The organism is Bradyrhizobium sp. HKCCYLRH2047 (assembly GCF_051168175.1).
In the GTDB taxonomy this organism is placed as follows: domain Bacteria; phylum Pseudomonadota; class Alphaproteobacteria; order Rhizobiales; family Xanthobacteraceae; genus Bradyrhizobium.
Window position 1 is genome coordinate 1 of sequence record NZ_JBNPUM010000001.1, and the last position, 56,425, is coordinate 56,425.

Genomic DNA, 56,425 nt, shown 5'->3' on the forward strand with positions numbered 1-56,425 from the left:
CGCGCGCGCACCAGCTCGACGACCGACAGCTGCGGGATCGCGAAGCGGTCGCCGCCGGCTTCGACGATCAGCGCCGAGACGATCGCGAGCGTCAGCGGGATCTTGATGGTGACCGAGGTGCCCTCGCCGACCACCGACTTGATGTCGATGGTGCCGCCGATCTGGTCGATGTTGGTGCGCACCACGTCCATGCCGACGCCGCGGCCCGAGACCGAGGTGACGGCGGCCGCGGTCGAGAAGCCCGGCTCGAAGATGAACTTGTGGATCTGCGCTTCGGTCATCTTCTCGAGCTCGGCCTCGGTGACGAGGCCGTTCGCCAGGGCCTTGGCCTTGATGCGCTCGGTGTTGAGGCCGCGGCCGTTGTCGGCGATGCAGATGATGATATGGCCGCCTTCATGATAGGCGGAGAGCCGGATCGTGCCCTGCTCGGCCTTGCCGGCCGCGGCGCGCTCGGCCATCGTCTCCAGGCCGTGATCGGCGGAGTTGCGCACCATGTGGGTGAGCGGGTCCTTGATCAGGTCGAGCACCTGGCGGTCGAGCTCGGTGTCGGCGCCGTGCATCTCGAGCTCGATCTGCTTGCCGAGTTCGGTCGCGAGGTCGCGGACGATGCGCGGCAGCTTCTGCCAGGCATTGCCGATCGGCTGCATGCGCGTCTTCATGACGCCCTCCTGCAGCTCGGCGGTGACGTTGGACAGCCGCTGCAGCGGCACCTTGAACTCGGTGTCCTCGTTGCGGCGGGCGATCTCGAGCAGCTGGTTGCGCGTCAGCACCAGCTCGGAGACCATCGTCATCAGATGTTCGAGCGTGTCGACGTTGACGCGGATCGACTGGTTGGCGACCTTGTCGTTCTCGTGCACCTCGCCGTCGGCATTGGCCTTCGGCCGCGCCGCCTTCTTCGGCTCGGCCTTGGCCTCTGCTTCCGCCTTGGCAGGCCCGGCCTTGGCGACCGGCGCCGGGGCAGCGGGTTTGGGCTCAGGCGCCTTCTCATGCGCGGGCGGCATCTCGATCGCGGTCTCGCGGAAGGCGCGCTCCAGCTCGTCGAGCGACACTTCGCCCGGACGCAGCGGACGCTCCAGCGTCTGGTCGATCAGCGAGCCGTGCGTTACCGCGGGGGCTGGCGGCGGTGCGGGCGGCGCGGGCGCGAGCGGTGGCGCGGCCTCGCCGGCGGCCATGGCCGCCATGCCGCGCTCGACCATGGCTTCGAGCTCGCTGATGAGGTCGCGGTCCTCGCCCTCCGGCTCGGCCTCGTTGGCCTCGAGCTGTCCCAGGATGTCCTTGATGCGGTCGATGGTGGTGAGGATCAGCGTCACGGCCTCGCCGGTGACCGGCATGCCGTCGCGGAATTTGCCCATCAGGGTTTCGGCGGCATGCGCCAGCGCCTCGAGCCGCGGCAGGCCGAGGAAACCGCAGGTCCCCTTGATCGTGTGCACCAGCCGGAAGATGTTATCGAGGATCTTGGCGTTGTTCGGCTCCTGCTCGAACCGCACCAATTGATTGTCGACGGTATCCAGGCTCTCGCTGGTCTCCGTCAGGAACTCACGCAACAGATCGTCCATGAAACTGGCCTTCCAAGAATTGGCGCCGCGGTCACGGGGCGACCGCTGATCCTGTCAGAGCGACGGTCGGTCCCGGCCTTCACCAGCAGCGCGGATCGATACCCGGCCCTCGCCGACTCGGCTGAACAGACTTTCGTCCAAGCCATCGTTAGGTGGGGCTTTTATCCGTCCCGTTAATTTTATCGTCCGTGCTAATACGGACGTAGCACCGACCTCTCAGGCTGAGGTGAGCCCGGCCCCTTTCCGCGGCCGGAATGTCAAGGCATCGCTTCTGCCGGCGCGACTGCGCGATCCTCTCGCTCGATCAGCGCCCTGATCTCCTTCAGCGCCTTGTACAGCGCTCCTTCCGTGACATGGCGATCCACCATCTCGGCTTGGCCGGCGGCTTCCGGAATCGCCCTGCGCAACTCGTTCATACAGGCGAGATAGGACGCGCGATAACGGATCGCGTCGTTCTTCAGATACATCGTCTGGACGCAGAGGTAGAGGCGCTTGGCCGGCGTATCGGCGGTCTCGGCGGTGACGGTGTCACGCTCGCGGAGGATAGGCGCGTCGCCTTCGACGATGAAGCGGGCGCGCGTGTTCGAATTCACGATGACACTGTCGCCGATCACGATGCGCTCGAAAGGCTTCAGCTCGACCCGCAGGGGCATGGCCCAGTCTCCTCTCAGAAGGCTCCTCTCGGGAGTCTCCTCTCGGGAGCGGCGTCGTCGGCAGGCTGCACTCGCGTCGACACGACGTTGCTCTCGTGCTCGCTGTCCGGCTGATCCGGCGCCGCAGCCGAGCGGCGTCAATTTGCGAATAGTCTAGAGCCGAAAACGGCGGGGCAAGCCCCGCCGCCTCCGATATTCGTGGGTGCCGTCCGCGCCTTAGCGCAGCAGCTGCAGCACGCTCGCCTGCGACTGGTTGGCGAGCGACAGCGCGGACACCGCGATCGACTGGCGGGTCGACAGCGCCTGGCTGTTGGCCGCTTCCTCGTTGGTGTCGGCCAGCGTCAGGTTCGACGAACCGGTCTGCAGCACGTTGATCAGGTTCTTGTTGAAGTCCTGACGAACCTGCACGACCGAGAGGTTCGAACCCAGCGTCGAGGCCTCGTTGCGCAGCGTGGAGCTCGCCGAGTTGAGCACGCCGATGACCTTGTTCGCCGAGTTGTTGTCGAGGAAGTCGGTGCCCGAGGTCAACGTCGAGAGGCCGAGGCCCGCCGAGTTGAACGTGACACCGGTGATCGACAGCGTCGACTTGCCGGTCTCGTTGAAGGTCAGCTTCAGCGTGTCGCCGTTCAGCAGGTTGATGCCGTTGAACGAGGCGTCAGCCGCGGTCGTGTTGATCTGCGCCAGCACGTTGTTGTACTGGGAGACCAGGCTCGCGCGCTGCGTCTGAGCAGTCGCGTCCGCCACCGGAGCCGCCGCCGTCAGGCCGTTGAAGGACTGGCTGGAAGCAGCCGCCGTACCACCGATCGCGCCGATCGTGGCCGAAGCCGCGTCGTTGGTCGTGGTGATCGAGATCTTGCCGGTGGACGAGTCAACGGTGGCCTGCAGGTTGTTGGCTGCGAGCTTGGCGTTGAGATCGTTCAGCGACTTGACCTGCCCTGTCCCGAGGCCGAACGTGATGCTGGTCGCCGTGCCACCTCCTGTGGCGCCGACAGTCAGCGTCTGTCCGGATAGGCCATCGCCGACGGCAGTCAGTCCGAGCTTGGCCAAGGTGCCGGTGCTGCCCGAGAGCGTCAATCCGGACGCCGGCGGCGTCAGGGTGATCGCACCCGCGGTGATCGACGCGGTGACGCCGGTCTGGGTCTGGATCGCCGAGAGCAGATTGCTGACGCTGTCGCCAATGCCGATGTTGGTGCCCGTCGAGGACGTGCCGGTGACGAAGGTGAAGGTGGTGCCGTTGACGACCAGCGTCTCGCCCGAGGTGATGCCGGTGGACAGATCGTTCGACGAGCTGCCCGACGTACCCGACAGCTTGGTCGAGCCGGTGATCGCCGCCGGCGTCGTGTTGTCGTTCTGCACGACCGAGCCGGTCACCGCCGTCGAGCTGGAGCCCAGCAGGTCGGTGGCGGTCGCGCCGGTCAGAGCCGCCGAGGTCACGCTCGACTTGGTGGAGTAGCCCACCGCGCTCTGCAGCACCTGGTTGGCGATCGACTTGGCGCTGTCGACGAGCTTCTGCAGCGAGGTGATGCCGGTGTTGGCGGCCTGCAGCACCTGCACGCCGTTGCCGATGCCGTCGAGCAGATTGGAGATGTCGGAAGCGCGGTTGTCGAGACCCTGGGCAGTGAAGAAGTTGGTCGGATTGTCGAGAGCCGAGTTGACCTTCTTGCCCGTGGAGAGGTTGTTCTGCGTGGTCGCGAGGAGCTGAGCCGTCGACTGGAGCGAGAGCAGGTTCTGGCGAACCGACGCAGAGAGTACGATACCTGACATTGTCATTCCCTTCTGGATGAACATGAGTAGACATCGCCGCACCGTTCTGTCGGCGATGGCGCAGACTGGTCCGCGGAATCCTACCCGTTCGTTAAATTGACTTCGGAACGGCCCCTCGGGGCATCCGCTGCCGCCGTTAATGCTAATTGGCCGCTAATCAGCTCGATCAAATGCGCGCAGATCGCCGGAATTCGCGGTAAAATGGCGCGCAAACGCAGGCCTTGCGGCCGGCCCACGCCAATGCGCGGTGCGACCGTTAAGGCAGCGCTAACCAAGAGCTTGGGGAAGGGTGGCAGGTCAGGAGGGGGCGCGGTCGGCGCACGGGAGGACGATCTCGACGCTGGCGGCCGGGCCGTGCGGCTCCTTGAGCTCCAGTCGCCCATTCGAGCGCCTGACGAAGTCCTCGACCAGCCGGATCTCCGAGAATACCGCATCGGCTGGAGCCGCGTCCGCCGCGCCCGCTGACGCCGTCAACACGATCTGCACGTCGGAGGAGTTGCCGCCGGCGCCCGAGCCGTCGACCCTCATGCGCCTGGCCTGGATATCGATGCGGCCGCCATGCTCCAGTCGATGCCGCGCACCGATCGCAAGACACAGCAGTGCCGCCATCAGCTGACCCGGATCGGCGAAGACGGCCGGCACGTCCGCGCCCACCGATGTCGTCACCTCGACCCCGGTACCCAATGTCGGACGAAGCAGGCGAGCGACGTCGACCAGGAGCTCGTTCAACTCCACCGCACATGGCTGCGGCGGTCGGCCCCTTGCGAACGACAGAAGCTGCGACGTCAATCGAGCGCCCCGGGTCGCAGCCTCGTCGATCAGACGCGCGACGGCCGCCAGTTCGGGCTTGTCCTCGACCGCCTCGGCGAGGATGTCGATGGTCCCCGTGATCACGGTGAGAATGTTGTTGAAGTCGTGCAGCAGGCCACCGGCAACCTGACCGACGATGGCCATCCCTGGATGGATGTCGGGCGTCGCTGCAGCCGGAATGTCTGCGCTCGGGCTCGGCAGCGACTGATTGGACCGCTGGTAGGTGGAAGAAGCCATGAATCCTGCAATACCTGTTTGGGGGGGAGGACGGCGGGGCTATCGGAACGCAAATGAACGGACGCCGCTGCAATGTTCAGCTTCGTCTTGACGCTCAGCCTTGGCGCTCAGTCTCATCGCTGACCATCGATCGCGCCCCGGCTGGATGCAGCATCAGTCGGACTCCTGCTCCTGCCATGACGACAACCTCGTCACCGCCAGTCGCAGGACACCGGCCGATGCCTCCACTCGCGACGAGAGTTGCATCCGACAGAAAAAGATCCGTCAACGAATCAGCGCGCTTATTAGCGATTTTGGCTTCAAGATGTCCGCTGTCAATTGCGGCGCTTGCTACGTGGTGCCGTGCCCGGCGGAGCTGCGGCGCCCGGAGCAACGAGACATTCGCCGCAAGCGTGCTGCGCTGCCTTCACGAGCCGAGGCGGGGGCCGATGCGTGCCGACTGTATACAACCGCGCGCGGTCAGACCAGCACATCGCACACACGTTGATGGCTTGAATCCGCAACGCGCATTCGCGCCCGTCTGCACGACAACGCACACAGCAGGAGCGAATGGTCTTTACTGGGAATATTACCCGCGATTCTTCTTGTCAGCGGATGGGACGCAGTTCTATGGAACCATGAGGGCATTGAGATCTGCGAGGCTTCGTTACTGCAATGCAGGAGATGGCTTTGGACCCCAGCTTGCGTTCTCCGAACGGCTTCCTGTCGTCGCTGTCCGACGATGATTTCGAGCTGATCCGACCCTATCTGCGGACCGTGGATCTGGTGCAAGACTCCGTTCTCGCCGAGGTCGGCGAAAAGCTGACACGCATCTACTTCCCCCATCGCGGTGTCATCTCGCTGGTCGTGAACCTCGCGCGCGGAGAGCGCGTTCAGGTGGCCATGATCGGTCGCGATAGTCTCTTCGGAAGCATGTCCCTGCTCGCAGGCAGCGATCCGGTGGTGCTGAACAGCGCGGCGGTCCTCGTTCCCGGTGCTGCATCGGTCGTCGACATCGACAGGGTCCGGGCAGCCGCCGAACAGAGCCCCTCGTTTCGCGCGCTGATGTTGCGCCACGCACTCGCCATCTACGTGCAGTGTCAGCAGACCGCCGGTTGCAACGCCGCCCACACCGTCGAGTCGCGTCTCGCCCGTTGCCTGCTGCAGACGCATGACCTTTCAGGCGGCAACAAGCTCTACATCACCCAGGAGTCGCTGGCGCAGATGATCGGTGCCCGTCGCAACAGCGTCTCGCTGGTGGCGAGCACGCTGCAGCAGGCCGACTTCATCCACTATAGCCGCGGCCATATCGAGATCATCGATCTGGACGGGCTGAAGAGGACGGCGTGTGAGTGCTACGGCGCCGTGAAGGCTCACTACGAGAATCTGGTCCGGCCGCGCAGCCTGCCGTAGGCAGGCGTCGTTCCGGCCGTCGCGCGCCGGCGCCTCGCCGAACGCCCTTGCCTCCGTACAACTACGGCCCATCGCATGATCCCCATCACCGATGCGGACGGAATTAACGCGCTGTTCAACGAGCGCTGATAATTGTCGACGTGCTGACGAGCGCGAGTTCCAAGAAGCGTCGAATAATCTTCGTGCTGATATATCTCGCCCGTGTTCGGCTTTTGACCAGACGCGCGGAGTAATGACATGGCCTTTGATCTGTCGATGCCGATCCTGGTGGTCGATGACTACGCCACTATGATCCGGATCATCCGCAACCTGCTGAAGCAGCTCGGATTCGAGAACGTCGACGACGCCAGCGACGGATCGGCCGCGCTCTCCAAGATGCAGGCCAAGAAGTATGGCCTCGTGATCTCCGACTGGAACATGGAGCCGATGACCGGCTACGACCTGCTGCGCGAGGTGCGTGCCAGCCCGGAACTGTCGAAGACCCCGTTCATCATGATCACGGCCGAGTCGAAGACCGAGAACGTCATCGCCGCCAAGAAGGCCGGCGTGAGCAACTACATCGTCAAGCCGTTCAATGCTGCGACGCTCAAGACCAAGATGGAAGCCGTGTTCGGCCCGGCCGAATAGCCGACCCCCCTTTGAATGCCCTGCGCGGCGGCCGGACCGGTGTCCGGCCGCTTTCTCTTTGGCGGACGAACTCCGCGCGGTTGACGTCGGCAGGACGCATACATCGCCGCCCCCTCCCCGTAGTCGTACGGAAACCAAAATTTACGAGGGGGTCAGAGCCGGCCGATAGACGTAATCCTGCTTGCCGATGACCATGTCAGGGTGGCAACGGGACAGGGAATTCATGCGCAACGAACTCCTCGTGATCGAAGATGCCGCCGTGCATCTTTCCATCTTGCGAAAGATTGCAGCCCAGGCCGGCCTCGCCACGACGGGCGTGAGCTCGGTCGACGCCGCCTCGCTCGTCCTGCACAAGAGGGACTTCGACTGCGTCACGCCTTACCCCTCCCTGGGCGACCGCTCCGGCACCGAGGTTCTCGAGCTCGACATAGCTCCCCCCTTCTCGACGCCGATCGACCTGATGCGGTTCCGGCAAGCTCTCAAGCAGATCGCGCAGGAGACCGATCGCCGGCGGCTTTCAGAGCGGCAGGCTGGTAGCAGGCGATGAGCAAAAAGAAGCGCTTTCTGGGAGCGCCTGCAGCGATCGCGCTGATCCTCATCTGCGTCATTGCCGGCAGCAACCTCTTCTTCCTCACCAACCTGCGCGAGAACGCGCTTCAGCACGCCGAGGAAGATCTCAGCCGCCATAGCCTCACGCTGGCGGAGAACGCCGACCGTTCGGTGAAGTCCGTCGACCTCGTGCTCACGAGCGTGCGCGACTACCTCGTGCGCGGCGGCGCTATCGACGCTGCGACGTATCGCAATGTCGCGTCAGACCATCAGACCCACCTCCTGCTCAAGGAGAAAATCGCGGGACTGCCGCAGATCGATGCGGTGACGCTGATCGACGCACAAGGCAGGCTCCTGAACTTCTCGCGCTACTGGCCGATCCCGGACGTCAACATCGCCGACCGCGACTACTTCAAGGCGCTGAAGGCCGACCCTGCGCTGCAGACGTTCCTCAGCACACCGGTTCAGAACCGCGGCGACGGCACCTGGAACATCTATTTTGCCCGCCGGCTCGACGATTCCAATGGCAAGTTCATGGGCATGATGCTCGGCGCCATGTCCGTACCCTATCTGGAGAACTTCTTCGGCTCCACCGCGCAGGGTCTCGATGCCGCGGTATCGCTGGTCCGCGAGGACGGTACGCTGCTCGCGCATTTTCCGCCCACGAGCGAGATCGGCAAGCCGACCTCCGGCTTCGGTCAGCGCGCGCTGTCGGCCGGCGGCGTGCTGCGCGAGCCCTCCGCACGAACCGGCGAGATGCGCCTGCGGGCCGCAAAGATGCTGCCCAACTATCCCGCGATGATCGTGGTGTCGGTATTCGAGCACGACGTCCTGAAGGCCTGGCGTGACATGGCGACGCTTCTGGTCATCGTGTCGCTGGTGAGCGCGATGGCCGTGCTCGCGGCCGCGGTCCTGATCTCCCGCTGGTGGGAACGCCACGAGCACCTGATCGAGGCCGCCGAGGCCGCGAACGCGGCGAAGTCCACCTTCGTCGCCATGATGAGCCACGAGATCCGCACGCCGATGAACGCGGTGCTCGGCCTCGCCACGACGCTGCTGGAAACCAATCTCGATCCCGAGCAGCGCCGCTCGGTGGTGGCGATCCACAATGCCGGCGACAATCTGCTCGAGATCCTCAACGACATTCTCGACTTCTCCAAGCTCGAATCCGGCCAGCTCTCGCTCGAGGACATCGCCTTCTCCGCCGAGGCCCTGGTCCACAACACGCTCAGCATCATCGGGCCGCGGGCTTCCGCCAAGGACCTGAAGCTGAGGAGCGTCGGCGACCCATCCGTGCCGCCGGCGCTGGTCGGCGACGCCGGCCGCATTCGCCAGATCCTGCTCAACCTGGTTTCCAACGCGGTCAAGTTCACCTCGTCCGGCGAAGTGGTCGTCACGACGCGCTGCATCGAGCAGGATGACGAGAAGGCGACCGTGGAATGGACGGTGACCGATACCGGAATCGGCATTGCCGCCGACAAGATCGGCTCGCTGTTCGCGAACTTCGTCCAGGCCGACAATTCGATCAGCCGCCGGTTCGGCGGCTCCGGACTCGGACTCGCGATCTGCAAGCGACTGATCGAGCAGATGGGGGGTGACATCAAGGTCACCTCGACGCTGGGCAGCGGATCCACGTTCTCGTTCCGCCTGACGCTGCCGATTGCCGAGACCGTCGCGGTGCCAGAGCAGAACGACGATGGCATCTACGCCTCGCTGCAGAACCGGATCGCGGCGTTCGGCCGGCCGCTGCGCGTCCTCGTGGTCGACGACAATCCGACCAACCGCCTGGTCGCGACCAAGATGCTCAAGGATTTCGACATCCAGACCGACACGGCCTGCGACGGCGCCGAGGCCGTCACCGCCGCCAGCCGCTTCAACTACGACCTGATCCTGATGGACGTCCGCATGCCGGAGATGGACGGCTTCCAGGCGACCCGCACCATTCGCGCACGTGGCGAGCGCCGCTCCAACGTGCCGATCATCGCCTTCACGGCGAACGCCTTCATGGAGGATATCCGAGCCTGCCGGGAAGCCGGGATGAACGACTTCGTCGTCAAGCCGGCCCGCAAGAAAGCGCTCGTGGAGGCGATCCTGCGCGTGCTGCCCCTGCCCGTTCCGGTGCCGGTGCCGGAAACCGCGGCGTCGGACGCCCCGCTGGTGCCGGCTCAGCCGGATGCCGCGGCCGCCGACGTTGCCGCCGACACCGAAATTGCTCCCGAAGCTGCGCTGGACCGCGAAGCCTATGCCGAGCTGGTCGGCGAGATCGGCGACGAGGCAGCACAGGAGATCCGCGACGTGTTCTTCAGCGAAACGGATGCGCGGCTGAAGCAGCTCCGCCAGCTGACGCTCGACGGCGAGCGCATCAAGATCGGCCGCGAGGCGCACTCGCTGAAGAGCGCAGCCGGCACCTTCGGGTACCGCCGGCTCGCAACCTACGCACTCGCGCTCGAGAAGAGCGCGCCGCGCCTGTCCGCCAGGGAGTATGCCGAGCTGCTCGACAACATCGAGGCCGCCTACGCCGCCGCCCGCGCCCAGGAGCTGCAATATTGAAGCGGGGAGGCCGCAGGCCTCCATGGCGCATGCCGATCGGCGCGACGTCCCCGTACGGCGCACCGCGGCGACGAGGACGGGCTCGGACGATCGAGATGGCAAACGAGACGTTCACGACGCGGATTCGCCGAACCTGATCTTCATATTCCCTTACAATGGGTTGACGCCGTACTTCTACGGCTCACGATTTTCACAATCAACTAATCATGAGCTGCCAGACTTGGGGTCACATAGGAGATGTGTCCCATGTTTACTTTTGAAACCGCCGACCAGAAGGAAGTCAGGCGTTTCCGAATTGCGCAGTTCAACGGCCGGACCGCGACCGTGAAATCCGGCGGATCCACGATCACCGGCCACGTCCGTTCAGTCATGGAAAAGGAAGCGAGCGTCCCGCCGCGCTGGACCATTACGATTGTGCCGACGCCGCCCAAAGCCCAAGCGCCGCTGCGACCGACCTCCCGGGTTCGCCCCTTCGCCGAGGATTATTTCTGACAGCACGGACGTCCGCGTCCGCAATCAGCGCGTTCGACCGAGCCGGTCGGACGCCAATTGTCGTTGTCTGCGTTGCGGGGGCACCGCGGGGTGGAAGGCGCGAGCGCGGCATTCGCGCTCGTCCGTCGTCATCCGATCTGGTTGAGGAGTGCTGCGCGGACGAGTTCGGCGGTGTTGCGCGCGCCGACCTTGCGCATGGCTTCGGCGCGATGGCTCTCGAAGGTGCGGGGGCTGATGCCCATGCGCAAGGCGCCCTCCTTGTTCGAATGGCCTTCGCTGATCAGCTTGAGGACCTCGTGCTCGCGCGGGGTCAGCGACTTGCTGGCCCGGCCGGACGGTCGTGCGGGCGCCGCGCCCTGCTCCTGAGCCCGCACCGCCCGCGACATCTGACCGAACTGCCCGTGCGCGCCGGACATCTGGTTGACCAGGGCGCAGACCCGCTCGGTCTGTAGCAGCGCATTGTCGACGACCACCTGGACATGCCGGCGCTCGCCGGGCGTCCTGGCAATCTCGTCACTGCGCTGCTTGATCTCCTCCATGTAGAGCATCAGCGCGGTCAGCGAACCGTTCAGTTGACGAGCCAAGGCGAGCGTGCCCCGGTCGTCCTGCTGTCCCACCGCAAGCGGGGCCGGGGCGCGCAACCGGGGCGCCGGGAGGCCCGGGTCGTTAACCTCCAGGCCGCCGGGAGCAGGTGCGACGTGATCGTCGGATAGGCTGTTGTTCAGCTGTGCCATGCCTCATTCTGGCGCCACAGCGACTTTGACATGGTTAATTCTGCCGCCCGTAGCAATACGGGCTTCTCCGGCAACTCGCGCAACCGTCGATACTTTCTCCCGAAAGTTGCAAGCCGAAATAGTTAAGCCGGTGCGCGATGCCGGGCTTCGGAAGACCGTCCCCGGCGTGCGCGGCGGCGCCTGTCCAAGACGCCGCGCATTCCTACGATTGTTTACTGACATTAATTTCGCACCAACTGTTTCGTGCTTCCATGCGTTCCGTGCCCGTCCGTGGAGACGAGCGACCTTGACATGTAGCTGACAGCCTGACGCCAATGGGACCGGTCGACCGGATCTGGGAATTCCTGCAGCGGTTGTCACCGCTGACACGAAGCTGTCTGCTCAGCGAGCTCGAACGGCTGGAGCTGAGCGGCGTCGACATGCCGGGATCCGCCGACCTCCAGGCGCGGCTGCGCGCCGAGATCCGCAACAACAACGGCGCCGGCGGCCACCGCACCATCAATCCGTCGCGCTACTTCTTCATGCCGGTCGAGCAGCTTCTCATCGACGGCTCGCCGGAGCATGCCAATGAGGGCCGCATTGCCCGCGGCTCCCTCACGCCGATCTGGGAATGGATCTCGCGCGATCTGCTGCCGACCATGGCGCGCGACTACAACGCACAGATGAAGGACCTCATCGCCGCGGACAAGCAGCGCGAGATCCGCCAGACGGCGAGCGCGTTCCAGACCAAGGTGACGAAGTCGCTGGAAGGCACGCTGGCGCGCGCCGAAGGCATCGAGCAGGTCCGCAGCAAGCTGAAGGCCTATACGGCATCGCCGTCGGTGTTCGACGACGTCGTCAAGCTGATGAAGGCGCTGCGCGCCCGTGAGGAACTTGCAAAGTTCGCCGATTCGTTGCCGGACCGGATCGCGGAGTTCGACGATCCGCAGGTGAAGAAGATGGTGCTGCTGCTCGATGCCCTGCGCAAGAAGCAGCCGGAAGCCGTGCCCTTTGCATTGACGCTCGTCGCCAAGCGTCTGAAGGAGCCGTGGCAGGTGATGCGGCTGGCGACGAAGGCGGCGCGTTCGAAGAACATCGCCGACGTCATCGCGGCACCCTACGCGATGACCGTGCCGATGGTGCTCGACCAGCTGGAGGACAAGCGGCTCGCGCTCCGGATCGCGCTGAAGAACAACCGCGTCGTGACCGCCAAGGAAATCCTGACCAGCATCTATGACATCGAATATGCGATCCAGGTCCGCATCGATCGCATCGAGGACTCGGACTGGGGGACGCGCCTGAACGCCATCATGGCCAATACCGACAAGATGGTACAGGCCGAGGTCAAGCGCTTCCCCGAAGAGGTCGGACACGTGCTCGGCTCGAACAGGCTGCGCAGCCATCGCACGTTCGGCGGCCGCCTCACCTATTTCGCCTGGAAGGGCCGCGATGCGATCAAGACGGTGCTGCGGTCGGCAACCGGTTGACGGCCGCGCGTTCGAAGCGGCCCCTGGACCGATCCTCAGCCCTGCGCCATACGCTCCCGCGCCGACTTGAAGCCCGCCACGAAGCGCGCCAGCGTGTCCGAGGTCTTGCCGCGCGGCAGCATCACTTCGATCAGCGAGAACCGTCCCCGACGATGCACCGCGCGCTCCAGCGCGGCGACCAGTTCGCCGCGGGTGGCGACGCGCTCGCCCGTGCCGCCGATGGAATTGGCGATGTCGGCATAGTGCCAGTCGTCGAGATCGTTGAACCGCGACTCCGGCTGGAACACGCGCAGCATCTCCCAGCTGCAATTGTTGAACAGCACGACGATCGGATCGAGGCCGTAGCGGCGGCAATTGCCGAGCTCCCATCCGGTCATCTGGAACGCGCCGTCGCCGACCAGGATCAGCGGACGAAGCCCGGTCGCGGCCACGCCGATGCCGGCCGGCACGCCGAAGCCCATCCCGGCGTAGTAGCCCGGCGCTGCCAGCGCCGTGTTGTCGATCTCCATCGCCGTGAACAGGCAGTCGCCGATATCGGAGGTCATCGGCATCCGGCCATGGCGATCGAACATGTCGTTGATCGCGGTCGCGATGTCCGAAGGCGCGATCGGCGCGCCATCGGCAGCCAGGCCACGCGGATACGCCGAGCGCTGCCGCGGCAGACCGGGAGCCGCAGCCTGCGGTGCCGCGCGCTCGTCCAGCGCATCGATCAGATCGCCGAGCGGCATGTCGCGATAGGTGTGATGGCCGATCTGGACCTCGCGGCTGGCGGCCAGGATCATGCGGCGCGGGTCCGGCGCCCGGTTCGACAGCGCGAAATTGGTGTCCGAGAGGATGACGCCGAGCATAAGCACAAGATCGGCATTCTCGACCAGCTCCGTGATCGCCGGATTGCCCGCGGCGCCGAGATAGGTGCCGGCGACGACATCGTCGGCCCTGTCGAGCAGGCCGCGACCCATGAAGGTCGTCACGAGCGGCAGGCGGAGCTTGCGCGCCAGCGCGGCGATCCTGTCCTCGACGCCGTAGCGGCGGATTTCGACGTCGACGACGATCACGGGACGCTCTGCCTGCGCGATGCGGGCGAGGATCTCCTCGACGCACTCGTCGAGCGCCTCGCGGCTGGCCCGCCGTGGCGGCAGCGGCGCCACCGGCTCGACCTCGGCATCGACCATGTCGCGCGGAAATTCGAGATACACCGGCAGCGACATCTCCTTGGCGCTGCGCAGCACGCGCGCGATCTGCGCCGGCGCCGTGGCCGGATCGCTCAGCACCGCCTGATCGCAGGTGATCTCCTTGAACACCGCGAGCTGCGTGTCGACGGTGCGGGCCTGATGATGCAGCAGGAAGCCGGAGACGCGCTCACGCGCACCGGGCGCGCCCGCGATCACCACGACCGGCGAGCGTTCGGCATAGGCGCCGGCGACCGCGTTCACGACGTTGAAGGCGCCGGCGCCATAGGTGACGACGGCGACGCCGAGGCCGCCATGATAGCGCGCCGCCGCATCCGCCGCGAAGCCGACCGCCGGCTCATGGCTCAGCGTGACGCTCGGCAGGATGTTGCTCTCCTCGATGACCTTGAACAGCGGCAGCACGAAGTCGCCGGGAATGCCGAAGATCTCGCGGGCGCCGTGGTCCTTCAGGGCGGCAAGCAGCGCATGGGCAAGAGCAGGCATCCGGATCCCCTGAGCGTAGCGTGACGTTCAGCCGGTGCTACACGATGAGGGCCGGACTGCCAACCACCGGCCGCTCGGTCGGCGAGCCATGCCGTCCGGATCGCCCCGTCCAAACTTCATGAGGGAGCGCCAAGGCCCAAGCTCACCCACGCCGCATCAGTTCACCGTCAGCAGCAGGGCGTGGGCGGAAGGCGCACCGCCATGCGGCATGGCAAGCGTAACCGTGAACAGGATGGCGACTGTCATGATCATGCACAGCTTCATCATGACTGTCCTGCGGTCGGTGATCGGCAGGAACAAGAAGAACAGCAGCATCGCCGCCAGCGCGAGTTCGAAAACGTAAGACATGGATGACCTCCTCCGTTGCCAGGAGGATGGCGCATGCCGGCAACTCGGACTGTGCGTACCGTCACATCGGTCCCATGGACCACGCGAGCGAGTATCCCGCCTCGGCAGCGGGACCGCGCAAACCAATCGATTGCCACCTCTCAGCCGTCGAACAGCGCGGCCTCGGTAAAGGCGAGATCGCCGAGACGCGGCGGATGCGGCCCTTTGGCGTATTTGCGTCCGCGCTTGTCCGAGTACCAGCCGGCCAGCCCTGCGATGGGCGCATTGGCATCGAGCCGCACCAGCAGGCCGCCGCGCCGCAGCAGCAGCCAGCCGATGTTGCCTGCCAGCCGCACGAGGTCGGCGACATCCCGGCAATACAGCAGGCGATACACCGGCAGCGCATTCATCACCCGGTGCTTCTGAAACACGAACGGATACGCCGCATCGGCCGCACGCGCGACGAGACTGAGACATCCCCACTCCGCATGCTGCCGCAACAGCTCGGCCTCGTCGGGAGACAGCCCGTGCAGATTGTCCGCGGAGAATTCATCGACACGGACATCCGGGCGCGGTCGTGACAGCGCCAGCGCGGCATAGACCTGTCCCTTGCAGTAGACCGAAAAGCCCTGAGCCTCGACCTGCGGCCAGGTGTGCGGGGCCGGCGTGATGTTGAAATAGGTCACCGTCTTGTCGCGCGTCGCCGCGCGCACCAGCATCGAGCTGAAGGCACGGAACGCCGGCTCGACATACCAGCTCGAGACATTGGCCCTGACGATCGGCTCACCGCCGATGCGGAGCGCGGAGAACAGCAGCAGGATGACGCCGACGGGGACCCCGCCATGGTCGAGACAATAGCCGAACGCCGGATAGCCGGCCGGCCGCGGGCGCGCCGCGTGGCGTTCGAGTCCGCGCAACCAATAGGCCTCACTGCGAAAGGCGAAGCCGCGCGTCAGCAGTGCGGCGACCGCCGGCAGATCCGCCGCGCCGATCTCCCGGATGCGAACGCCGGTCACGGCCCGCGCGGGCGCCGGCCTGTCGTTTGCAATCTCAGCTTTTTTGATTGGCTGCATTCCAGCATCACCCGAGAGAGGTCCAGCACACCGTCGCGTGGCGGGATCGTCATGGCGGCAATTATCGCAAAAGGCTTTGGCGGCAGTGAACCACGTCTTGCTGGCCTTACTTTTCAGTTAATGGAATGCGCGAGCCATACCCGTCACGCTTCGATCAGCGTCGACATGATCGTCGCGAACGGCGCTGCCGCTCACGGCCGCGGGATGCGAAACATGTAGGTTTCATCGGCATTGAGACCGTCGACGAAGAAGCGGCCGGGCTTCGCCTCGATCCGGCGCCGCAAGCCATCCCAGCCCCAGACCTCAAGGCTGCGCGTCCATGTCGGCAGGTCGAGCTCGACCGCGCGCCCCGGCTGGTCGGTCCAGCCGGCAATGTTCTGCCACACGATCAGATCGGCGTCGGCTCCGCGCAGCGTGTACAGCGCCAGCCGCCGGTCGATGGACACGATCTTCATGTGGCCGGCGAGCTGCAGCACCGTCTTCACCACGAGGCTGCGCGCCTCCGGGGTCCAGGGATCCTTGCCCGTCGCCATCGCATAGGCCAGGCCGTCGACATCGGGCGTGTCGCCAAGATTCCACGGAAACGCCAGCACGGATACCGGCGAGCGGCCGTCCTTGCCGACCACCGCGAGCTGGTCCCAGATCGCATTGAGAAACAATCTCGCCGCGTCCGGCTCGCTGTCCCACGCGCCGGCGCGCGCGACGTTGAACTCGGTGGCGTAGAAGTTGATGTCGCGGCTCAGCCCCATCGCCCGCTTGATGCGGTCGAAGCAGGTCTGCACCGAGAACTCGCGGCCGTGGGTCATCGGATACCATTTGTCATTGTAGTAGGTATGCAGGTCGATGCCGTCGAGACGGCCGTCCTCAAGCAGATCGGCGATCGCCGGACCGTAGCCGCGCAACGTCGCATCGCCATGCGAGTTGCAGGTGGCGAAGCCTCCGGGAACCACCCGCAGCTTGGGGTCGACGCTGTGAACACCGTCGGCAAGTCCGGCCAGCGCGTCGTGATAGTCCTGGCGCGGAATCGTGGCCTGCACATCGGGCTCGTTGATTGCGGTGAAGACCGTAGCACCCCAATCGGGAATACCGTTTTCGCGGCCCCAAGCGCCACCGGGACGGAAACGTCTTGCCATCGCCTGCCCAGCCGCGAACCAGTCCTGATAGGACCCGATCGGCTGCGGTGGATCGAGGCTCTGATAGCTGCCTTCATACTCCAGCAGGATCAGCGGCATGATACCGTTCTTGTGCGCTTCCAGCATGGCGGCATCGAAATCGTGCGGTGTCGGCAGCCGCGCCAGCGTCCGCCAGCCATAGGAGTCCATTCGCCCCATCCTGGCACCAACGCCGTGCAGCGCCTGATAGATCTGCTTGCTCCTGCCGGCCAGATGCGTGACCAGATTGCCGCCGCCGATGCGCTCGTCGATCCGCAGTGCCGAGGCGTTCGTTTCGCCTGCGCGGACAGCGCTCGGCCATGGCGACGTGAAAAACGTTAAAAGGGCTGTGCTAATGACCAGCAGATTGGAACGAAGTCGCAATGTCTGATCCCTTAGATGTCCGTTATGACGTTTGAGATCGTCCAGGTCGTTCAAGAGATAAGCAATGCCGGCGGCGTGGAAACCGTCGCTATCGAGCTGGCGCGCGTTTTCGGCCGGAATGGTTTATCGAACGTCGTGCTCGCAAGCACCGTCGCGGACAATCTCGAACACACGATCAGAGTCGAGCGCGTCGCGCCGTGGCTGGCGCGGATTCCGACGCGCGGACTGTTCCGGTACATCGGCCGCGCCATTGTCGTGCCGCTGTTCACCCTGGCCGCGACACGGGCGCTGGCGCGGCACCCCGACGCCGTCGTCGTCAGCCACGGCGACAGTCTCAAGGGCGACGTGCTGATCGTGCATGCGGTCAATGCGCAGAGCCTGGCCGAGAAGCGCGCCGCCGGCAGCTGGCGCTGGATGCTCAACCCGATGCATCTGTGGGTCGCGCTACGCGATCGGTTCATGATCGGAGGCCTGCGGTATCGGGCGTTCGTGGCGGTGTCCTCCCGCGTCACCGCGGAGCTGCAGCGCTTCTTCCGCGTGCCGGCCGCCCGCATTCACGTCATCTCCAACGGCATTGATCTCGCGCGCTTCAAGCGCGACACCGCCAGCGGCCAGGCGATCCGGCGTGAGTTCGGCATCCCGGACAATGCGCGCCTGCTGCTATTCGCCGGCCACGAATTCAACCGCAAGGGACTGGCGCATGCGATCGGCGCGCTCGATCGGCTCGGCGACGACGTCTGGCTGCTGGTCGTCGGCTCGGACAATCCCGCGCCCTACCGCAGGCTGACGCACAACGCCCAGCAACGACTGATCTTCGCCGGCTCACGCTCGGACATGCCCGCGCTGTACTCGGCGGCCGACGCCTTCGTGCTTCCCACGAGCTATGAGACCTTCTCGCTGGTCTGCATGGAGGCCATGGCCTGCGGAGTGCCAGTGTTCGCAACGCCGGTCGGTGGCATCGAGGATTATCTGCACGACGGCGTCAACGGCTTCCGCATCACGGCCGATGCCGTCGATATCGCGGCCAAGCTCGCTTCCGTCTTCGCCGATCCCGCGCTGATGCGCCGGCTGCAGGACGGCGCCCGGGCGACCGCGCAGACCTATGGCTGGGACCAGATCGGACTGCAATACATCGAACTGCTCAAGCAGATCGATGCCGCCAAGCGACAGCCTGGCCACGCAGCGATGGCGCTGCCGGTGAAGGCCTAGCTAATTCGTCTGCAGCCGCTGTGGGCGGGCGAGGCCGGATGCGGCTCTCGACTGATGCGCCGCACGGCATGCCGTTTCAATCGCCGCCGCGACCGCTTCATAGGTGAAGCGCCGGAGCACGTTCGCGCGGGCCGCCCCACTGCGAACGGCGAGCTCCGCCCGCCGGCCGCTGAGCTCATCGATGAGCCGACACAGGCTGCCGGGGTCCCGCTCCGGCACGATCCAGCCGCCGTCGCCGACGACATCCGGAATCGCTCCGCAGGTCGATCCGATCACCGGGATGGCACAGGCCTGGGCCTCGATGATCACCCGGCCGAACTGCTCGCGCACCGCGTCCGTGGTGCGCGTCAGCAGCAGCAATGCGTCGAGGCCGCGCAGAAAAGCTGCGACCGCAGCGGGTGCAGCCCAGCCCTGGATGGTGACGCGCCCGACCAAGCCAAGTTCGGCGACGCGCCGGCGGAGATGCGGCTCGTGCGGACCTTCGCCCATGATGCTCAGCGTCGCCGCCGACTTGCTGCGCGCGAGCGCTTCGAGCGCATCGTCGAGTCCCTTCTCGACCACCAGCCGGCCGACATAGCCGAGCCGCAGCGGCGAGCCGGCCGTCGCATTCGATCGATCATCCGCCGGCATGAAGGTCGCGAGATCGACGCCATAGCCGATCGGCGTCACCGGACCCGTATAGCCACACGCCCTCACGACCTCAGCCGCATCGGGACTGCGTGACAGGATGTGGGCGGTGCGGCCGAGGACGAACTTGCGGATCGCCTCGAATGGTGGCGGCAGCCGTTTCAGGATGTTCTGGTCGACCTCGAGCACGAGCGCCGCACGGCCACGCAGCATCTGCGCCTGCAGCGCGACGATGCTCCAGGGCTCCTCCCAAAGGTGAATCACGTCGGGATCGAGCTCGCGCAAAAGGCGGCGCAGCGCCGGATAGAAGTGCAGGTACCATTTCATCGGACCCGCATCGGGGAGCCGGATCGGGAGGCGATGGATGGGAAACCCTTCGTTGGAGTGAGCCGCGGTGATGGTGCGGCCGAATTCCTTCCACACTTCGGGCACCACGAGATGCAGCTCGACGTCGGGCCGGGACGCGAGATGGCGGTAGCGCAGCCGGCCGGCCTCGCTGCTGGTGGCCGGATGCGCAATCGAGACGATCCGCAAGCGTCCCCTGCTAGACACGGCCCATCACCTTCGCTGCAGTCCCGCTGAAGCCCGTGAGATGCAGCTCCATCGCCGCCAGCGTCCGATGCGCGCCATTCATGGTGTTGCGCGGAATCGAGAACGCATCCTGCCCGGCTTTGACGAGGCCCTTGCGGGTGGTGGCAGCACTGGCAAATCCGGCCTGCCGCGCCAGCGCAAAGTCCCGCGGTCCGCAATCGGCGGCGCGCCCGTAGGGAAACGCGAAGTGCCGGACGTCGATGCCGAGCCGCTCGTTCAATCGCAGCCGCGCGCCGGCCAGCTCGCGCAGGGCGTCTTCGGAAGACAGCGTCGAGATGCGCGCATGCGAGACGGTGTGAGCTCCGATCTCGACCAGGGGGTCGGCTGCCAGCGCCTCGAGCATGTCCCAGGAGATCGCATGTTTCCAATGCATCACCTCGATGTCGATGGCGTTGGCGGCACAGAACGCGGCGTAACGATCCGCGGCCTGCTGGCCATCCCAGCGCGAGGCGACCTGCGCGAACACCGCGCGGCGCTGCTCGTCGCTCGACAGCGCGATCCTCTCATCGTCGACCGTGACATGGCCCCTGTGCCGCAGCGCATCCTCCAGGCCAGCGGCCCACAGCGGCAAGGTGCCGTCGGGAATCCCGGTCGTCACGAACAGCGTCACCGGCACCTTGTGCCTGCGGAACACCGGCACCAGCAGCTCGCACGTATCGCGGTAGCAGTCGTCGATCGAGAAGTTGACGTAGCGGCCGGACGGCTCGGCGCTTGCCGTCCGGCGCAGCGCCTCACTGATCGTCACGACATCCCAACCCTGGTCGAGGACATAGCTGAGGAAGCGATCGAGAAAGTCGACATCGACGTAGAAGTCGCGATTGGGCAGACGCTCCCACTGCTCTGCCGGCGCGGTGCGATGGAACGTCAAACAGCAGCCGCGCGGGCCGAGCACACGATCGACGGCCTTGGCGACAGGAAGGACGAAGGCACCGGATGCCATCATCGCCTTGGCGGCAGCGAGGGCCAGCAGGGTCAACTCAGCTCTCCCTTCATCTTGAACGTACGACGAACATGACGGAGCGCCGTGCCCACCACGGCCGGCAGCAGGATGCCGATCGCGAGGGCCAGGCAGAGCAGATACGCCAATCCGCCGGCGAACAGGCGCGGCAGCAGGCCTGGCACGGAAGTCTGAATCATCAGGCCGAGCACGACCATCAATGCGGTCGGCAGCAGGGCCAGGCCGATCACGAGCAGGAGCTTTCGCGCATCGCCGAGCACGAACACCACGCCCGACAGCAGCACGAGGCTACGGATCGCTTCGCCAACGCCGAGCAGCTGCATGCCGGCCGCCGGGGACGGATCGAACAGCGGCATCAGCAGGTTGAAGCCCATGTTGGCGAGATAGGCCGAGACGATGATGACCGCAGCGACGCCGTTGCGCCCCGCGCCATTGAGCAGACGGATCAGGATCCAGCCGAGGGTCGCAGCCCAGACGCCGCAGGCGATGCCCTTGAGCGCATGCGAGGTCAGCAGCAGGGCCTCGTCGCCGAACGCGCCGCGGAAATAGATCAGACGGACGATGTCGGTCGAGAAGACCAGCAGGAACGCCGAGGCCGGCAAGGTCAGCGCGAGCAGCGGCCGCAGCAGCGCCTCGGTCTGCGCGCGCGGATCGCGCGGGGCGTGCTGCGACAGCACCGCCATGCCGAGCGGCTGGCTGATCAGCAGCAGCGCGCTCTCGGTCAGCGAGCGCGCGTAGTCCAGCGACGCGACGGCGCCGGTCGTCAGCCGCGATGCCGTGAAGCGCTCGATCCAGACGTTGCCCTGCTCGGCCAGCGGCAGCGCCAGCAGGACCCGCAGCCGGCGGAAGAATTCGAACCCCTTCTCGATCACCATGCCGACGGTCAGGCCGGAGACGCTCAGCGCGCCGTCGCGCCAGAGCGTCAACAGGCCCCAGGCGGCGAGGCCATTGAAAGCAACGGTGAAGGCGCAGGCGAGCATGTAGGCGTCGCCGGTCAGAACCAGCAGGCCGATGCCGCCGATCACCGCGACGTTGAGCAGGCTGGCACGGACATTGGTCAACCGCGTGCGGCCAAGCGCGATCTCGCCGGCGGCAAGCACGTTGAGCACCGCCGAGGCCGGCATGCCGAACGCCATCATCCGCACGAAGTGCAAGGTGAGCTCGCGCCCCTCCGCCGAGAAGCCGCCGACGACGGCGTTCACCCAGAGCTCACCGAGCAGCAGGATGATCGCGGTCACCAGGCTCGAGACGACGGCAATGACGATCGTCAGCGCACCGAGGCTGCGCGCGGCATCAGGCCGCTGCAGCGCCTCGCGATGCATCGGGATCATGATCGCCGGCACGCTCTCGTTCTGCAGGAACGCGAGCGGGATGAGCACGGCCGCCATGGCGGCGCGGAAGCCGTCGGCGACGAGCGAGGCGCCCAGCACATGCGCCATCAGCACCTCGCGACCGAAGCCGAGCATCTTGCTGGCCAGCGCACCGCTGATCAGCAGCGCACTGAAGCGCTTGAGCGAAGGACCGGAGGCGCTCATGCGACCCCCTCCGATACGGCCTGCGGCCCTATCCACCGCGCAGGGACTTGTCCGTCCTCGAGCAGTTTCGGCCACGGCAGCACTGGCGCGAGAATGGCGAGGGTCGGGCCGAGCGAATCGCAGTCTGCGACGAGATCGACCGTACACCGCTCGGAGGACGGGGCAGATGCAACGATCGTGCTCACACCGCCGCTCCCGCGCCGACATTGCGGATCAGAAGCCCGATCGAGTCCAGCATGCGTGCAAGACTGTAGTGGGTGCGCGCGCGGCGCGACGCGTAGTCGAGCTGTGGCGCGAGGATCTCGGGTTCAGCCAGCACCGCGTCCAAAGCCTCGGACAGCGCACGCGCATCACCTGGCGGCACGAGCAGACCGGCCCGGCCATGTTCGAGGATGTCCGGCGCAGCGCCGGCGTCAGTGGCAATCACCGGCACGCCGGCGAGCATCGCTTCGACCAGGGTGCGGCCGAACGGCTCGGGATCGATCGACGGATGCACCATCGCGTCCATCGCCTGCATCAGCAGCGGCACGTCGCTGCGATGTCCCAGGAAATGAACGCGGTCGCCGAGGCCGAGATCGGCAACGAGCCGTCTCAGCTCAGCCGCGTAGTCCTGCTCGCCGAACAATGCGTCGCCAACGATGACACCGTGCACGTCCGGCAATTCGGCCAGCGCCTCGATCAGAACATGCTGCCCCTTCCACCGCGCGAGCCGGCTGAACACGCCCACCAGCGGTCCCGACGGCAGGCCGAGCCGCTGCCTCAGCTCCTGGCGCGACGCCGGCACGGGTTCGACGGCGAGACCATTGGGCACGACCTCGACGAGAGAGCGTCGACCTCCGGCCGCGATGAAGGCGGCTGCGGCGGCTTCGGAGGGGACGACGACCTTCGCCGCAAAGCGGTTGGCGAGAAAGATCTGCATGCGACGCTGCAGCACGCCGAAATGAGCCGGGCTGATGATGTCGTGCAGATGCCAGATCAATGGCCGCCGTGCCGCGATGTTGGCGATGGCCGACAGGACAAAGGCCTTCTGCGAATTGGCATAGAGGACGTCATGCTTGCGTGCGACATGCGCGAGCTCCGCGGTGATCGCCGCGAGTCTGCCGAACAGCGGCAGCGCCTTGAGCCACGAACTGTCGCGTCTGAACTGCCCCAGGCCGCGGCCCCAGCGCGACGTGATGACCGGCATGCGACGCTCAGCCAGCGCCTTGCCGAGCGGGCCCGGCTCGAACAGGAACACCGCGGAATCCCTGCGGCCCTGGACGACATCGAGCAGGATCAGCTCGGCGCCGCCGATCTGCCCGGTATGATCGACGAACAGGACACGCTCGGTCGACATCACCCGGCTCCGGCGTAGGCTGCCACGGGCGCGGTCTGGACCACAGGCGCGCTGCGGTGCTCGACGTCGGTCATGGTGACGACGATGCCGACATCGCGGGCTCCGAGCGCCCTGCTCCTGTTCACCGTCGCGACCGCCGGCTCGATCAACGACCGGTCGCTGCGAACGCAGACGATCGCCCAGTCCGTACCGGCAAGGAAGTCGTTCCGTTGCGACGGCAATGGTGTGTCGACGATCACGGCATCATAGCCATCGAGACCAGCGAGGAGACCGTCGAGGCTGATCGCGTCGAGAATGTCGCCGACCGGACCGGTCGCCTCACCAACCGGCAGCACGTCGAGCGACGGATGCGCGGTGGGCAGAACCATGTCCCGGAGCGGCGTCCCGCGCTCCAGCGCGCCGACCCATCCGGGGTTTGCCGGCAGCGCCATGATCTCGGCAAAGGCGGGATGCGAGACGTCGCACTCGACGACCAGCACGCGCCGGCCTGCGGCCGCGAGGTGCTCTGCCAGCGCACAGGTCGTGGTCGTCTTGCCATCTGCTGCATCAGGAGAGGTCACGACGATGCGCTGCGATCGGGCGGCCCGCTTCAAACCGAGTTCGTGGACGAGCTCATGCAGCGTGTGCTGAAAATCAGCGTCCTCGGAGGCGAGGCGCAAGACGCGCGGGATCGCCAGCGGTTGATGGCCCTGCAGGATGGCGCCGAGCGCCGACATCTCACGCAGACTCTTCAGGCGCGGCAGGCAGGCCAGGATCGAAACGTCGGCGACGCTCGGGAGATGAGACCCTCGTTCGGGCGCTGCCGGTGGCTTCGCCGCCTCCGGTGCGGTCACACGCTCGGCCAATTCAGGGACGATGGCGGGAGCCTCGTCGACAGCGGGCGTCTCGACCTGCCCGGCCGGCGCTTCCGGAGCGACGGGCACGGGCGGGCTGATCAGGCGCGCGCCGAGCTTATCGGCGAGCAGCGCAGCGCCGACACCGAAGATCAACGCGAGCGTCATGCCGGCGGCGAGGAAGGGGATCTTCTTCGGGAAGAACGGCTTGCTCGGCAGCTCAGCGAGGCTGACGAGACGCGTGCTGCCGCGCAGGACGCGCCGTTCGGTCTCGAGCTCGCTCGCTTTCTTGTAGAGCTCGGCATATTGCTGGCGCTTGATCTCGGTGTCGCGCACCATGCTCTCGATGGAGGCCTCGTCCAGCGTGGCCGAGCCGGCCTCCGCCTTCGCCGCGTCCATCTGCTTCTTCAGCGAGGCCACCAGCGCGGTGTTGGCATCGTACGTCTTCTGCGCGCTCGCCGCGATGCTCTGCATCTCTGCGACCAGCCGCTGCTGGATGATCGCCTGCTCGCGCGTCAGCGCCAGGATCGAGGGATGCTTCGGCCCGAGCACGCCGGTCGCGCTGGCGAGCTGCGCGCTCACGGTCGTCAGTTGCTGCTTGAGATCGGCGATGGTGCGGCTCTGCAGCACCGACGGAGCGTCGGTCGGCCCGCGCTCCTGCTCCGACTTGATCTCCTGCAGCCGCGCCGCGGCGTCGGCGCGCGCGGCCTCCGCCTGCGACAGCTGCTGGCCGATGCTGGTCAGCCGCTCCGAGGAGATCGGCGCATTGGCGCCACGCATCAGACCCTTGGTGCGGCGGAACTTCTGGATCTTGTCGTCGGCCTGACGCAGTTGCTGGTCGAGCTGCTTCAATTCCTTCCAGAGCCAGGAGCTCGCGACCTCGCGGCTGTTGGCGCCTTCGGTGCGCTGGTCCTCGAGAAAGGTCTGCGTCAACGCGTTGGCGAGCGTCTTCGCAACCTCGGGACTGCTCGACTGATAGGAGATGTTGATGACGCGCGAGCGGCCGGCCGAGGCGATGCTGAAGCGGCTGTCGACATGATCGATGAACGCGCCCGGATCGGTCTTCAGGCGCTGGCACGCATCGGCCGAACCCATGAGACGGCCGCGCTCGCATTCGCCGACCACGGCGTCGACCACGCCGGGCGACGACATGATCTGACGCAGCAGGCGCGGCGAGCGGATCACCAGGAGCTGGCTTTCCATGTCGGCGGGATCGCCGATCTTCTGCGCCCACGCCGCCGAGGTGTTGGCACCCGGCTCCTGCTCGGCGATGATCACCGAAGCGGTGGCGAGATAGCGCACCGGCAGCAGCACGAGTGCGGCCACGGCGAGCGCGAGGACGGCGCCGGCCACGATGGCGAACACGCCGCGGCGGCGCCAGATCCGGGCGACGGCGTCAATGCCGGACAAGGCCTCGCCAAGAGCCGCCTGCCTCATGATCTGCACCCGCGCCACATCCAACACTACGCAATCAGCCGCGTCGCGCGGCCCTGATGTCCCGCACGGAAACTGTCGATCTCCTCGTTGACCGCCGCGACGAACTGGCTGCGGAAACGCTCGGCCGAGAAGAAGCCGGCGCGCTGGCGGCAATCGAGACGCGAGATCGACTTCTCCTTGGCCACGAACGCACGCACGCAAGACGCGATCGCCTCGGGCTCGGGCGACTCGAAGAACATGCCCGTCGGGCGCGGCCCCGTGGTGAGGATCGACTCGCGCGCACCGCCGCGGCCGAGCGCCAGCACCGGTGCGCCTTCGGACTGCGCCTCGACCGGAATGATGCCGAAATCCTCCTCCGCCGCGAACACGAAGGCGCGGGCGGTGGTCATGAGGTCGCGCAACTGCTTGTCGGGCACGAAGCCGGCGAACTTCACGTTCGGCCCCGCGATCGCCTTGAGCCGCGCGGCTTCCGGACCGTCACCGGCCACGACCAGCTCGAGGTCCGGCATGGTGTTGAAGGCGCGCACGATCGGCTCGATGCGCTTGTAGGGCACCAGCCGGCTCGCGGCGAGGAAGTGGTTGCCGACCGGGAGGATCGCCGCGCGCTGCGCGATCGTCACCGGCGGGTAGATCACCTTGGCGTCGCGGCCGTAGATCTTCTTGATGCGGCGGGCGACGAACTGCGAATTGGTGAAGATGGCGTCGGGGCCGTGCGCGGTGCGGGCATCCCAGATCCGCATCTTGTGCAGCAAGGCGCGGGCGATCAGGCCCTTGACGCCGGTGGCGTAGCCGCTCTCCTGCAGATACTGGTGCTGCAAATCCCAGGCATAGCGCATCGGCGAATGCACATAGGCGATGTGCAGCTGCTCCGGCCCGGTCAGAACGCCCTTGGCCACCGCGCAGCTCGAGGAGATCACCAGGTCGTAGCTCGACAGGTCGAGCTGCTCGATCGCGAGCGGCATCAGCGGCAGATAGGAGCGGTGATACTTCCGCAACAGCGGCATCTTCTGCAGGAAGCTGGTGCGCGACGTCTCGAATCCCAGCTTGGCGCGGTCCTCGGGACGCAGCAGGTCGAACAGCGTGAAGACGTCGGCGCCGGGATAGCAGCGCAGGATCTCCTGAAGGACCTTCTCCGCGCCGCCGAGAACGTAAAGCCAATCGTGGACGATCGCGACGCGCATCGCACTCTCCCAATTCCCGGGGTATTTAATAAAACCCTTAAGGGAGACGTTCACGCGCACAAACCCAATCCTAAACTTCTAGTTAATCGCCCTTCTCCTCCGACCCGTCTAATCCGCTGCTAACAAGTAAGGATCAGTTAAGGATCGGCAAGACGCATCGCGTCTCAGATCGTGACAGGCGTGTGCCGGACCAGAACGCGCAACAAGACTTTGGTCCGCTTCGGCACACTCGGGCACCCTAGGCGGTCTTGCTTAACAGGCCCTTGCCGATTGCAACGCCTGCGCGCGCCGTGATCGGTGGAGCCAAACCGCGACGACGCGCCGCGGCCCGTTCGCTAACCTCTGCCGCCGCACGCGAACGTGATCGCGCGCCGCCTCAGCCGGCGATGGCGAGCTGCGCGACCGCGTAGCCGTGGCGGATGACGCGGTTCAGCACGGGATCGACCAGCTCGAAGTCGAAGCGGTCGGCCGGGCGGATGCCGCCCTTGGCGGCAAAGGTGCCGCCGAACATCGCGGTGCCCTCGGGCAGGCCGGCCTCACCATAACGGCGCGCGATCAGGTCGACGGGCGCCAGCATGCCGCTCAGCGCGCCCTCCTGATACAGCACGCGCTCGCCGTCGATGGTCGCGAACGCGCGCAGCAGCAGCCGGTCCCAATGCGCGGCGACGTCGTCGACCAGCCACAGCTCCGGCGCGACCGGCTTGTCGCACATCTGCTTGGACACGGTGATGTTGTAGGTCTCGACCTTTCGGTCGGTATGATCGGAGCCGACGCCGACCAGCAGCCGACCGCCCGCCTGCACCAGCACGAACTCGACCTCGCCGGAGGAGTCGCCGCCGCTGACCTCGATGCTGTCCGACGTCGTCAGCCGGCTGGCCGCGGCCTCGTAATAGATCGGCGTCGTCGCGGGCCTGGGAATGCCGAGCTCTTCCAGTTCGGCGATGTGCTTGTCGCGGGCGACCGGATCGCGCCCGGTCCAGCCGGCGATGACGAGGCGGCTCAGCTTGATCCGCTGCCGCGTCGCCGCACCATCCGCGTGAACCAGGACATCGATCGTCGCACCGCTCATCGTCTCATCGCCTCTTGCTGACCAGCCCGCCGCTTAGCCGTCCGGCCGCGCGCTGGCAAGCCGCCCCGCCGTTCACTCCTGCTCGGCCTTCTCCGCCTCGTGATCCTCCTTGAGGTGCCGCTTGCGGATCTGATGGGTCGTGAACCAGATCAGCGCGATCGCGGCCGGCACGAAGGCGGCGGTGGCCAGCGTCGGCTCGACCGGCAGGCCGCTGTCGTGCGCGCCCTTGGCGAGATAGCCGAACAGGCTGACGACGTAGTAGCCGATCGCGGCCACCGACAGGCCCTCGACCGTGCTCTGCAGGCGCAACTGCAGCTTGGTGCGCTCGTTCATCGAGCGCAGGAGATCGCGGTTCTGCTGCTCCAGCTCGACATTGACGCGGGTGCGCAGCAGATCGGCGGCGCGCGCCAGCTTGAGCGACAGGTTGGACTGCCGGCCCTCCAGCGCGTTGCAGGTGCGCATCGCCGGCGCGGTGCGCCGCGCCAGGAACGACGACCAGCTCGAATACGGCGCGACCGGCTCGCCCTCGATCACCGCCAGACGGGCCTGCACCAGGTCGTAATAGGCGCGGCTGGCGCCGAACCGGAACAGGCTGCCGGTGGCGCCGCGCTCCAGCAGCGCTTCGAGCTCGGTCAGCTCGCGCAGCAGGTGGTTGTTGAGCTTGAACGATTGCGCGCCCTGCATCTCCGCGAGTACCTCGACCAGCCGCCGCTCGATGCGGTCGACGTCCGGCGCCAGCGCCAGCGCTGCCGGCAGGCCGAGCAGCGCCAGGGTGCGGTAGGTCTCGAGCTCCAGCACGCGCTGCACCAGCGCGCCGAGCCGCTCCGGCGTCGGTCCGTCGGCGCAGACCAGGATGCGGGTGAAGCCGTCATCGTCGAGACGGAAATCGGAGGCGACCGCGCCGGCGCTGCCCTTGATCGTCACGATGGCGAGGCTGCTCTTGTCGAAGATCTCCTCGGCGCGCGCCACCGGATCGGCCGCGTTCTCGACCTCGAGCTTGACCGCCACCAAGAGCTCGCCGGCCTGCGGCAGCGCCGCGATCAGCGCCTGCAGCTCGGGCGCGATGGCCCCGAAGCGGCGCGGGCCGGAGTCCGCGGGCGGGCTCCAGATCCAGGTGAGGGTGGCGAATTCCGAATGCTGCTCGAAGCGCAGCCTGACCGGGCCGAGATCGACCTGGTGATGCTTGACGCCCGGCTCCGGCGGCAGCGCACCATGCTGCGCGCAGAACGCGGTGAGGCTGGCGCGGTCGACCGCTGGACTGTCGCCCTTCGCCATGAAGGCGAAGCGGATCACCAGCACCGGCTGCGTCAGCGGCGTGAACGGCCGCGCATGCACCTCGTTGAGCACGCTCTCGCGCAGGGCATGCGGCGTGAAGGCGGACTTGTCGAGCGACGTCATCGGGACGGTCCGCTGTTGAGAGCGACACCTGACGCAGACGATCGCGCTGCGCCTGAATTGATCACCCCCGTCATGCCGTCCATCCCCCTGACGTTCATCGTCCCCGCCGCCAACGCGGCAGCCGCGTGTGACACCAGTGTAGCGCAATTCGATGACGGCGCCACGGCCGCGGCCATGTCGGGCGCGTCGGCGGCTCTCTCGGCGCCACGGCAAGTCGAGCATGATGCCCGCAGACACACCAACACCTCCCGCGGCGCGATCGCACCCGGGATCATCATCACCAAGACCCTCTTCAAATGCCGAGGGCGCAGGGAAGGCCGGACCTCGACTGAGGCCCGTGGCCCCCGTGCGGAAAAATTGCACGGGGCAGGAACCACAGGTTCAGCCGGACAGACCCGGCCCTCCCTGCGCGATGGATTTAACGGCTGCTCCGAGCTCTCCCCGGGGACCGGGCTTGTTTGCCCCCGTCACCTCGTGACACGTCATGTCATCGAGGCTTAGCGCCAGCGTCGGGGCGCCAGGACCACACGGCTTGACCGTCCGCGAGCTGCCACTCGTCCAGCGCAAAAGCACCTGACAGGCCCACGGCCACCGCTCCCCGCCTCAACGTATCGTGACGACGCGTACGCCCCTCTGCATGAGGACGGGATGCGGGAAGTAGAACATGATTTCGGAAATTTAGCAAGCAGAATTTTTATCCGCCCTGGCGCATGATGTCGTCATGGCAAGTATGGACGTCAGCTCGTGCCCGCCTCTCTCCACGGGTCATGGCCGGGCTTGTCCCGGCCATCCACGTCGGCCAGCGAACGCGGATGGACGTGGATGCCCGGGCCGGCGCCGCGCCGAAGCTTCCGCCACGCAGGCGGGACAAGCCCGGGCATGACGAGTAACTCATTGACAGCTCGTTCGTGGTTGACCGCCAACGTGCAAAATAGCGTGTTCTTCGAAACGCTACATCGCGTTTGGATGAACTCACGCCGCCCGCGTCAGCGCGGCGGTCTTGGGATCGTAGACGTAGCCGGTGATGGTGCCGTCCTTGATCTTCTGGACAACCTCGTCGATCACGAACAGCGGCACCAAAAACCATTCGCGCGGCACAATGGGATTGCCCATGCGGTCGTTGATGATGATGTCGAGCCGGGCGGGCGCGAAGACACGGTGGATGACGTTTTCCAGACGGGTGCGGTTGATGTTGAACAGCTCGTAGGTCGCGACGATCTCGACGTCGGCCATCAGGAAGGTCGGATCGAGCCGGGCGTTGGCGATGCGCGCGGCGACGTCGCCGCCGGTGACGCCGATCTTGTGCAGCACGTCGCGATGCGCCGCGACGTCGGGATGATCGGACCTGCTGCGCAGCACGTAGACCGTGCCGCTCGCCTCGTCGCCGTCCTCGGTCCTGTCCGCGAACAATGGCCCGGCGTTCGGCTCGGTGACCCGGCGGCCCGCCTCGTCCTTGTAGAGCGCGCGCTGCAACGAGCGCAGGAGCAGGTCGCTTTCGGTGGCGTTGGAATAGATCACGCGCAGCCGGGAGTCGGTTTCGCCGTTCGGCGCCTTGAAGGGCTCGCCGACGGCGGCGACATAGGCCAATTGGCCGCCGAGAATGAAAAACTGTCCGGCCTTGATCTCGGCCTTGAGGAAGCCGGTATCCTTGACGATCGGCCGGGTGGCTCGCAGGCCCGTGCGGATCTCGTTCTGCACCTGGTCGAACAGCGGCTTGAAGCGCTCGAAATCCTCGCACTTGGTCCGGTTGGCGATCTCCTCCGCCGCGCGCTTGTCGGCGGCGGAGCGGACGTGGCGAAGCTCGGTGAGGTCGTCGGCCGGCGCGTCGACGCCGAGCTGCGCCAGCAGCGCGTCGTCGTCCAGCTCCTCGGCGAAGCCGGACGGCGCGGCGTCGGCGCCCGCGAGCAGCCCTTGATGATCCATCGGCGCGAGCAAGGTGCGGCAGTCCTCCTGCGCACGCAGACGGTCGAGCCTCACGGCATAGATGCGCTCGAAGATGTCGCGGCCCTCGCCATGCTGCGGTATCAGGCCATGCTCGGTGACGAAGCGCTGGATCTCCTCGAAGCCGGCGATGATGCGCTCCTCGCGCGCGGTCCGGCCGCCTTCCTTCTTGGTCTCGACCTCGACGCCCAGCTCGGCGAGCAGGGCATCGTCCTCGTCGGTGAAATCAACCACGCGCAGCCTCCGCCTTCATGCGCGCCAGGAACGCCACGCCTTCGGCCATGCGCTTTTCCCACGCGTCGGCCGAGGTGATCAAGGGCAGCCGTCCGCGCTCCTGCTTGAACCGGACCGCCCGCCGCGCCAGTTCGCGCGCCTCCTCCATGGACATGGTGACGCGCTTGGCCTCGATGATCTCCTTGATCCGGCGCAGGCTGTCCTCGGTCATCGCCTTGGACAGGATCGCATAGGCCTCGCCGAACGGATTGATGCGGTCGATCATGTCGATGTCCAGCTCGCGCACGTCCATCGCGAAGCGGCGGACACCGTCGATGAACGCGGTGTTCGGGCTCGCCTCGCCGTCAGCGCCGACGCCGCCCACGGCGATCTCCTTGGCCTTCTGGGTCAGGTTGAGCGCGGCGATGGCGTGCTGGCGCACGGCTTCCTGGTCCTCGTCATCCAGCTCGGGATATCTGTCCTTGATGATCTTGCCGAGGCGGAGCTGAGTCAGCTCCTCCGGCACCAGCTCGGAATCGAACAGGCCGCGTTCGATCGACGGTTTGTCCTGGACGAAAGCTGCGACGACCTCGTTCAAATCCTGCTGGCAGATGCGCTGCGCCTCCGGGCTCTTCGGCGTCACGAGACCCTTGATCTCGATCTGGAATTTCCCGGTCTCCTCGTTGAAGCCGACGTTGCACTTGGTGGGATCGTAGCCGGCCTCGCCGTACTGATAGCCTGGGGTCGCCTCATTGGCCGGGTTCTTCGGCTTGAACTCGAAGCGCGGCGCCAGCACCTGTTCCATCAGCAGGCTCGCGGCGATCGCCTTCAGGGTGTCGTTGACGGCCTCGGTCACCAATTCCTCCGAGGCATCCGGCTCGGCGATCAGATTGGTGAAGCGGGCGCGGGTCTTGCCGGGCGCGTCGCGGGTAGCGCGGCCAATGATCTGCACGACCTCGGTCAGGCTGGCGCGGTAGCCGATGGTCAGCGCATGCTCGCACCAGATCCAGTCGAAACCCTCCTTAGCCATGCCGAGCGCGATGATGATGTCGACGAAGTCGCGGTTGGTCTTCTGCGCGGGGTCCTTGAGCGCCGCCGAGACGCGGTCGCGCTTTGCGGGATCGTCCTCGACCAGATCGGCGATCCGCAGTACGCGGCCGGACGAGGTCTTCACGAGCTGGAAGCCGGTGACAGGATCGGACCCCTCCCACTCGCCGAGCGCGCCGATGATGTGCTCGACCTCCTTGATCTTGTCCTTGGTGCTCTCGCGCGAGTTGACCGAAGGAATATGGACGATCGTCTTCTCCGCGGGATCGAGCACCTTGAGGATGTCATCGGCATAGGACTTTTCGTAGAAAAAATAGCCGATGTCGAGCTGCTTCAGATACTCGTAGCCGTTGAGCTGCTCGTAATAGGTATAGGTGACGGTCTGGAACTTCGCCTCGTCCTGCGGCGCCAGCACGGCCTCGGCGTCGCCGCGGAAATAGGAGCCGGTCATGGCGACGAGATGCACCTTGTCGCGGGCGATGAACTGGCCGAGATGCAGGCCGAGCTTGTTATCGGGATTGGCGGAGACGTGGTGAAACTCGTCGACCGCGATCAGCCTTCCGTCGAACGCCTCGACGCCGTATTGATCGACCGCGAAGCGGAAGGTGGCGTGGGTGCAGACCAGCACCTTGTCGGCGCTCTCCAGGAACGCCGCGACCGACTTCACCTTGCCGCCATTGTCGGCGCCCGGCGCGTTGCAGAGATTCCATTTTGGCTCGACGTGCCAGTCGGCCCAGAAGCCGTATTGGCTGAGCAGCTCGTCGTTGAAGCTGGCACCGATCGAGCGCTCAGGCACGACGATGATGGCCTGCCTGAGGCCCTGATTGTGCAGCTTGTCGAGCGCGATGAACATCAGTGCGCGGCTCTTGCCGGAGGCCGGCGGCGACTTGATCAGCAGATATTGCTCGCCGCGCTTCTCATAGGCCAGCTCCTGCATCGGCCGCATGCCCAGCGCATTGGCCTTGGTCGAGCGGCCGGTGCGGGCATAGGACACGGACACCGAGGGCACGTGACGCGGATGCGCCTGTTGCGGCTGCCGAAGCTTGGCCGACCGGAAGAAGCTCTCATCGGCTTCCGGGATGTCGGATGTATCGATCTGGCTGTCCGGCATCGCCGCCAGCTCAGCTAAGCGCTTGTTTGAGATAGGCATCGAAATGCTTTCTTTCGCTGGACGTCGCCTTTCGGGCGCTGATGATGCGGATCTTTCCGTTGCGGTCGGTATGGATGACACAGATGGCGACCATGCCGCCGAGCAGGCCGAAGCTCTTTTCCCTGATCTCCCCGAATGCGTCCCCGCTTCCGTCCGGCCCGGTCAGCACCGGCCCCTGGAAGATCGACGCCGCCTCCTCGAACGACAGGCCATGCTTGCGCAGGTTCGACGCGCTCTTCTCGGGGTCCCATTCGAACCCTTCCATCGGTGGCCCCCGCAACTTGTCTGTTCATTATATGTTCTCTCCGGCCGGAGTCCAGCGTGCTTGAAGACCTAAGCGACGCCCGAAACCGGCCTTGACAAGTGAGACCGCAGCCCGCTCGGCGCTCCCCGCTTCATCATTGCGAGCGAAGCGACGTGTCCGGCGTAGCCCGCAGGGCGTAGACGGAAGCAATCCAGCCCTTCACTTGCGGCCCCTGGATTGCTTCGGCCGCTCTGCGGCCTCGCAATGACGAACGGCATGCTTCTCACGCCTCGGCCTTCGACCTGCGGCCCGTCCGATTCTTGCCTTCCTTCGCGGCCTGCTCGGCCGTCATCTTCGTGTACATCTCGAACAGCTTCTCCAGCCGCTCGGTGTCGTTGCGGAAGCGCCGGCCGATATAGATGCGCTCCAGCACCTCGTCGTTACGCTCATGCGCGGCGCGGAGATCGTCGGGCATTTTGTCGGGGTCGTAAAGTTCGGCAATTGTCGCTGGGAAGTGCGACTCGCGGGTCAGGAGAATGTCTTCGGCGCAGCGTGTCAGGTCCAATTTGTTCTTGTCCGTGAGCGTAGGGACCGGAAAAGTATTCCAACCAAGTGTGTTGGAGTAGCGAAAGTCCGTCTTCATTTTTCCGCAAACAGTTGAAATCCAAACTAAGTGCAGTCGAGAGGCCACTAACGCGAGATTCCAAAGCGAAGCATCATAAATCGCGAGCGCAAGATTCGAAATTCTCACAGAGGAATCCAAAAGCCCGCACGGAAGGTATTCACGCCGTTCAGAAGACACGGAGGGAACCACTATCGTATTCTCTGAACCGATGATCGTACGTTCGAATTTGTGGGGAGTGTCGAGTCCAGCACGACCTCGTTCGCTTCCATGCTGACGGTACTCGCGAACATGCCTTAGTCTTTCCGCGATCGGCGGTATCGAATAGGCAAACTCGGCCTGATCGTCGGAAATCCAGAGACAATACCGCCGCAATCCATTGATGAACTCACTTGAGCCAAGGATTGGGCGAACAAGCGACTCCGCTGCCGGAAAAGAGCTGATTAACTCGTTCTTTTCTTCATTGCTGAGAAGCAGGTGTCCACGATCTCGGGGAATGTTTCCACCAAACATCGTCGCGATTTCCGATATAGGATCAGAGGCTCTCTCCACGATCACATTCGGACCAGCAGCCAAATACGGGTTTATATTTGCAACCTCCTTTTTAGTTGCATCGGTGTATATCAACTTAGCCCGATCCCGACGAGACGTAACTCCGACGATAACACAGGTCACTTGCGCGTTTCGCGTAGCGTTGTTGCCCCATAAGAAGGCCTCGTGAGCAAAGAATATAGTTTGCCCAGCACTTAGTATCCTTGGCCAAATAAGCGGCACTTGGACGCCTTGGCAAACTGAGTTAGTTGAGACAAAAGCGAAAGATCCGCCTCCCTTGATGTAGTCGGACGCCTTCCAAAGCCAACCTGCGATATAGTCGATTGCCCGGATGTCCTGCCGACCCACTTTGAAGGATCGAAGATCATCCTTCTGCTCCGGCGTTTGGAATTTGTCTCCGACATACGGTGGATTCCCGCAAACGTAGGTCTCTCCACCAACGTTATCGAAATCAATCTGCGCTTGATCCAGCGGTGAGCCAAAGAGATCATCGGCATTGTGCTTCACACCAGTACCGGCGGACGGACAGACGCTCAACCAATCCAGCCGCAACGCATTCCCGCAAGTAATCCAGTTCTCCGCGTCCAGCGGCAGAAAATCCCTCAGCGCCTCCTTCTGCCCCCGATACAGCACGTCGCACTGATACTCCGCGATGATCAGTGCCAGGCGAGCGATCTCAGCAGCGAAGTCACGCAGCTCGATGCCGCGAAAATTGGTCAGCGGAATCTCGGTCTTGCGCTCGGACTCCCCTCGCCTCTGATTGATCTCCGCTTCGATCTTGCGCATCTCCTTGTAGGCGATGACGAGGAAATTGCCGGAGCCGCAGGCGGGATCGAACACGCGGATGCGGGCCATGCGGTTGCGCAGGTTGAGCAGCTTGCGGGAATTGTCGCCGGCCTCCGCCAGCTTCTCCCGGAGATCATCGAGGAACAGCGGATTGAGAACCTTGAGGATGTTCGGCACGCTGGTGTAGTGCATGCCGAGCGCGCCGCGCTCCTCGTCCTCGGCGACCGCCTGGATCATCGAACCGAAGATGTCCGGATTGATGTGCTTCCAGTCGAGGCCGCCGATGTGCAGCAGATAGGAGCGCGCGATGCGGCTGAAGCGGGGCACGTCGAGGCTGCCGGAGAACAGCCCGCCATTGACGTAAGGGAAGGCGTCGGCCCAGCGCGGCAGCTTTGCATCCGCGCGCTCCGCGGTCTTGATATTCATGGCGCGGAAGATCGCGCCGATCACCTCATGGGCGTTGGTGGCGTCGCTCATCTGCGCGATGGTTGCGGTGAAAAGGTCGTCGCCGTGGAAGATGTCGGTGCTCTCGGCGAAGAAGCAGAAGATCAGCCGCGCCATGAAATGGTTCATGTCGTGGCGGCGCTCGTCCGTGCCCCAGTCCGGATTGGTCTTCAGCAGCTCGACATAGAGCCGGTTGAGACGCCCGGTGGCGCGGATGTCGAAGGCGTTGTCGCGGATCTGCTTGACGGTGGTGATGCCCGCGAGCGGCAGGAAGAAGCCGAAATGGTTCGGGAAGTCGGGGTAGGCGCAGGCGACGGTCTCGCCGCTGCCGAGGTCCTCGGCCTCGAACGCCTCGCCGTCGGTGGCGAGCACGAACTTGGCCTTGGCCCTGGTGGTCGCAGGGCTGGCCTTGAGCGCGGCGAGCGTGGCGGTGACCTCGCCCTTCGGCGCGACAGCGATGTGGATGTTGTTGGTCTGGAGCACGCCGCCGAGGTCGGACTTGTTGGTCTCGCCCTTGCGCAGCCGCTTGAGCGTCGCCTCCTTGTTGCCGAAGGCCTGGAGGAACAGATACGGGAACTCGGCGGCATCGAAAGCCTGCTCGGCCAGCGCGGAGATGGCCTCCTCGATCTCGACGGCGTTCATGATGTCCTTGGAGGTGTCGTGAATCCCTGGAGGTTATCGCGCAAGCCGCGCATCGCGCCAAGCGCTCCGGCACGCGAGGAGCAAGTTGATCAGAAGTGGTCCAACGAACCCCGGCTTGACCTTCGAACGACGTGCGCAGACGAGGCCCGGCCACGGGGGAGCACTGGACCGGTGCTTGAATGTAGCAACATTTCTACATATAATCTGGACCAGCTAAACCCACCCCAGGACGCCCCGGCCATGACCACTTTGACCAGCCGCGAGTTCAACCAGGACACCAGCCGCGCCAAGAAAGAGGCGGCCAAGGGGCCGGTGTTCATCACCGACCGCGGACGGGCGGCGCACGTGCTGCTGACGATCGAGGACTACCTCCGCCTGACCGGCGGCAGCCTGAGCCTCGCCGATGCGCTGGCGCAGCCCGAGGCCGATTTCGATTTCGAGCCGCCGCGCATCACCGGGCCGGTCGGCCGGCCTGCTGACCTCGAATGATGTTCCTGCTCGACACCAACGTCGTCTCCGAGCTCAGGCGCCGTGACAAGGCGGACCGCAACGTCGTCGCCTGGGCTGCGGCGCGTCCCGCTGCAAGCATGTTCCTGTCGGCGATCTCCATCCTCGAGATCGAGCTCGGTGCGCAGCGCGTCGCGCGCAAGGACACGGCCCAGGGCGCGGCGCTGCGCGCCTGGATCGACCAGCAGATCCTGACCACTTTCACTGGTCGCATTCTCGCGGTCGACACTGCGGTCGCACAGTCGTGCGCGCGACTGCACGTGCCCGACCCGCGGCCGGAGCGCGATGCGCTGATCGCCGCGACGGCGCTGGTTCACGGGCTGACCGTCGTCACCCGCAACACCGCCGATTTCGCCGCGACCGGAGTCGCACTCATCAATCCATGGAGCGATGGCAACGGCGCGCCGTGAAGTATCTCACACGTTCCGCAGCCCCCATGCGCGGCGCACGCAGTTGTCACCTTCGGCGTGTTAGATCATAACGGAGGGACCTTTTCCGCCATCGCCCGATGGCCGCCCACCACATCCGTTGGCCTAGCCTCACAGGACTCCCATGACCACGCTCTCCTCCATCGTCGCGCGCGGCGTCGCGCTGGTTGGCAATGCGGCGCTGCAATGGCGCAAATTGCAGGGGGACACGCCGGCGCCGGCCTGGGGCGCGCAGCCGCAGATTCCGCAAGCGAAGCCGCAGGGCATGCTGCCGACCCTGAAGATGCCGACGGCGCGCGGCTGGCGCGACGGCGAGGCGCCGGTGGCCGCGGCGGGGCTGAAGGTCAATGCGTTCGCGACCGGGCTGGATCACCCGAGATGGATCCATGTGATGCCGGACAAGTCGGTGCTGATTGCGGAAACAACGCAGATTCCGAGCCCGGTACGCAACATGTTCGGCTACGCGATGCAGGCGACGATGCGCCGCGCCGCCGCGCTCGGCGTCAGCGCCAACCGCATCACGCGGCTGGTCGATGCCGACGGCGACGGCACGGCCGAACGCCGCAACGCCTTCATGGAGAATCTCAGCCAGCCGTTCGGCATGGCCCTGGTCGGCGACACCTTCTATGTCGGCAACACCGACGGCATCGTCGCCTTCCCGTACAGTGCGGGCGCCGAGCGCATCACCGCGCAGGGCCAGCGGCTGACGAATTTCAAGCCGGGCGGACACTGGACGCGCAGCCTGCTGGTCAGCCCCGACGGCACCAAGCTCTATGCCGGCGTCGGCTCGCTCACCAACATCGCCGAGTTGGGGTTCGAGGTCGAGGAGGGACGTGCCTGCGTCTATGAGCTGGACATCGCGAGCGGTGCGAGCCGCATCTTCGCGGCCGGCCTGCGCAACGCGGTGGGGCTGGCGTTCGAGCCGTCGACCAAGGTGCTGTGGACCGTCGTCAACGAGCGCGACGGGCTCGGCGACGAGACGCCGCCGGACTACCTGACCTCGGTGCGCGAGGGCGGCTTCTATGGCTGGCCCTATTGCTACTGGGGCAGGACGGTCGACGACCGCGTGCCGCAGGATCCGAAGCTGGTCGCGACCGCGCTGACGCCGGACTACGCGCTCGGCGGCCACACGGCTTCGCTCGGCCTGTGCTGGCTGCCGGCGGGCACGCTCCCGGGTTTTCCGGATGGCATGGTGATCGGCCAGCACGGCTCGTGGAACCGCAGCAAGCTGTCCGGCTACAAGGTGGTGTTCATCCCGTTCGAGAACGGCAAGCCGTCGGGCCCGGCGCGCGACATCCTTTCCGGCTTCCTGGCGCCGGACGAGAGCTTCTCCTATGGCCGCCCGGTCGGCGTCGCCATCGGTCCGGACGGATCGCTGCTGGTGGCGGACGATGTCGGCAACTGCATCTGGCGCGTGACCGGGGCGTGAGGCGGCGCGCAAGAGGAGCCGGGGCGACGTTCGCTCCGGCCTTGCGCCTGGGCTGCCAAGCTCAGTCGTGGCCGTAATACTGGCGATTGCAATAGCGGCGGCCGGCTTCGTGCTTCGCCGCACGCTGGGCCGGGGTGGCGTTCGCCGGCATCAGGAAGTCCCCGGTGTAGAACAGTTGCAGGCAGCGGACGTAGTCCTTGTTGCCGAGCCACTCCCATCCCGCCTGGACCGGCGAGGTCGATGCCGACGCGAGCAGGCCGGTGGCGGCGACGATGGCAGCGGCGGCGAGAAGGCGAAGGCTGGTGGTCATGACCGTGTCCCTTATTGCGTGAGGCTGCCCCATGCAGCCGATGCGGGGGATCATGACAAAAACGGCTCGCGGTTTAAGTGATGGCGCGCACAGAACGGTAAGACGGCAACCGCGCGGGAGATGTGCGCGCCTGCGGCACGGGGCCGCGGAACCCGGCTCGTGCAGGACTGTTGTCGTCGGGACAACAGGCACGTCCCGAGGAGAGTCCGATGGCCGACACCGTCAATCCGAACCAGAAGCAGCCCGGCGAGAAGCAGGAAGGCCAGTATCACTACAATCCGGGCAATCAGTCCGGCAAGACCATCGACGTGGTGAAGCCGGAAGACGAGCAGGTCAACAACAAGGACCGGATCGAGCAGCGCGAGGATCCCCAGTCGCGGTAGGCGAGCATCTTTGGTCTCTCGTCATGCCCGGGCTTGACCCGGGCATCCACATTCTGAAGCACCGAAGAGATGGATGGCCGGGTCAGGCCCGGCCATGACGGCGGAGAGAGGGTGGCCCACCCTAGTCCTGCAGCAGGAACGCCAGCGCCGCGTCGCACGGCGCTTCGACCTTCAGCGACAAGAGATCATCCGCGCGGGTGCGGCCGAGATTGACGGCGGCGATGGGGATGTTGCGGTCGGCGGCGGCGCGGACGAAGCGGAAGCCCGAATAGACCATCAGCGAGGTGCCGACGACGAGCATGGCGTCGGCCTGCTCGACATGCTCGCGCGCGGTGGCGACGACCTCGCGCGGCACTGTTTCGCCGAAGAACACGACGTCGGGCTTGAGGATGCCGCCGCAGGCCCGGCACGCGGGCACCGTGAACGTGGCGAAATCGACGCCCACGAGATCGGCATCGCCGTCGGGCGCATCGGCGGCGTCGTGCGCCATCCAATGCGGATTGGCGCCGGCCAGTTCGTCCTGGAAGTCGGCCCGCGACAGCATGGCGCCGCAGCCCATGCAACGGACGCGGTCGAGCCGGCCGTGCAGGTCGATGACGTTGCTGGTCCCGGCGGCCTGGTGCAGCCGGTCGACATTCTGCGTCACCAGCAGCGCGCAGCGGCCCTGCGCCTCCAGCCGCGCCAGCGCATGATGCGCGCCGTTCGGCTGGGCACGGCCGAAGCGGCGCCAGCCGACCATGCTGCGCGCCCAATAGCGCCGGCGCGTCTCGTCGCTGCCGACGAAGGCCTGGTAGGTTACCGGCGGCGTGCGCTTCCACTGCCCATCATTGTCGCGGTAATCGGGAATGCCGGAATTCGTGCTGCAGCCGGCGCCGGTGAGCACGACGATGCGGCGGTGGCTGTCGAGGAAGGATTTCAGCGCGGCGGGATCGACCATGACCTCGCAGATGTAGGTGGCCATGGCGGCCTGCGCCAGAGCGCCGCGACGCAGCGCTCTCGGTCTGAACCATTGCGCGTTCCCGGCCTTATCCCGTGGGAGGACCTGCCATGACACCACGCAACGGGCATGATCGCGGACTCCGGCCGCTCGACGGGCCGGCCGACGACGCTGACATGGACGACGAGCGCGACCTCGCCACCGGCGAGGGCGGCACGATCGAGGTGCCGCCGACCGACGACGACATCGCCAACGACGATTGACGCCGCTCAGGCCGGCGGCGGCACCGTCGCCAGCCAGTGCCGGGCGATGTCGGCGCGCGGCGCGATCCACGCCGCGCCGCTGCGGGCGATGTGCGCGAGGATGCGGTCGAGCGCGCCGATCCGGCCGGGACGGCCGATCATGCGCAGATGTAGCCCGATCGACAGCATCTTCGGCGCGGTCGCGCCCTCGCGCACCAGCCAGTCGAAGGCATCGATGACGTAGTCGGCGAAATCGCCGCCGCGGAAGCGCGAGCCGTTGAAGAACTGCATGTCGTTGCTGTCGAAGGAATAGGGCAGCACCAGATGCGGCCGGCCGCAGACATCGACATAATATGGCAGGTCGTCATTGTAGGCGTCGCTGTCATAGAGGAAGCCGCCCTGCTCGACCAGCAGCCGCCGCGTGTTCGGCGAGCTCGCCGAGCGCGTATGCCAGCCGAGCGGCCGCTGGCCGGTGACCCGCTGGATCGTCTCCACCGTGCGCGCGATCACGCGGCGCTCCTCGGTCTCGCCCATGCCGGCGTGGCTCTGCCAGCGCCAGCCATGCGCCGAGACCTCATGCCCGCGCGCCACGGCATCGCGGGCGAGCTGCGGCGAGCGCTCCACCGCGCGGCCGCAGGCGCTGACGGTGACCTTGACGCCGTGCGCGTCGAACAGATCCATCAGGCGCCACCAGGCCGCGCGCGTGCCGTATTCGAAATGGCTGTCGATGCAGGGGTCGGGGCCGTCGAGCCGGTGCACGACCTCGTAGATCGCCTCGTTGCTCGTATCGCCGTCGCACACCGAGAATTCAGAGCCCTCCTCGAAATTCACCACCAGCGACACCGCGACGCGGGCGTCGTGGGGCCAACGCGGATGCGGCGGCCTGCCGGCATAGCCGGTGAGATCGCGGCGGAAGGCAGGCTGTGAGGTCATCGTGTCAATCCGCGGTTCCGGCCATGCGGTGCAGGCCGACCAGGCGATCGCTGATCAGCAGCAGCACGAGCGTGCCGGCGAGGATGAGGGTGGAGAGCGCAGCCAAGGTCGGATCGGGCGCCTCCTCGATATATTGCAGCATGCGGATCGGCAGGGTTTTCGAACGCACGTCGGTGAGAAAGATCGAGACCGGATAGTTGTCGAACGAGGCGAGCAGGCTGAACAGCCCTGCAATCAGGAACGACGGCGCCAGCGCCGGCACCATCACGCGCAGAACGCTGCCGGCATAGGTGCAGCCAAGCGTGCGCGCCGCCTCGATCAGGGTGAAGTCGAACCGCGACAAGCCGGCAATCATGGTGCGCGCTACGTAGGGCAGCGTCACCACGAGATGGGCCACCAGCAGCGCGCTCCAGGTCGCGGTGAAGCCGACCATGCGGAAATATTGCAGCAGCGCGATGCCGAGCACGAGGCCGGGCATCATCAGCGGCGACACCAGCAGCGTGCCCAGCGCGGTCGCGCCGGGCAGCCTGCCGCGCGCGATGGCGATGGCGGCGAGCGTGCCGGCGACCATCGAGAGCGCGGTCGACAGCACGGCGATCTGCAGCGACAGGACCAGCGACGGCCAGAAGCCGTCGAGCCGCCCGATGCGGCCATACCAGCGCAGCGACGCGCCCGACAGCGGCAGGTCGAACACCGGCGTCGGCGAGAACGAGGCGGCGGCGATCACGACCAGCGGCAGCAGCAGGAACAGTGCGAGGCCGATCGCGAGCACCCAGCAGATGACGATGGCGAGGCGCGACATCATTTCGGCTCCCGCGACAGCATCGTGCTGAGCGCGACCACGATGATTGCGATCGCCAGCAACACGACGCCGGCGGCAGCGCCGAAACCGGGCTCGCGCGCCAGCAGATAGGCCTTGGCGATGGTGGTGGCGAGCGTCGGATATTTCTCGCCGATGAGCAGCGTCGGCACCACATAGGCCGACACCGACAGCGAGAACACCAGCGCCACGCCGGCGATGATGCCCGGCAGGGTCAGCGGCAGGATGACGCGAAAGAACACGACCAGCGGCGAGGCGCCGAGCGTGGCCGCGGCTTCAGCGTAGCGGCCGTCGAGCTGCGCCACGACGGCGTAGATCGGCAGCACCATGAACGGCAGGAAGATGTTGACGGCACCGACGATCAGCGCGGTCTGGGTGAAGATCATGCGGATCGGATCCTCGATGATCCCCATTGCGATCAGCACCGTGTTGATGAGGCCGTCGCTGCGCAACAGGATGGTCCAGGCGAAGGCCTTGACGATGACCGAGGCGGCCAGCGGCAGGAACAGCGTGGCCAGCAGGATCGAGCGCAGCGGCCCGCGCGCACGCGCCAGCGCGAAGGCCGCGGGATAGGAGATGAGAAATGCGATCAGCGTCGTCAGCAGGCCGAGCCGCAGCGAATTCCAGATGATACCCAGATAATAGGGCGTACCGAGCAGCCTCGTGTAGTTCGCCGGCGTGATGCCGCCGTTGGCGTCGAGCACGCTGACGCCGAGCAGCAGCGCCAGCGGCAGCACGAACACCAGTGCTGTTATCAGCAGCGATGGCGCGACGAAGCCGAACGCCGCGAGCCGCTCGCGATCCGGCGCGGTCTTGACGATGGGCGCGGGCAGCACGGCGTCGGTCATGGTCAGGTCTCGGCGGCGAAGGCGAAGGTTTCGGCGACGGGCCAGGCGAAGCGGACCTCGTCGTGCACGCGCGGCACCTCGGCCTCGCGCCCCGACAGCTCGGCGAGCAGGCTCGCGCCAGCGCCGGCATCGACGTCCACGAGGGTCCGCGAGCCCTGGAACACGACCGACCGAACGCGGCCGGCCGCGGAGTTGGCGCCCTCTCCAACGCCGAGCCGCAGCTGCTCCGGCCGCGTCACCACGATCACCGAGGCCCCGGGCTGGAACGCGCCGCGCGCCGACAGACGGCCGACCGGCGTGACGACTTCCACCGTGCCGTCCTGCGCGCCGACCACCTGGCCGGCGATGCGCGTCGACAGCCCTACGAAGTTGAGCGCGAACAGGCTGGCCGGCCGGGCATAAAGCTCGCGCGGCTCGGCGAGCTGCTCGATGCGGCCCTTGTTCATGACCGCGACGCGGTCCGACATGGTCAGCGCCTCGTCCTGGTCGTGGGTGACGAAGATCGCGGTTGCCTTGACCTCCTGCAGCAGGCGGCGCAGCTCGACCTGCATCTCCTCGCGCAGCTTGCGGTCGAGCGCCGACAGCGCTTCGTCGAACAGCAGCACGTCCGGCTCGACCGCGATGGCGCGCGCCAGCGCGACGCGCTGCTGCTGGCCGCCCGACAGCGCCGAGATGCGGCGGCTGCCGAGATGGCCGAGCTTGACCAGCGACAGCGCCCGCTCCACCGCACGATCGATCTCGGCCTTGGGCGTGCCGCGCACCTTCAGGCCGAAGGCCACGTTGCCGGCGACGGTGAGGTGCGGAAACAGCGCGTAGCTCTGGAACACGACGCCGACATTGCGCCGGTGCGGCGGCACATGGGTGACGTCGCGCCCCGCGAGCGCGATCGTCCCGGCGTCGGGCGGTGCAAGGCCGGCGATCGCGCGCAGCAAGGTGGTCTTGCCGCAGCCGGACGGGCCGAGCAGGGTCACCAGCTCGCCGCGGCGGATCGTGAGATCGACGCGATCGAGCACGGTCGCGGCGCCGAAGCGCTTGGAGACCCCGCTGATGACGAGATGCGGCGCGCCGGTCATGTCATCTCCTTGCTCCAGCGATCGACCCAGCCGGCGCGGTTCTTGGCGATGAAGGCCCAGTCGGGCGCGAATAATGTCGCGGGATCGGGATAGCCTGAAGGCAGCGGCGTGGCCTGGTTGGTCGGCGCGATGAAGGCCGTCTTGGCGAGAATGCTCTGCGCCTCCGGGCTGAGGTAGAAGTCGATCACGGCGTCGGCGAGATCGCCGGCCGGCGCGCCGCTCACCTTGGCGATGCCCGACGGCATCGAGAAGCCGCCATCCTTCGGGATCGCGAGGTCGACCGGCGAGCCGTCGGCCTTGCGGATCAAGGTGTAGGCCGAGAACTGGCCGCCGATCATCCAGGCCTCGCCCTGCTCCAGCAGATTGATGGCTTGCGGGGCATTGGTATAGACGTTCAGCAGGTTGGCCTTCAGGGTCTTGATCTTCTTGAAGCCGGCGTCGATCTCGTACTGCGCTTCCTTGTAGGGCTTGCCGGTCTCGAGATGCGCGGCGGCGAGCAAGGTCCAGAACCCTTCGGTGTTGGACAGCGACGGCACGACGATCTTGGAATCGTATTTCGCATCCCACAGCTCGGCCCAGCTGCTAGGTGCCGTCTTCATGCGCCTGGTGGAATAGGCGATGCCGGCCCACGGCTTCTGATAGTTGGCCCACATGCCGTCCTGGTGCACGGCATCGCCGACGAGCTTGCCGAGATTGGGGATCGCCGAGGACGACATCGTGGTGATCAGCCCCTCGGCCGCGGCCGGCAGCATCACCGGATCGTCCATGATCACCACCGAGATCTTCGGGCTTGCCTTGTCGGCCTGCATCTTCTGCAGATTGGTCAGCGAGTTGGTGCCCTCATAGAGCACCTTGCAGTCGAGCTTCTTCTCCAGCACCGGAAACAGGTCGGAGTTGAAATATTTGGCGGCGCCGGCGGGGCCGCCGATCACGATCTCTTTCGGGGCGGCGCGCACCAAAGCGGGCGCGGCGAAGGTGGCGGCGAAGGCCGCACCAGTCTTCAGGAGGCTGCGGCGGGAGAAGGGGTGCATGAGAGGATCCCGTGTGAGCTGTCGCGTGGCGTGTCACCCGAGATCAGCAAGCGTCGTGCCAAATGTGCACATTTCTTGATTCAGCAATGAGATCAGCGTTCCGAGCTATCTCTCGATCCGCATCGTGCCCGGCCACGGGCAGAATGTGCACATTTTTTGGAGGTGACGTGCCGCGCCTTTGGGCCTAGCAGTTCGCCATGGCGATGCGAGCGCAGCGAATCGGAAAGGCCAATCCCGCCGAGGACGAGGCGGTGTATCAGGCCATCCTGCGTGCGCTGCTGGAAGGCAAGCTCAAGGCCGGTACCAAGCTCGCCGAGACGCCGCTGGCTGACATCTTCGGCGTGTCGCGCGAGCGCATCCGAAAAGTTTTGCACCGGCTCGGCGCCGAGCGGCGGCTGGAGATGATCCCGAACCGTGGCGCACGGGTGCCGCGGCCGACGCTCGATGATGTCAGGCGAGTCTATGAGGCGCATCGCGTCCTCGAGGCCGGCGTGCTCAGCCAGCTGGTGCTGCGGGTCGATGATCTCCTGCTCGCCCGGCTCGATGCGCATCTGGCGGAGGAGCGCGCGGCGGCACAGCGCGGCGATCGCGCGACCTCGGTGCGGCTGTCTGGCGCCTTCCACGTCCATCTCGTCGACTCCATCGGCAATCCCGAGCTGTCACGCATGCTCGGCGATCTGCTCAGCCGCTCCTCGGTGATGGTGTCGGTGTACGAGCCGGCGGCGCAGTCGATCTGCGCGGTCGACGAGCACGGCGCGATCGTCACGGCGCTGCGCGACCGCGACCTGATGCGCGCGATCGCGGTGTCGCGCGAGCACTTCCTGCATGTCGAGGGCCGGCTGCGGCTCGACCAGGACGCGGCGACGCCCACCCAGGATCTCGCCGCGGTGTTTGCCGGACGACGGCCGCTGCGCGGCAAGCGGCGCTCGGCCTAGCCGTGCCGGCAACCGCTACTTCGTCGGCAGCGCCGTCACCGGATGCCAATGATGATCCGGCCGCGTGCCTGCCAGGGGCCTGCAGCGCGCGATCATGACTTCGGCGGCGCGATCGCCCGGCTTGAGCGCGAGGACGGCTTCGAAGGCCGCGCTGGCAGCCGCAAAGTCCTGCGCGCGATAGTCACGCAGTCCGCGCGCGTAGTGCGCGATCCAGCGCATGTCCTGCGCGGCGACATTCTCCGCAAGCCCGACCAGTTCGTGGACGCGCAGGCCCTCCTCGCGGCCATAGACGGCGATGCGGTCGATCTCGCGGGTGAGAAACGCCTCGCCCGCCAGCCGCGCGGTGCCCTCGCCGATCAGGATGTCCGTGCCGTAGACCTTGTTGGCGCCCTCGAGTCGGCTCGCGACGTTCACGGCATCGCCGATCACCGTATAGTTGAGACGCAGTTCGGAGCCGATGTTGCCGACCAGCATGGGACCGGAGTTGATGCCGATGCGGATCGCGAGCGGCCGGCCGTCATCGTCGCACAGGCCGCTGGCCGCGACCGCGTCCCGGCATGCCAGCGCGGCGCGGCAGCACAGACCCGCATGATCCGGCTGCGCGGCCGGCGCGCCCCAGAACGCCATCACGGCATCGCCGATGAACTTGTCGATCGTGCCGCCGTGATCGACGATGACGGTCGAGATCAGATCGAGATGGCGCGACAGCAGCGGCACGACGCGGTCGCCCATGCGCTCCGACAGGCCGGTGAAGCCGGCGATGTCGATGAACATGACGCTGAGCTCCTGGACATGGCCGCCCGGCCTGGCATCGACGCCCTGTCGCAGCAATTGCCGGACGAGATCGGCGGGAATGAACTTGCGGAACGACGACAGGCCGCCGGCCATCTCGGCGATGGCGCCGGACAGACTCGCGATCTCGCGCAGCCGCGACGGATGGCGGCGCACCTGCTCGAGCGCGAAGGCCTCGACGTGACGCAGTTCGGCCACCACGCGCCCGAGCGGCGCGGCGATCACGGCACGCGCCAGCGCGGCGGAAACCAGCGCCGCGAGCACGGCGCCGATGCCGAGACCGACGATCACGCGCCGCAGCGCCGCGTCGACCGGACCGAGAAATTCCGCTTCCGGAATCACCGTGACCAGCGACCAGCCGGGAAACGGCAGCGCCGTGCGCGCGACCTCGAAGGCGCCGCCGCCCGATTGCACGCGGCCGCGCCAGGCCTCGTCGCCTGCGGGCGAGGACCGCATCGCCTGCTGCGCGACCGGCAGCAGCGGCTGGCGGCCCTGCCCGGCATTGACCTCGTCGGCGGTCTCGTCGGGCGCCGCGACCACGCCGCCGTCATGCGCCAGGATGAAGGCGCTGCCAGTGCGGCCGACCTGGAGCTGGGCGAGAAAGCGCGAGATGCGCGCGTGCTCGATGATGATGGCGAGCACGCCCTGCCGCTCCTGATAGACATCGATAGGCCCCGCCAGCGCGATCGCGGGACGGTCACCGCCGGGATGCACGTCGACGCTGAACCAGCGCGGCTCGTCCGCGGCGAGGCTCTCCTTGAACCAGGGCTGGTCGGCGACCTTGAAACGGGTCGGCTCGAAGCGGCGCGCCGCGAACTCGATATCGCCGGGCACGACATCGTATTCATCGACGCGGCGCTGGCCGGGATGATCGGTCAGTGAGATCTCCATCATCTCCAGGCGCCGGTCGCCGAGCTTGTGGGCGGCGAAGAACGAGCCGTCGGGCCAGCCGAACGCCGCCGATGAGATCGTCGCCTGCGACTGCAGCTGCGACAGGAACACGAATTCGCGCTTGTCCACCTCGCGGGTGTCGAGCACGTTCTGCAGGAACAGCGTGCGGATGGCGGTGTGCGCCGCGCGCGCCTCGCTGACGATCGCGCTCACCTCCTTGCGCACGGCGCTCGCGATCTGCGCATTGATGGTGCTGGCGAGCTGACGGCTGATCGCCTCCGAGGTGCGCCACCACAACAGGCTCGAGGCCAGCGCCGTCAGCAGGATCGCGGTCAGCACCAGCGCCGACACGGCGAAGCGGATGCTGACGGTCAACCGCTCGCCGGCGGCGTCTCGGCGCGGCACTCGGCTGTTTTCGCTCGCCATCATCGCAGGTCGATCTCCGATCGGACCGATCGGCGCGCGGGGCTGCGCCCGACGGGGAGCCGCCAGACTGCGCTCTCATGACGTGCGCCACCAATGCCGGCTGGCTAAGTCGATGATGCCTGCAAAGCATTGGCACTTCGAACCCGCCTGCGTTCGATTGGACGCAGCTCCGAAGCACGCAATACCGCTCACAGGGTCGTGAGCGGAGTCGCCGCGTAACATTCTCGTGGCTGCGGGCGAAGGAGAGATGCGCATCGCCAAGCGAGCGATGCAGAACACGAGAGGAATCGTCATGCCCGCCAAGAGAACCGTCACCACGCTGGCGCTCGCCGGCGCCGTCAGCACCGCGCTCGCAAGCCTCGCAATGGCTGGGCCGCTGACCAAGGCCGAATCGGAAGCCGCAATGGCCGCCAAGAAGGAGAAATGCTTCGGCGTTGCCCTGAAGGGCCAGAACGATTGCGCCGCCGGTCCCGGCACGACCTGCCAGGGCACCTCCACGATCGACTTCCAGGGCAACGCGTGGAAATTCGTCCAGGGCGGCACCTGCACCAGCATCGACGTGCCCGGCGGCCGCAAGGGCTCGCTGAAGCCGATCTGATCGCTCTCGTTTACCCCAAGCGGAAAGCGGAGACGCAGCATGCGCACCGATGCCCCCCCTGCACCGTGCCCCACCATGCCGCTTCGCTTTCCGCCACCTCTCGGCGGCGTCGCCGGGACCAGCTTCAAGCCGTCGCACCTGACCGCCATCCTGGCCGAGGCGCCGCAGCGCGGCTTCTTCGAGGTCCATGCCGAGAACTACATGGGCGCCGGCGGGCCGCCGCATCGTCAGCTCGAGGCGATCCGCAGGGATCATCCGCTGTCGATCCACGGCGTCTGCATGTCGATCGGCGGCCCGCAGCCGCTCGATCGCGACCACCTCGCGCGCTTCCGCAAGCTCGTCGCCCGCTATCAGCCAAGCCTGGTCTCCGAGCATCTGGCGTGGTCGACGCACGATACGACATTCTTCAACGACCTGCTGCCGTTGCCCTACACGACCGCCACGCTGGCACGGGTCTGCGACCATATCGACGAGGTGCAGAGCGCGATCCGCCGGCCGATCCTGCTGGAAAATCCGTCGACCTACGTCGCCTTTCACGACTCGACGATGAGCGAGACCGACTTCATCCGCGCCATCGTGCGCCGCACCGGCTGCGGGCTCCTGCTCGACCTCAACAACGTGTTCGTCTCCGCGATCAATCATGGCTTCTCGCCACAGCACTATCTGGCTGACTTTCCGCTCGTCGCTGTCGGCGAGATCCATCTCGCCGGTCACGCCGTGCAGGCCGACGATGAAGGCGAGCCGCTGCTGATCGACAGCCATGACGGCCCCGTCGCCTACGATGTGTGGGCCCTGTTCGCCAGCGTGATCGCGCGCAACGGTCCGATGCCGACGCTGATCGAATGGGACAGCAACATTCCGGACTGGCCGGTGCTGAAGGCAGAGGCCGCGGCCGCGCAGACGATTCTCGATGACCACGCTTCCGGCTGCTCGCAGGAGGTGCGTGATGCCGCAGCCTGAGCAGGTTTCCGACTACGCCATCCACTTCGCCGCGGCGCTGCTGACGCCGGATCGCGCGACGCCTGTCGCCGTCGGGGGTCCGCTGGCCAAGGCGGCCGGGCGTCGGTTCAACGTCTACCGCAACAACGTCACGGTCAGCCTGATCGAGTCGCTCATCGCGATCTATCCGGCGGTGCAGCGCATCACCGGCCCCGATTTCTTCCGCGCGATGGCGCGGGCGCATGTGCGCGAAACGCCGCCGACGTCGCCGCTGCTCTTTAACTATGGACGCGACTTCCCCGCCTTCATTGCAGCGTACGAGCACGCCCGAACGATGCCGTTCCTGACGGACGTCGCACAGATCGAGCGGGCCTGGCTCGACGCCTATCACGCGGCAGACGCCGCGCCGCTCGACGGCGCCACGCTGGCGACGGTGCCGCCCGAGCGGCTGCCCATGCTGCGCTTCGCCGCTCATCCCGCCACCCGCATCGTGCGCTCGGATTTCGCGGCGGTCACGATCTTCTCGGCCAACCGCGGCGATGCCCCGGTGCCGCGCATTGATGGCTCGGTTCCGGAGGACGCGCTGATCACGCGGCCCGCGCTCGACGTCGTCGTGCGTCACCTGCCACGAGGCGGCGCGATCTTCGCGAGCCTGCTGGTCGCGCGGCAGCCGCTCGACGTCGCTGCGGAAGCCGCGTTCGAGGCCGCGCCGGAGTTCGATCTCGCCGCCAACGTAGCCGGCCTGATCGAGGCCGGCGCCTTCACGGACATCACTTTCGAGGACGCATGATGACGACGGACCACTCCATGGCGCCGACCCCGACGCTGTCGCTGCCTTCCCTCGTCGGCCAGGCCGTGCGGCTGCTGCAGAGCGCGACCCCGCTCACCCTGGTCCAGCTCGTCACTCGCATTGCGCTCGCCGTGCCGTTCTGGCGCTCGGGCATTCTCAAATGGGACGGCTTTCTCAGGCTGAGCGACACCGCCGTGACCCTGTTCAGCGACGAGTTCATGCTGCATCTACCCGGCGGGCCATATCACTTTCCCATGCCGACGGTGATGGCGTTCCTGTCGGGCTGCGGCGAGGTCGGCTTCCCCGTCCTGCTCATTCTCGGCCTCGGCACCCGCTTCGCGGCGCTCGGCCTGCTGTTCATGACGTGCATCGTCGAGCTCACAGTGCCCGACGGCTGGCCAATCCATCTGACCTGGGCGGCGATGGCGCTGGGCCTCATCGCCCATGGCGGCGGAAAGATCTCGCTCGATCACGTTCTCGGCGGGCTGTTCGGCGGCGCGCACCAGGGCAGCGCCAGCCGTGGCATGTAGTAGCCGCGCCACTCGCAGACCTCCTCGGGCCCCCTGCGCTTGAGCGCCATCTTGACCGGCTCGGCCTGGCTGATGCCGACATGGAGCGCGAGCAGCGCCGCGCCGATCGGATAGGCGAAGCGGGAGAAGCGCAGGTCCGACAGACGATCGAGCAGGACCATGCCGGCGATGATGATCAGGGGATCGGTGAAGACGAAGTACTCGACCTTCAGCCCGCGGCGGACGCCGAGCGTGTCGATGCCGATGGCCGCCAGCATCAGGAGGACGGCCTGGATGGCCGCCTGCCGCTCACCGCGGCGCCAGGCGATGACGATGCCGGGGATGACCAGCCAGGTCAGGAACACCGCGGGGCGGGCCGACGATTGCAGCACGAAGGTGTAGCGCCGGATGACCCCCAGCACCCCCGATAGCAGCAGGCCGACTGCCCCGGCGAGGCTGCCGGCGGCCTCGGGCGCGTCGACATAGGTGATCATCTTCTCGAGAGGATTGAGCACGACCACGACATCGTTGATGTCGTAGCTCAGCTTCAGTGCCAGCACGCCGAGGCTTGTGCCGGCCACCGCCGCCAGCAGTGCCGCGACAGTCTCGGCCGCGCTCACCCGCCACCGCCACGCGAAGCCGACCATGCAGGCCGCGACCACGCCGAGCAGCGCGAACTGATAGATACCGAAGCGGCCGAACAGTATCGGCTTGAGCCCGGCAGCCGTTGCATTGACAGGATCGAAGCCGGCGGCGATCAGCGGCCAGGCGGCGATCGCGGCGACGATTGCCGCCACGGCTGCAACCATGACGGCCGCCCACGCGCGCGAGCTTTGCCAGAACGCCACGCTTGCGCTCGCCGCCGTCCCGAACGGCAACACCAGCACAGGAATGGCGGCGATCAGCAGGATCGCATGCACCTTGTTCTCCAGGCCGAGCATGCAGAGCAGCGCGGCGAGTCCGACGGCGAGCGGCCGCGCCAGGCTGGCGCGGCGCGCCACAGCGATCAGGATCATCAGCGCGAGGATGCAGAACGACGCCGCGATCATCTCGCTGCGCAGGATGCGCAGATGCATCTGCACGCCGCCGGAGAAGGCGAAGGCGGTGACGGCGAGCATGGCGATGCGCCAATCGGACACCAGCCGGCGCGCGGCCCAGGCAAAGGCGAGGATGATGCCGGCGGCCGTCAGCAGCGCGGCGACGCGTCCGGCATGGACGGCGCTGGTCATCGCCGCGTCGAAAGCGGCGCGGTCGGCGGGGATCGCCGACAACGTCCAGGCGTCGAGCAGGCCGAGCCGGTGCAGCAGCGCGAACCAGGTCTCGACCGAGAGGATGGTGAGATAGGCCGGGTGGTCGAAGAACACCTGCGCGCCGCCGTCGTTCATGGCGAGCGCGTTGTAGATCACCATGAAGTCCATGTCGGCATTGCGCCAATAGACGGTGAAATAGCCGGCGGTCAGGAACGACACGAGCGAGAGCAGCAGCGCGATCGCAACGCCGCCGCGCCAGCCGAACGGGGTGAGGCGGTCGAGCGCTTCGCGGCGCGGCATGTCCTTTGTCGCACAGTTCTGGCCGGCATCTTGGGAAGGGCCGTCACCGCGGATCACAAGCAGCTCCGGCGGGAACTCCAATGAAGCGCATCGGCGCCACCTCGCAGGCGTGGTCCGCGCGCGCACGCCATCCTCAGATCGCCTTGATCTTGAAGAACGCGAACACGACCATCTTCAGCAGCATCCAGCCGTGGCGAAAGCGGGAGATCTGGGTTTCGCCATAGCTGCGCGCGGCGTAGCGGATCGGCAGGTCGATCGATTTCAGGTTCAGCTTCGAGGCGCCGAAGATCAGGTCGAAATCGCCGAACGGATCGAAATCGCCGAAATAGGCCTTGCCGGCCTTGAGCCTGACATAGTCGCTGCGGCGGAGCACCTTGGTGCCGCAGAGCGTATCGGTGTAGCGCTGATTCAGGAGCCACGAGAACAGGTAGGAGAAGGTCTTGTTGGCGATGAGGTTGAGGAAGCGCATCGCGCCCTCGTCCATCGGATAGACCAGGCGCGAGCCGTTGATGAACTCGCCCTTGCCGGAACGCAGCGCCTCGAAGAATTTCGGCAATTGCTCCGGCGGCATGGTGAGGTCGGCATCGAGGATCATCAGCACGTCGCCGCGCGCGGCGTCGAACGCGGTGAACACCGCGTCGGCCTTGCCCTTGCCGGGCTGGCGCATCAGCTTGATGTCGTGATCGGGGAACGCCGCGCGCACCCGCTCCATCTCCTCATAGGTGCCGTCCTGGCTGTGGCCCTCGATGAAGATGATCTCGATGTCGTTGCAGAACGTGGCGATGCGCCGGACCGCCGGCTCGATGTTGCCGCGCTCGTTGCGCGCCGGGATCACCACCGTCGCCGATCGGACGTCGTCGCTCACGCAGCGCATCGAGCGCGACACCAGATAGTGCCGCAGCGACAGCGCGCGCAGGCCCGGCAGCACGCTGAGGAAGCGGTTGGCGAAGCGGCCCAGGCCGTAGAGCCGCAGCGGCGACAGCACGCGCTGCTCCGATTTGACGGGATCGAAATCGGCGAGGTGCGCCAGGCTGCGCAGGTCGGCCGGCGACAGCACGTTCTGCTCCGGCTGCGGCATCCGCAGGCCCAGTGCTTCCGCAGCCTTCAGCAGCGGATACCAGAGGTGCGAGAAGTAGCCGATGACGAGTCGCGTCTCGCGCGTGCACAACGGGTGCAACTGCGCGATGAACTGCTGGCAGTCGTCGAGCGAGCCGATGGTGTCGAGCACCAGTATGACATCGAACGGGCCGGTGGCGGCGGCGAGCGTGGCCGGATCCTCCGCGTCGCCCAGAATGAAGGTCAGCTCGGGATGCCGGCTGCGAGCGATCGCGATCTGCTTTTCGCTGAAGTCGATGCCGACGCCGTAGGACGGCGCGAGCGAGGCCAGCGTATCGCCGAGGCCGCAGCCGATCTCCAGCACGCGGCTGCCCGGCGGAATCAGGAAGCGCAGATAGCACGCATCCTCGCCGTGAAAGAACGCCGCCTTGTCGCGCCAGTCGGCGCGCGCATCGGCGAAATGGTTGGCATGGTCGAGGATGGCCGCCTTGCGCGGCGACAGCGCCTTCGTTGCCGGCGACAGGGTTGCGGCAACCTGCGGCCGCTCGCGTTCGTCCTGCCGGACCGCCTCGTCCAACTCCGCCACCTGATACCACCCCCGCTAGGAACTACGTCCTTCTAGGCCAGCCCGGTTGGGCGGAGTCAAGGCGGTGGCAGAGAAGTCCTCCGCTCTGTTGGCATCGTGACGCCCCTGCTCTGACGCGCGACGGAAACGAGCAGACATCCGCCGGCCACAATGAGGCCCGCGCGATCGTTCGCGCCGCATGCGTCCGATCTTTGCTTCTCATTCGCGCTCGCAACTAAGCGGGCGCGGGAAGACCGGCGACGCGGGACCGTCGTCGCGAGATTGGCGCCGGCGCCAGCGGCTGGAGCGCCGGCGCGCCGGCCTGCGCGTGGGCACGGAAGCACTTGACGAGTCCGCAGTCGCGGCTTCCCCCTCCTATCAACACAGCGATGCACCGCGATCGAGACATGCCGCCGCGCTCACCGCCCGCAGCAGAACTTGTATTTCTTGCCGCTACCGCACGGGCATGGATCATTGCGGCCGACCTTCGCGGTGGCAGCCGCCCGCTTCGGCTCCGTGACGGCGGCGCGCGCGTCACCCTCGACGAAGCGCCAGGCGCCGTCGTCGTCGCGGCGAAACTGTGAGACCTCGTGGTGCTCGATGATCTTGCCGTCTTCGCGATAGCTGGCGATGAAGCTGACGACGCCATCGGCGTCGCCGGGCTGGCCGCGGACCGACGAGACGATGCGCAGGCCGAGCCAGGTCGCGCGCGTCGCCCAATTCTTCGCCGCGACAGGGTCGAACGCAGCACGCCTGTCGGACGCGAGCGTCGCTTCGATGTAGCCGATGTCGCCGCGCGTATAGGCCGTGTAGCGCGAGCGCATCAGCGCCTCGGCGGTGGGCGGCATCGCGTCGCCAAGCAGATAGGGACCGCAACAGCGGTCGAAGGGAAGCTGTGATCCGCAGGGACAGGACATGAGGTGACGCTTAGCATCGATGCCGAGCCATGAAAACGGCGGACGGCTTGGCGTACGCCGCACCGATGTGGCCCCGCCGGGTTTGCAGCATGGCCTCGCGGCTTTTCACCGCCGTGAATTGATCGTATCGATCGGCGCACGTAGACCCGAACACCCGAGGTGTCGCGCCTTGATCGTCATCATCGCCCGGCTTGCCGCTGTCACCGCGGCACTTCTTGCGCTGCTCGCCGTTGCCGCCGTGCCAACGCAGTCCGCATCTGCCG

At 66.4% G+C, this 56,425-nt stretch carries 50 protein-coding genes (1 of these 50 cut by a window edge); 18 read left to right on the forward strand and 32 right to left on the reverse strand.

The window, feature by feature from the left end; all coding sequences use genetic code 11:
• The 4 genes from ACQR1D_RS00005 to ACQR1D_RS00020 all read right to left on the reverse strand — a co-directional run.
• A partial coding sequence (locus ACQR1D_RS00005) for a chemotaxis protein CheA (protein ID WP_434896494.1) occupies positions 1-1,556 on the reverse strand: 1,556 nt, incomplete at its 3' end.
• Positions 1,557-1,813: 257 nt separating this feature from the next.
• Complete coding sequence (gene flbT / locus ACQR1D_RS00010) at positions 1,814-2,209, reverse strand: flagellar biosynthesis repressor FlbT (protein ID WP_315716969.1); 396 nt, start codon at positions 2,207-2,209, stop codon at positions 1,814-1,816.
• Positions 2,210-2,425: 216 nt separating this feature from the next.
• On the reverse strand, positions 2,426-3,973 hold the full coding sequence (locus ACQR1D_RS00015; protein ID WP_315800636.1) for a flagellin: 1,548 nt from the start codon (positions 3,971-3,973) through the stop codon (positions 2,426-2,428).
• Positions 3,974-4,270: 297 nt separating this feature from the next.
• Complete coding sequence (locus tag ACQR1D_RS00020) at positions 4,271-5,020, reverse strand: histidine kinase dimerization/phospho-acceptor domain-containing protein (RefSeq protein ID WP_434838886.1); 750 nt, start codon at positions 5,018-5,020, stop codon at positions 4,271-4,273.
• 669 nt (positions 5,021-5,689) lie between these two features.
• Here ACQR1D_RS00020 and ACQR1D_RS00025 point away from each other — a divergent pair.
• The 5 genes from ACQR1D_RS00025 to ACQR1D_RS00045 all read left to right on the forward strand — a co-directional run bounded on the left by ACQR1D_RS00025 (position 5,690) and on the right by ACQR1D_RS00045 (position 10,630).
• Positions 5,690-6,412: a Crp/Fnr family transcriptional regulator gene (locus ACQR1D_RS00025; protein ID WP_315800638.1), complete on the forward strand. Its 723-nt coding sequence runs from the start codon at positions 5,690-5,692 to the stop codon at positions 6,410-6,412.
• 237 nt (positions 6,413-6,649) lie between these two features.
• Positions 6,650-7,039 carry a response regulator gene (locus ACQR1D_RS00030; RefSeq protein ID WP_008968243.1) on the forward strand — a complete coding sequence of 130 codons (390 nt, stop codon included), beginning with the start codon at positions 6,650-6,652 and terminating at the stop codon, positions 7,037-7,039.
• Positions 7,040-7,262: 223 nt separating this feature from the next.
• Positions 7,263-7,586 carry a response regulator gene (locus ACQR1D_RS00035; protein ID WP_434838885.1) on the forward strand — a complete coding sequence of 108 codons (324 nt, stop codon included), beginning with the start codon at positions 7,263-7,265 and terminating at the stop codon, positions 7,584-7,586.
• Entirely contained in the window at positions 7,583-10,138 is a 2,556-nt protein-coding gene (locus ACQR1D_RS00040; RefSeq protein ID WP_315800639.1) for a hybrid sensor histidine kinase/response regulator, read from the forward strand. Before ACQR1D_RS00035 ends, ACQR1D_RS00040 begins: the two co-directional genes overlap by 4 nt.
• A 246-nt stretch (positions 10,139-10,384) precedes the next feature.
• Positions 10,385-10,630 carry a hypothetical protein gene (locus ACQR1D_RS00045; RefSeq protein ID WP_006614403.1) on the forward strand — a complete coding sequence of 82 codons (246 nt, stop codon included), beginning with the start codon at positions 10,385-10,387 and terminating at the stop codon, positions 10,628-10,630.
• A 128-nt stretch (positions 10,631-10,758) separates the two neighbouring features.
• Here ACQR1D_RS00045 and ACQR1D_RS00050 read toward each other — a convergent pair whose 3' ends face one another.
• Positions 10,759-11,364 (reverse strand): LuxR C-terminal-related transcriptional regulator, encoded by a 606-nt coding sequence (locus ACQR1D_RS00050; protein ID WP_434893711.1) that lies wholly within the window; start codon positions 11,362-11,364, stop codon positions 10,759-10,761.
• A 314-nt stretch (positions 11,365-11,678) separates the two neighbouring features.
• On the opposite strand from ACQR1D_RS00050, the gene ACQR1D_RS00055 reads away from it, so the two are divergent.
• Entirely contained in the window at positions 11,679-12,830 is a 1,152-nt protein-coding gene (locus ACQR1D_RS00055; RefSeq protein WP_315800641.1) for a hypothetical protein, read from the forward strand.
• Positions 12,831-12,865: 35 nt separating this feature from the next.
• On the opposite strand, the gene ipdC is transcribed toward ACQR1D_RS00055, so the two are convergent.
• The 4 genes from ipdC to ACQR1D_RS00075 all read right to left on the reverse strand — a co-directional run bounded on the left by ipdC (position 12,866) and on the right by ACQR1D_RS00075 (position 17,315).
• On the reverse strand, positions 12,866-14,503 hold the full coding sequence (gene ipdC / locus ACQR1D_RS00060) for an indolepyruvate/phenylpyruvate decarboxylase (protein WP_315800642.1): 1,638 nt from the start codon (positions 14,501-14,503) through the stop codon (positions 12,866-12,868).
• Between the two features lie 156 nt (positions 14,504-14,659).
• A complete protein-coding gene (locus ACQR1D_RS00065) occupies positions 14,660-14,851 on the reverse strand; it encodes a hypothetical protein (RefSeq protein ID WP_434888236.1) in 192 nt (63 codons plus the stop codon).
• Positions 14,852-14,991: 140 nt separating this feature from the next.
• Positions 14,992-15,903, reverse strand: coding sequence for an acyl-CoA acyltransferase (locus tag ACQR1D_RS00070; RefSeq protein ID WP_315800644.1), 912 nt, complete (start codon positions 15,901-15,903; stop codon positions 14,992-14,994).
• A gap of 191 nt (positions 15,904-16,094) precedes the next feature.
• On the reverse strand, positions 16,095-17,315 hold the full coding sequence (locus ACQR1D_RS00075) for a hypothetical protein (protein WP_315800920.1): 1,221 nt from the start codon (positions 17,313-17,315) through the stop codon (positions 16,095-16,097).
• A gap of 147 nt (positions 17,316-17,462) precedes the next feature.
• Here ACQR1D_RS00075 and ACQR1D_RS00080 point away from each other — a divergent pair, with 147 nt between their 5' ends.
• Entirely contained in the window at positions 17,463-18,647 is a 1,185-nt protein-coding gene (locus ACQR1D_RS00080; RefSeq protein ID WP_434884155.1) for a glycosyltransferase family 4 protein, read from the forward strand.
• Here the strand turns inward: ACQR1D_RS00080 and ACQR1D_RS00085 are convergent, their stop codons facing one another.
• From ACQR1D_RS00085 to ACQR1D_RS00140, 12 genes are all read right to left on the reverse strand, one after another.
• The gene (locus tag ACQR1D_RS00085; protein WP_434838881.1) at positions 18,648-19,826 is read right to left on the reverse strand and encodes a glycosyltransferase; all 1,179 of its coding nucleotides are present in this window, start codon (positions 19,824-19,826) and stop codon (positions 18,648-18,650) included.
• Positions 19,819-20,841 (reverse strand): polysaccharide deacetylase family protein, encoded by a 1,023-nt coding sequence (locus ACQR1D_RS00090; RefSeq protein WP_434838880.1) that lies wholly within the window; start codon positions 20,839-20,841, stop codon positions 19,819-19,821. The genes ACQR1D_RS00085 and ACQR1D_RS00090 overlap by 8 nt, the downstream gene beginning before the upstream one ends.
• Positions 20,838-22,358 (reverse strand): lipid II flippase MurJ, encoded by a 1,521-nt coding sequence (locus tag ACQR1D_RS00095; RefSeq protein WP_434838879.1) that lies wholly within the window; start codon positions 22,356-22,358, stop codon positions 20,838-20,840. Before ACQR1D_RS00095 ends, ACQR1D_RS00090 begins: the two co-directional genes overlap by 4 nt.
• Before the next feature lie 181 nt (positions 22,359-22,539).
• Positions 22,540-23,697, reverse strand: coding sequence for a glycosyltransferase (locus ACQR1D_RS00100; protein ID WP_434838878.1), 1,158 nt, complete (start codon positions 23,695-23,697; stop codon positions 22,540-22,542).
• Positions 23,694-25,964, reverse strand: coding sequence for an exopolysaccharide transport family protein (locus tag ACQR1D_RS00105; RefSeq protein WP_434838877.1), 2,271 nt, complete (start codon positions 25,962-25,964; stop codon positions 23,694-23,696). Before ACQR1D_RS00105 ends, ACQR1D_RS00100 begins: the two co-directional genes overlap by 4 nt.
• Positions 25,965-25,990: 26 nt before the next feature.
• On the reverse strand, positions 25,991-27,145 hold the full coding sequence (locus tag ACQR1D_RS00110) for a glycosyltransferase (RefSeq protein WP_434893710.1): 1,155 nt from the start codon (positions 27,143-27,145) through the stop codon (positions 25,991-25,993).
• Between the two features lie 376 nt (positions 27,146-27,521).
• On the reverse strand, positions 27,522-28,214 hold the full coding sequence (locus tag ACQR1D_RS00115) for a DUF2848 domain-containing protein (RefSeq protein ID WP_434893709.1): 693 nt from the start codon (positions 28,212-28,214) through the stop codon (positions 27,522-27,524).
• Between the two features lie 72 nt (positions 28,215-28,286).
• Positions 28,287-29,612: a DUF3422 domain-containing protein gene (locus tag ACQR1D_RS00120; protein ID WP_434882908.1), complete on the reverse strand. Its 1,326-nt coding sequence runs from the start codon at positions 29,610-29,612 to the stop codon at positions 28,287-28,289.
• A gap of 972 nt (positions 29,613-30,584) precedes the next feature.
• Positions 30,585-31,787: a GIY-YIG nuclease family protein gene (locus ACQR1D_RS00125; protein ID WP_434893708.1), complete on the reverse strand. Its 1,203-nt coding sequence runs from the start codon at positions 31,785-31,787 to the stop codon at positions 30,585-30,587.
• Positions 31,780-33,963: a DEAD/DEAH box helicase gene (locus ACQR1D_RS00130; protein WP_434893707.1), complete on the reverse strand. Its 2,184-nt coding sequence runs from the start codon at positions 33,961-33,963 to the stop codon at positions 31,780-31,782. The genes ACQR1D_RS00125 and ACQR1D_RS00130 overlap by 8 nt, the downstream gene beginning before the upstream one ends.
• Positions 33,935-34,228 (reverse strand): BrnT family toxin, encoded by a 294-nt coding sequence (locus ACQR1D_RS00135; RefSeq protein ID WP_434893706.1) that lies wholly within the window; start codon positions 34,226-34,228, stop codon positions 33,935-33,937. Before ACQR1D_RS00135 ends, ACQR1D_RS00130 begins: the two co-directional genes overlap by 29 nt.
• 262 nt (positions 34,229-34,490) lie before the next feature.
• Entirely contained in the window at positions 34,491-37,253 is a 2,763-nt protein-coding gene (locus tag ACQR1D_RS00140; RefSeq protein WP_434893705.1) for a class I SAM-dependent DNA methyltransferase, read from the reverse strand.
• A gap of 240 nt (positions 37,254-37,493) precedes the next feature.
• Here ACQR1D_RS00140 and ACQR1D_RS00145 point away from each other — a divergent pair, with 240 nt between their 5' ends.
• The 3 genes from ACQR1D_RS00145 (at position 37,494) to ACQR1D_RS00155 (ending at position 39,617) form a co-directional block, all read left to right on the forward strand.
• Entirely contained in the window at positions 37,494-37,742 is a 249-nt protein-coding gene (locus tag ACQR1D_RS00145; protein WP_434890092.1) for a type II toxin-antitoxin system Phd/YefM family antitoxin, read from the forward strand.
• Positions 37,742-38,170, forward strand: a complete 429-nt coding sequence (locus ACQR1D_RS00150) for a type II toxin-antitoxin system VapC family toxin (protein WP_434893714.1) — start codon at positions 37,742-37,744, stop codon at positions 38,168-38,170. The genes ACQR1D_RS00145 and ACQR1D_RS00150 overlap by 1 nt, the downstream gene beginning before the upstream one ends.
• Before the next feature lie 142 nt (positions 38,171-38,312).
• Positions 38,313-39,617, forward strand: coding sequence for a PQQ-dependent sugar dehydrogenase (locus ACQR1D_RS00155; protein WP_434893704.1), 1,305 nt, complete (start codon positions 38,313-38,315; stop codon positions 39,615-39,617).
• Positions 39,618-39,678: 61 nt separating this feature from the next.
• On the opposite strand, the gene ACQR1D_RS00160 is transcribed toward ACQR1D_RS00155, so the two are convergent.
• Positions 39,679-39,927 carry a hypothetical protein gene (locus ACQR1D_RS00160; RefSeq protein WP_316239150.1) on the reverse strand — a complete coding sequence of 83 codons (249 nt, stop codon included), beginning with the start codon at positions 39,925-39,927 and terminating at the stop codon, positions 39,679-39,681.
• 209 nt (positions 39,928-40,136) lie between these two features.
• Between ACQR1D_RS00160 and ACQR1D_RS00165 the strand changes: the two genes are divergently transcribed.
• Positions 40,137-40,310 carry a hypothetical protein gene (locus ACQR1D_RS00165; protein ID WP_316239149.1) on the forward strand — a complete coding sequence of 58 codons (174 nt, stop codon included), beginning with the start codon at positions 40,137-40,139 and terminating at the stop codon, positions 40,308-40,310.
• A gap of 121 nt (positions 40,311-40,431) precedes the next feature.
• On the opposite strand, the gene ACQR1D_RS00170 is transcribed toward ACQR1D_RS00165, so the two are convergent.
• A complete protein-coding gene (locus ACQR1D_RS00170; protein WP_434838898.1) occupies positions 40,432-41,247 on the reverse strand; it encodes an NAD-dependent protein deacetylase in 816 nt (271 codons plus the stop codon).
• Between the two features lie 110 nt (positions 41,248-41,357).
• On the opposite strand from ACQR1D_RS00170, the gene ACQR1D_RS00175 reads away from it, so the two are divergent.
• Positions 41,358-41,510, forward strand: a complete 153-nt coding sequence (locus ACQR1D_RS00175) for a hypothetical protein (RefSeq protein WP_316180387.1) — start codon at positions 41,358-41,360, stop codon at positions 41,508-41,510.
• A 6-nt stretch (positions 41,511-41,516) separates the two neighbouring features.
• Here ACQR1D_RS00175 and ACQR1D_RS00180 read toward each other — a convergent pair whose 3' ends face one another.
• From ACQR1D_RS00180 to ACQR1D_RS00200, 5 genes are read right to left on the reverse strand one after another with little or no spacing between them, the layout of a single operon-like run.
• Entirely contained in the window at positions 41,517-42,422 is a 906-nt protein-coding gene (locus ACQR1D_RS00180) for a polysaccharide deacetylase family protein (protein WP_434838868.1), read from the reverse strand.
• A gap of 4 nt (positions 42,423-42,426) precedes the next feature.
• Positions 42,427-43,224, reverse strand: a complete 798-nt coding sequence (locus ACQR1D_RS00185; protein ID WP_434893703.1) for an ABC transporter permease — start codon at positions 43,222-43,224, stop codon at positions 42,427-42,429.
• Positions 43,224-44,090, reverse strand: a complete 867-nt coding sequence (locus ACQR1D_RS00190; RefSeq protein ID WP_434838867.1) for an ABC transporter permease — start codon at positions 44,088-44,090, stop codon at positions 43,224-43,226. Before ACQR1D_RS00190 ends, ACQR1D_RS00185 begins: the two co-directional genes overlap by 1 nt.
• Positions 44,091-44,092: 2 nt before the next feature.
• Positions 44,093-45,163, reverse strand: a complete 1,071-nt coding sequence (locus tag ACQR1D_RS00195) for an ABC transporter ATP-binding protein (protein WP_315800662.1) — start codon at positions 45,161-45,163, stop codon at positions 44,093-44,095.
• Positions 45,160-46,194 (reverse strand): extracellular solute-binding protein, encoded by a 1,035-nt coding sequence (locus ACQR1D_RS00200; protein WP_434838866.1) that lies wholly within the window; start codon positions 46,192-46,194, stop codon positions 45,160-45,162. Before ACQR1D_RS00200 ends, ACQR1D_RS00195 begins: the two co-directional genes overlap by 4 nt.
• 197 nt (positions 46,195-46,391) lie before the next feature.
• Here ACQR1D_RS00200 and ACQR1D_RS00205 point away from each other — a divergent pair, with 197 nt between their 5' ends.
• Positions 46,392-47,129, forward strand: coding sequence for a GntR family transcriptional regulator (locus tag ACQR1D_RS00205; protein ID WP_434838865.1), 738 nt, complete (start codon positions 46,392-46,394; stop codon positions 47,127-47,129).
• A 15-nt stretch (positions 47,130-47,144) separates the two neighbouring features.
• Here ACQR1D_RS00205 and ACQR1D_RS00210 read toward each other — a convergent pair whose 3' ends face one another.
• On the reverse strand, positions 47,145-49,238 hold the full coding sequence (locus ACQR1D_RS00210; RefSeq protein WP_434838897.1) for an adenylate/guanylate cyclase domain-containing protein: 2,094 nt from the start codon (positions 49,236-49,238) through the stop codon (positions 47,145-47,147).
• Positions 49,239-49,530: 292 nt separating this feature from the next.
• On the opposite strand from ACQR1D_RS00210, the gene ACQR1D_RS00215 reads away from it, so the two are divergent.
• Genes ACQR1D_RS00215 through ACQR1D_RS00230 form a run of 4 tightly spaced genes read left to right on the forward strand, consistent with a single transcriptional unit; the run spans position 49,531 to position 52,095 of the window.
• Positions 49,531-49,836: a BufA1 family periplasmic bufferin-type metallophore gene (locus ACQR1D_RS00215; RefSeq protein ID WP_434838864.1), complete on the forward strand. Its 306-nt coding sequence runs from the start codon at positions 49,531-49,533 to the stop codon at positions 49,834-49,836.
• 39 nt (positions 49,837-49,875) lie between these two features.
• Positions 49,876-50,796, forward strand: coding sequence for an MNIO family bufferin maturase (bufB, locus tag ACQR1D_RS00220; protein WP_434838863.1), 921 nt, complete (start codon positions 49,876-49,878; stop codon positions 50,794-50,796).
• On the forward strand, positions 50,783-51,565 hold the full coding sequence (locus ACQR1D_RS00225) for an HvfC/BufC family peptide modification chaperone (RefSeq protein ID WP_434838862.1): 783 nt from the start codon (positions 50,783-50,785) through the stop codon (positions 51,563-51,565). The genes bufB and ACQR1D_RS00225 overlap by 14 nt, the downstream gene beginning before the upstream one ends.
• Positions 51,565-52,095, forward strand: a complete 531-nt coding sequence (locus ACQR1D_RS00230; RefSeq protein WP_409997873.1) for a DoxX family protein — start codon at positions 51,565-51,567, stop codon at positions 52,093-52,095. Before ACQR1D_RS00225 ends, ACQR1D_RS00230 begins: the two co-directional genes overlap by 1 nt.
• Here ACQR1D_RS00230 and ACQR1D_RS00235 read toward each other — a convergent pair.
• The 3 genes from ACQR1D_RS00235 to ACQR1D_RS00245 all read right to left on the reverse strand — a co-directional run bounded on the left by ACQR1D_RS00235 (position 52,035) and on the right by ACQR1D_RS00245 (position 56,162).
• Positions 52,035-53,624 (reverse strand): hypothetical protein, encoded by a 1,590-nt coding sequence (locus ACQR1D_RS00235; RefSeq protein WP_434838861.1) that lies wholly within the window; start codon positions 53,622-53,624, stop codon positions 52,035-52,037. The genes ACQR1D_RS00230 and ACQR1D_RS00235 overlap by 61 nt on opposite strands.
• A 133-nt stretch (positions 53,625-53,757) precedes the next feature.
• On the reverse strand, positions 53,758-55,266 hold the full coding sequence (locus tag ACQR1D_RS00240) for a glycosyltransferase (RefSeq protein ID WP_434838860.1): 1,509 nt from the start codon (positions 55,264-55,266) through the stop codon (positions 53,758-53,760).
• Positions 55,267-55,664: 398 nt separating this feature from the next.
• On the reverse strand, positions 55,665-56,162 hold the full coding sequence (locus ACQR1D_RS00245) for a YchJ family protein (RefSeq protein WP_434838859.1): 498 nt from the start codon (positions 56,160-56,162) through the stop codon (positions 55,665-55,667).
• 169 nt (positions 56,163-56,331) lie between these two features.
• Between ACQR1D_RS00245 and ACQR1D_RS00250 the strand changes: the two genes are divergently transcribed.
• Positions 56,332-56,425 carry the beginning of a hypothetical protein gene (locus ACQR1D_RS00250; RefSeq protein WP_434838858.1) on the forward strand. It continues 1,139 nt past the right edge of the window, so the window shows 94 of its 1,233 coding nt (coding positions 1-94); the start codon lies at positions 56,332-56,334; the stop codon falls past the right edge of the window.

What these genes read in the sequence shown, in the direction of transcription:
- flbT (WP_315716969.1), bottom strand. Translation starts at nt 2,209, where the DNA reads ATGCCCCTGCGGGTCGAGCTGAAGCCTTTCGAGCGCATCGTGATCGGC.
- ACQR1D_RS00015 (WP_315800636.1), bottom strand. Translation starts at nt 3,973, where the DNA reads ATGTCAGGTATCGTACTCTCTGCGTCGGTTCGCCAGAACCTGCTCTCG.
- ACQR1D_RS00020 (WP_434838886.1), bottom strand. Translation starts at nt 5,020, where the DNA reads ATGGCTTCTTCCACCTACCAGCGGTCCAATCAGTCGCTGCCGAGCCCG.
- ACQR1D_RS00030 (WP_008968243.1), top strand. Translation starts at nt 6,650, where the DNA reads ATGGCCTTTGATCTGTCGATGCCGATCCTGGTGGTCGATGACTACGCC.
- ACQR1D_RS00035 (WP_434838885.1), top strand. Translation starts at nt 7,263, where the DNA reads ATGCGCAACGAACTCCTCGTGATCGAAGATGCCGCCGTGCATCTTTCC.
- ACQR1D_RS00040 (WP_315800639.1), top strand. Translation starts at nt 7,583, where the DNA reads ATGAGCAAAAAGAAGCGCTTTCTGGGAGCGCCTGCAGCGATCGCGCTG.
- ACQR1D_RS00045 (WP_006614403.1), top strand. Translation starts at nt 10,385, where the DNA reads ATGTTTACTTTTGAAACCGCCGACCAGAAGGAAGTCAGGCGTTTCCGA.
- ACQR1D_RS00050 (WP_434893711.1), bottom strand. Translation starts at nt 11,364, where the DNA reads ATGGCACAGCTGAACAACAGCCTATCCGACGATCACGTCGCACCTGCT.
- ACQR1D_RS00055 (WP_315800641.1), top strand. Translation starts at nt 11,679, where the DNA reads ATGGGACCGGTCGACCGGATCTGGGAATTCCTGCAGCGGTTGTCACCG.
- ipdC (WP_315800642.1), bottom strand. Translation starts at nt 14,503, where the DNA reads ATGCCTGCTCTTGCCCATGCGCTGCTTGCCGCCCTGAAGGACCACGGC.
- ACQR1D_RS00065 (WP_434888236.1), bottom strand. Translation starts at nt 14,851, where the DNA reads ATGTCTTACGTTTTCGAACTCGCGCTGGCGGCGATGCTGCTGTTCTTC.
- ACQR1D_RS00070 (WP_315800644.1), bottom strand. Translation starts at nt 15,903, where the DNA reads ATGCAGCCAATCAAAAAAGCTGAGATTGCAAACGACAGGCCGGCGCCC.
- ACQR1D_RS00080 (WP_434884155.1), top strand. Translation starts at nt 17,463, where the DNA reads ATGACGTTTGAGATCGTCCAGGTCGTTCAAGAGATAAGCAATGCCGGC.
- ACQR1D_RS00095 (WP_434838879.1), bottom strand. Translation starts at nt 22,358, where the DNA reads ATGAGCGCCTCCGGTCCTTCGCTCAAGCGCTTCAGTGCGCTGCTGATC.
- ACQR1D_RS00105 (WP_434838877.1), bottom strand. Translation starts at nt 25,964, where the DNA reads ATGAGGCAGGCGGCTCTTGGCGAGGCCTTGTCCGGCATTGACGCCGTC.
- ACQR1D_RS00110 (WP_434893710.1), bottom strand. Translation starts at nt 27,145, where the DNA reads ATGCGCGTCGCGATCGTCCACGATTGGCTTTACGTTCTCGGCGGCGCG.
- ACQR1D_RS00115 (WP_434893709.1), bottom strand. Translation starts at nt 28,214, where the DNA reads ATGAGCGGTGCGACGATCGATGTCCTGGTTCACGCGGATGGTGCGGCG.
- ACQR1D_RS00120 (WP_434882908.1), bottom strand. Translation starts at nt 29,612, where the DNA reads ATGACGTCGCTCGACAAGTCCGCCTTCACGCCGCATGCCCTGCGCGAG.
- ACQR1D_RS00130 (WP_434893707.1), bottom strand. Translation starts at nt 33,963, where the DNA reads ATGCCTATCTCAAACAAGCGCTTAGCTGAGCTGGCGGCGATGCCGGAC.
- ACQR1D_RS00135 (WP_434893706.1), bottom strand. Translation starts at nt 34,228, where the DNA reads ATGGAAGGGTTCGAATGGGACCCCGAGAAGAGCGCGTCGAACCTGCGC.
- ACQR1D_RS00140 (WP_434893705.1), bottom strand. Translation starts at nt 37,253, where the DNA reads ATGAACGCCGTCGAGATCGAGGAGGCCATCTCCGCGCTGGCCGAGCAG.
- ACQR1D_RS00145 (WP_434890092.1), top strand. Translation starts at nt 37,494, where the DNA reads ATGACCACTTTGACCAGCCGCGAGTTCAACCAGGACACCAGCCGCGCC.
- ACQR1D_RS00150 (WP_434893714.1), top strand. Translation starts at nt 37,742, where the DNA reads ATGTTCCTGCTCGACACCAACGTCGTCTCCGAGCTCAGGCGCCGTGAC.
- ACQR1D_RS00155 (WP_434893704.1), top strand. Translation starts at nt 38,313, where the DNA reads ATGACCACGCTCTCCTCCATCGTCGCGCGCGGCGTCGCGCTGGTTGGC.
- ACQR1D_RS00160 (WP_316239150.1), bottom strand. Translation starts at nt 39,927, where the DNA reads ATGACCACCAGCCTTCGCCTTCTCGCCGCCGCTGCCATCGTCGCCGCC.
- ACQR1D_RS00165 (WP_316239149.1), top strand. Translation starts at nt 40,137, where the DNA reads ATGGCCGACACCGTCAATCCGAACCAGAAGCAGCCCGGCGAGAAGCAG.
- ACQR1D_RS00170 (WP_434838898.1), bottom strand. Translation starts at nt 41,247, where the DNA reads ATGGTCGATCCCGCCGCGCTGAAATCCTTCCTCGACAGCCACCGCCGC.
- ACQR1D_RS00175 (WP_316180387.1), top strand. Translation starts at nt 41,358, where the DNA reads ATGACACCACGCAACGGGCATGATCGCGGACTCCGGCCGCTCGACGGG.
- ACQR1D_RS00180 (WP_434838868.1), bottom strand. Translation starts at nt 42,422, where the DNA reads ATGACCTCACAGCCTGCCTTCCGCCGCGATCTCACCGGCTATGCCGGC.
- ACQR1D_RS00185 (WP_434893703.1), bottom strand. Translation starts at nt 43,224, where the DNA reads ATGTCGCGCCTCGCCATCGTCATCTGCTGGGTGCTCGCGATCGGCCTC.
- ACQR1D_RS00190 (WP_434838867.1), bottom strand. Translation starts at nt 44,090, where the DNA reads ATGACCGACGCCGTGCTGCCCGCGCCCATCGTCAAGACCGCGCCGGAT.
- ACQR1D_RS00195 (WP_315800662.1), bottom strand. Translation starts at nt 45,163, where the DNA reads ATGACCGGCGCGCCGCATCTCGTCATCAGCGGGGTCTCCAAGCGCTTC.
- ACQR1D_RS00200 (WP_434838866.1), bottom strand. Translation starts at nt 46,194, where the DNA reads ATGCACCCCTTCTCCCGCCGCAGCCTCCTGAAGACTGGTGCGGCCTTC.
- ACQR1D_RS00205 (WP_434838865.1), top strand. Translation starts at nt 46,392, where the DNA reads ATGGCGATGCGAGCGCAGCGAATCGGAAAGGCCAATCCCGCCGAGGAC.
- ACQR1D_RS00210 (WP_434838897.1), bottom strand. Translation starts at nt 49,238, where the DNA reads ATGGCGAGCGAAAACAGCCGAGTGCCGCGCCGAGACGCCGCCGGCGAG.
- ACQR1D_RS00215 (WP_434838864.1), top strand. Translation starts at nt 49,531, where the DNA reads ATGCCCGCCAAGAGAACCGTCACCACGCTGGCGCTCGCCGGCGCCGTC.
- bufB (WP_434838863.1), top strand. Translation starts at nt 49,876, where the DNA reads ATGCGCACCGATGCCCCCCCTGCACCGTGCCCCACCATGCCGCTTCGC.
- ACQR1D_RS00225 (WP_434838862.1), top strand. Translation starts at nt 50,783, where the DNA reads ATGCCGCAGCCTGAGCAGGTTTCCGACTACGCCATCCACTTCGCCGCG.
- ACQR1D_RS00230 (WP_409997873.1), top strand. Translation starts at nt 51,565, where the DNA reads ATGACGACGGACCACTCCATGGCGCCGACCCCGACGCTGTCGCTGCCT.
- ACQR1D_RS00235 (WP_434838861.1), bottom strand. Translation starts at nt 53,624, where the DNA reads ATGCCGCGCCGCGAAGCGCTCGACCGCCTCACCCCGTTCGGCTGGCGC.
- ACQR1D_RS00245 (WP_434838859.1), bottom strand. Translation starts at nt 56,162, where the DNA reads ATGTCCTGTCCCTGCGGATCACAGCTTCCCTTCGACCGCTGTTGCGGT.